Here is a 57,146-nt window from a genome sequence, read left to right on the forward strand (position 1 = left end):
ATAATCCGCATTTAAACTGTTACAAAAAAAACATTACAACGTTACAAATATGTAACCATCTCTGGTATTTTGTCAGTTTTCCCCCGAGCGCTGAAAAGGAGCTTCATACATGCGTTCTTTACTTTTATCGTTTTGCTTTCTGCTATTAATAATATCTTCTGCAACTCATGGGCAGGAGTTGTATGAAAAATATGCATCATTGCCTATTATGGAAAACCTCAGCCTTTCTCCAGATGGCAATAAACTCGCTGCAATATATAACACACCCAATGGGCCTCAAGTGGTATTAATGGATTTTCCATCCGTGGAATTTACCCCACTAGTTCAACTAAAAAAGGCTAGAGACCGCATCGAATATGTTGTCTGGTCAGGTAATCGCTATCTGATAGTCGCGCTAAGTTATCCAGAATACAGCACTGGCGATTACTTTCGTATCAACCGTTTATATCGTATTGATTTAGAAACCAAAGAAACCAGAGAACTTACGGATAAGCGTTTCTCCCAAAAAAGTTACTATAAGTACGTCAACTTTAATCTTGTCTCAGCTTTAAAGAATGACCCAGAACATATTCTGATATCTGCATATGATGAGTTGGATAAAGGCATAAGTGTCTATAAAGTTAATCTGGCGGACAGTGATTTTGATAAAATCATTGTTAACAATTATGAAATTGATAGCTGGTATGCCGATAATCACGGTGTGGTGCGGCTTGGGCTGCAATGGGAAAAAGATAAATCCACTGACGAACATAAATTCACTACTTGGTATCGAAATGCAGATGGTGAACCAATGAAAGCACTGCATACGGTAATTATTGGAAAATCAGAAACGTTTGATGTCATGGGCTTGAATGATGATGGTAGTAAGGCCTATGTATTAAGTGATCGCATCAACAATAGGGAGTCTTTGTGGTTGTATGATATTCCCAATAATAAATTTGAACGGGAAGTATATAGCAATCCCCAATATGATTTACGTGGAGCACTAATTAACAATGAAGGCGAATTAGCCGGTGTATTTTATTATGATGACTACTTACGCCAACATTATTTTTCTGATGCAGATGCTAAACAAACAATGCTCGCCAAAAAGCTGTTAGCGGGGATGGAAAGTTCAATAGTCACTAGCTCTCGCGATAAACAGCGTTTCATTATTGAGGCAGAGTCCACCTCAAAGCTACCTACCTACTTTTATGTGGATTTACGTACTAAAAAGGCCGGGGCCTGGCTATCTAAATACCCACTGTTAAACCATGAAGCTCTTGCGGTGCCACAAAACATCAAATTTAAGGCCAGTGATGGCATGGAGCTAAACGGCTATCTGACAATACCTGCTAATATTGAAAAGCCACCTTTAGTTGTGTTTCCCCATGGAGGACCACATTCCCGGGACTATAAATATTTTGATCCATTTGTGCAGTTTTTTGCGGCTAAAGGATATGCCGTGTTGCAAGTAAACTTTCGTGGTTCAGAAGGGTTTGGTAATGCTTATCAAACTGCCGGATATTATGAATGGGGCAAACGGATGCAGCGGGTTGTAGACGATGCCATGGACTACGTGGTATCAAACTTTCCAGTATCGAAAAACCAAGCCTGTATGGTAGGTGCGAGCTATGGGGGCTATGTCGCCTTAACTGAAGCATTTCAACAACCAGATCGTTATAAATGCTACGTCAGTATCGCAGGTATTAGTGATTTAGAAGCCGATATCGCCCATGAGAAAAAAATGAAGGTTTATGTAGGTAATATCATCAAAGAGGAAAGCCGAGATGCCTTAGCGGCACTTGGAGATGTATCAGCGATAAATCATATAGATGAAATTAAAGCGCCTATTCTATTAATTCATGGCACCAAGGATACTCAGGTTAACTACCACCAATCCTCTGATTTTTATGATAAGGCTCGTCGTAAAATTGATATTAAATATATTGAGCTTAAAGATACCACCCATTATTTAGACGACCCCACTGGTAGAACGGCGACATTTAAAGCGCTGGATGAGTTTCTCAGTAAATATCTCTGATAATTCATGAAACAAGGCCTGACATCGTCAGGCCTTTTAGTTTGCAATTAACGTCGTCTCCAGGCAAGCAACCCCAATACAATTACTCCCGCAGCAGACATACTCCCGGCATTAACGGTCACCAATGCCCCGCCATTATTATTGTAATTATCCCGGTCACGACTTTGCAGCGGCAACGCATAGAGACTATTCAGATCATAGCTGCTTACAGTAGCGACTATATCACTGTACCCCACTTCATAGAGGTCAATCAGCACATCATAGTGATCTGTCGGATAGCCAGTTTCCAATGAAGTTGTGACTTGATAGCTGTCGTATGAACTATCTCCCTGCAGATAAAATACGTCCGTGGTATAAAAATGCATCCAGTCACCGCCATTTCTACTGAGATATAACTCTGCATATACAGGGACGCTTTCAGTAACATCCGCACCATAGACATCCGCATCAATATCTAAAGAAAAACTATGGTAAAAGCCATCATAGTTATCATCAGCTAAAAGATAGGTCGCAACATCATAAAAGCTAAATTCGTGGTAATAATTATGAGCACTGAACGAGGATATTTTTTGGGCTGATTTACTGCCGCTGTTATTATCAGCGACTTTAGCCGCAATAATCTGCTCGCGGGTCTGTACTAAAATGTTGGTCTCGGTTGCCTGTTGTAACTGACTGACAGCCTCTTCGCGTAATTGCGCTTCATCAGCTGACTCAACCGCTTTGTAATCAACGGATTTGGTGGTCGCCGCATAACTGCTTCCAGCCCATATCAGCAATAACGCCATGGAGGTAATTACATTCACTTTAGTCATTAGGTTGGCCTCTTATGACACAATTGTTGGGTATCATTAAAACGATTGCTTGATGAACACAACATGAATGACAACAGTCAGCCAGTGTTCATCTTCAACACGGATAATAAAACGCAAGTTCGCTGTACAAATTTTAGCAACAGCATAAGTTTGCACACTGCACAGGATCTTTTAAACTGGTCATATTGATTCAGACGGGACCATAATATGAGTTTGAGTAAACGCAACAATCCAAAAGAGATCAAGCTATTAGGCAGCCTGATATTGCTGCTTGGATTGTCGTTATCCAGTCCAGTTCTGCACGCCAAACAGCCCAATAACAACCGCCAGGGAAAACCACAAAATCAGCTTGTGGTTCGTAGTAATAATCAGGCGGCACAAATAGTGAAAAGTCGTTATGGCGGAAAAGTATTAAAAGTCGAGTCAACCAGGATGAACGGAGATCCCGGGTATCGAGTGAAATTACTGACCGAAAACGGCCGTATCATTTATGTTTCGGTCAATGCCGCCAGCGGCCGCATCGATAAATGACAGGGAGGAGTTTATGCGCTTGCTATTAGTGGAAGACGATGTGTCGCTGCAAGCCAACCTTAAACAGCATCTGGAAGAGGCTAATTTTGGTGTCGATTGCGCCACCGATGGTGAGGAAGGTTTATTTCTTGCCAGCGAATATCCCTATGATGCGGCTATCATCGATGTTGGTTTACCCAAGCTCAATGGTATCCAACTGATTGAAGCGATGCGACAACAGCAACGGGATTATCCAGTTCTCATCCTTACCGCTAGAGACACTTGGCAAGATAAAGTCGAAGGACTCGATGCCGGTGCCGATGATTACCTTACCAAGCCCTTTCACCCACAAGAATTGTTAGCACGAGTAAAAGCGCTCATTCGCCGAGCTGCGGGGAAAGCCAGTCCTGTATTAGAAAATGGCCCGCTCACAATCAATACCAGCGCCGCTGAAGTACGTTTGAGCAATCAACTGATTAACCTGAGTGCTTCGGAATATCGGCTATTGGAATACCTGATGTTACATCAAGGCGCGGTGCAGTCTAAAACGGTATTGATTGAACATCTTTATGACCAGGATTTTGATTTGGATTCAAACGTCATAGAGGTTTTCATTCGCCGTTTGCGTCGTAAGCTCGATCCGGATAATGCACTGGGTTTGATAGAAACGTTGCGGGGTCAAGGATATCGAATGAATAGCGTCGGCGATAAGGTCAAGGAATGACTGACACCAAGTCCGAACATCAACATTGGCAATGGCTGACAGGCTCCCTTAAAGCAAGACTAATCGCCAGCGCTGTGTTGTTAAATCTGGTGTTGTTGCCGCTCATTGGCGTCACGCTGGCCGATGCCTTTCGTGTGCAGATGACCGATGCTGTAAAAGATGAACTCAGTGCGACACTCTACGGCATTCTGGCACTTACCGAAGTACAGCAGGGAAAGCTTGAATTGCCACAGCTGCTGCAAGACAGTCAGTTTAATGTGGATCAATCCGGACTCTACGCCATCATTACCGACAATGATCAGGATGATGTTCTGTGGCACTCGCAATCTTTTATTGGCTTTTCCTTGCCGGATAATCTTCTTACCCCGCCATTAGGTGAAAGCCAGTTTGGTGAAATCATGTTAAATGGCAAGCCTCATTTTATTTTGAGTTTCAGTGCGAGTTTTGCATCTGCCTCTCCCGGTGGGAGCGATCTTCCATTCTGCGTGCACATATTGAAATCCACCGTCAGTTTTGAAGCGACACAGCAAGAGTTCCGGCATCAACTTTGGCGCTGGCTGGCATTACTGATGCTGGCATTACTGTTGATCCAAGGCGGCTGGTTATGGTGGACCCTAAAACCACTTGCGCGCTTTCGCAGCGAACTGCTGGCGGTGCAACAGGGAAAACAGCAACGTCTTGGCAGCCATTACCCACTTGAGTTGGAGCAAGTAGCTAAACAACTCAACACATTGATCAGTAACGAGTTAAATCAACGTCAACGTTATCGCAATGCCTTATCTGATTTGGCCCATAGTCTGAAGACACCGCTGGCAGTCCTCAGTAGTATCAAATCCTTGCCTGCGGAAGCACAGGAGCCAATCAATAATATCAATACCAATATCAGCCACCAGCTCAAACGCGCACAGGCGGCGGGCAATTCCGCCTGGTATCGGAGTGTGAATGTAGTGCCTTTAGCGGAAAAATTATTGCGAACACTCAAAAAAATTCATCAGCAGAAGTCCTTGCAGGTAAACCTTCACATAGACAACGAGGCACTCTTTTTTGGTGACGAGGCTGATTTTAGTGAGATCCTCGGGAATCTGCTCGATAATGCCTTTAAAGCAGCAAAAAATCAGCTAACGGTATCGATAGTTAGTGATAAGCAATGTTTAAGGCTGCAGGTAGAGGATGATGGTTCAGGAGTCGATGCCCAACAACGTGAGCGGATCTTTCAACGTGGCGTTCGCGCCGATACTTATAAACAAGGCCATGGTATCGGATTGGCGATAGTAAAAGATTTACTGCACAGTTATCAGGGTAGCTGGCAGATAGACACCTCACCCACCCTTGGTGGAGCACGGTTTAGCGTCACCCTCCCACATTATCGACAGGCAGAGGTATAACCTAAATTGGCTTTCAGCTTATGTTCATCTTGTGTTTTATAAGCTGTAACACAACAACGGAAAAGTATGGCGGACTCGCCATTCCGGGCTTGAAAGCGGAGGCAGATATGAACACTCTCAGCCAATATGCAAAACGCATCATAACGCGTTTAGCATTGCCACTCATGTTGGCAATCACCGTCGTTGGCTACAGCAATAGCGCGATGAGTGCCGAGGAAGTTAACAGCAAATACTATAGTGATGCGCAGTTAGCTCAAATGTTGGCACCTATCGCCTTGTATCCAGACACCCTATTAACCCATGTGCTCATTGCCAGCAGCTATCCACTTGAAGTGGTTGAAGCCCAACGCTGGCGCACACAACATAGCGACTGGAGTAATAATCGCCTGACAACTGAAGGGGCAAAGCAGGGGTGGGATCCCAGCGTTGTTGCGTTGTTGGCATTTCCCAATATTCTGAACAAAATGAGTCAGGATCTGAATTGGACCTCTGATTTAGGTGAAGCATTCGTCGCCGATGAAGGTCGGGTGATGGATAGCATCCAGGATTTGCGTCAGGCCGCCTATGATGCCGACAATCTGAAAAACGTAGCGCAAATCCAGGCATCACGGGAAAACGACCGCATTATTATCGTTCCGGCCGATCCTCAAATCATTTGGGTGCCCTATTACGATCCTCGGATTATCTATGGTACTTGGCGCTGGAGCGCTTACCCTCCCTTTTACTGGGATCCATTTCCGGGTTATGTCATCGCTCCACATACCCTGTTCTACTGGTATAACGGGGGTATTCGGATCTCGTTCAACTTTTTCTTCAGCACCTTCCGCTGGCATGAGCGCAGTGTATGGGTAGATTATGGTCATAATCACTACCGGTATGTGCCGCACCGTACTTCCATTAGCAGTGGCGGCCAGCGTTGGGTTCATCGTCCAGAACACCGTCGAGGTGTGCGTTACCAGCATGAACCCCTGCAGCAGCGATATGAGCCAGCCTATCGGCGTGATCGCGACAATAACCGTTTTGAGCAGGTTCAGCACTCTTTGCAAAATCGCCCGCAGCACTCAACGGATAAAGGAGTGAAACGCACGCAAGACTACCAGCACAATGGCAATAAAGTTACCGGGCAGACAGGTGCACCGCATAAAGCTGAAAGTCCTAAAGCGGAACACAAGCCATTAAATACTAACAAAGAAAGACCGGCGATTCGGACGCAACAAAACCGCGATCGCAATAACTTGGCAGTGGAGCAGCGCAATAACAATCGCATTGCTAAGCCACAACAGCCATCTACCGTTAACTTTGTCGGTAACAATGCCAACCGCCAGCACAATCAGGCGCAACCACAACGGCAAATAGCGCCGACCAAATCGGTAACGCCAACAAGGGCGCAACAACCAAGGGCTGAAATCAAATCGCAGACCCAGCAGCGAAGTCAACCGGTTAATCGGCTAGAACACCAGGCACAGCCGTCTCGATCTTTTCAGAATTCATCGAGAACACACAGCAATAACGGTGTTCACCAAAAGGAACGTTAATAACACAGAGGCAGTGAATACTGCCTCTTTTGTTAATGCGGCGGTCAGACGGCAATGTTGGTATAGCACTGCACCTTAGTCAGTGAGGTCACTTCCTCAAGATACTTAACCATACGCGGGCTAAAGGTTATCCCTTTCACCATGGTTAAATTGCGTAGTCCGGGAAACAGAATAATGTCGTCATAACTCAGCTGATTGTCTCTGGCCGACGGCAAGATAACATCGTCAAGCATCGACCAGCACTGATACAAGCCTTGTAAGTAGGTCTGAGTATTAGCAAACGCGTCTTCGAAACTCATACCAATTAACGCGGTTTTATTTTGAGTAAACCAGTCGATAGCTTCTGCACTAGAAAACTCCGGTAATCCTAACCGCACATTTCGTGGGAACAGCAATCGGCTGGTGCTATAGGATGATTCCTTAAGATAATTTTGAATCACTTCCTGTTGTGTTGCTGGCAGTAAAACAGGGGCACCCTCAAGCTTATCGAGGAAAGCTACAATATCAAGACTCTCAGCCATATAACTACCATCAGGCTTTTGCAGAATTGGCACCAGATTGGCTCCCACTTTACCCAACCGTGCCTGCACATCCTGGTTTTGCAAATAAACCCATTCAACATCCAGCTGCTTAAGTCCAGTCACCATCATGGCTCTGACACAATACGGACAGTGGTCAAAAATAAATAGCTTCATTGGATACTCCATAATGTCCAATTTGGCACAAAAAAATCAGCTTAACTAAGTGTGTGGTCAAGCTCACGAGGTCGGCATTATTACCAGCGCGCAAAAAAGTCTTCCGCGATACCTAGTTGTTGTTTGATTGGCTGTTGTTGCCCAGAACCATCACGAACCCAGCCATCAAACACCCCCATATAATGACGACGTAATACGCGAGTACGTAACCCTTTTTGGCGATGCTGAACATGGTTAGTAGGCGTAAACCATAGGTCCAGTTCTTCCCGTTCAGACCAGATCCGCCAGCGACCTTCTCTAGCCGGGCGATGATCCACATTAAAGTGAACGGGGGTCAGTAGATGACGTGCGCCGTCCTGCCACAACACATTCTGACAGGACCCGGTGTCATTAATGCCACAGGCAAGATTTAATGCTATCGGAACCCCATTAGGTTCACCATTAATGCACGCCCAACGCCAGCGGTTTTGTCCAGACGCATAGCCCGCCCAAAAACCGTAGCCCCCCATAGCCCGTGACAACGGCTGAGGTTCGTGATTAATAGACAGTGCGCCTTTGAGTTTCAAACCGCTGTGTTGCTGCGCATAACCCCAGCCGTTATACCCATTGGGGCAACACAAAGTCATTGGCAGACTCAGCGCTCTAGGTTCCAGAGACAGTTGTGCAGAAATCTCTACTCCCTGCACTGACAACGCCAACGTCAAATGCCAGAGGCCATTTTCTCGTTTAATCTTGATGCCCTTGGCACTGCTAGTTCCCTGCCAGGGAGAGTGGGCCAACTTTTCAGATAATGATAAAGGCCATTGCCATTGCTTGTGGTACAGCTTGCCGAACACTAAATCGTATAAATAACAAAAGCCGCTGTTAGCAAAGCCCGAAGCCATCAAGCCTAGTCCCAACATGTAGCGACGACTATGAATCGACACAAACTCCTGTTGCCGGAATTGCATACGTTGTTGCAAGCCAGACAAGGGACGATCCATTTCGTCCGTCAGGCGAAAATTTCTTAACCCCAACGAGTGCACCATACCGTCGAAATGCCCATATACCGGCATACCACCCACGACGAGCGTCGGCGGTGATTCACGAGTAAAAACCCCGCTCGCAGGGTTTTTAACCGGGGAAGATTCTTCAGTCCACATCAGTACCACCTCTGTTACTGACTATACGCCCCTGCCACTCTAACGCGGGACCGCCAGCATGAAAAGAGCACAATCAATCCAGCAGTTCATCCGTGCTTCAGCAATGTCTGAAATCTGTTATGCTGTTCGCCTGTGTCTTAATGGATGACCCGTTAAAATGAAAATTATTGTCACTTTTCTGGCTGTCAGCACGTTGCTGATGGGTTGTGCCAGTCACTCTCCTGACAAAATTGCACTGGGACCGGAACAGCCGCAAGTGCAGGTACAAACCAGCCAGCTAACACCACTAGCGCTGACAGCGAGTGATCTGCGAACCGTAAATTACGTCGTGCGTTATGTCGATACCAAGCCGCAACGGTTGGTGGGGACTTTTCAAGATATGCGTAGCGTAACTGAACAACTCTTCCGCAAAGGCTTTGCCAGTGCCGGTTATCAGATAGACCCCGCCAGCGGCACTACATTAGATATGCGTCTAGAGCAGTTGCAGACAGATGTTGAGAACTCCATGTTGGGGTTTGAGGCCATCACCAATTTGGCTATTAGTGTGCAGGCCAGCAATAGCAGCCACACGTTTAGTAAACGCTATTCCGCTACCAGCCGATTAAAAGGCCCCTTCAGTGCGGATTTTGCAACGTTGGAACTGGATATTAATAAGCTTTTGACCCAATTATCCGGGGAAATTATTAACGATCCCGAGCTGAATCAGTTTCTGAAACAAGCGAAGTAACATTAAAAAGGAAACCACCATGACCCGTTGGATTATTGTTTTGCCGTTGTTGCTGTGCAGTCAGTTAGCACTGGCGCTCGACATTCAAAAGGACAATCTGTTTCCTCGAGTGGAGTTGGACACCACAATGGGCAAAATTGTGGTAGATCTTGACCGTAGCCGGGCCCCTATCACGGTGGATAATTTTCTGACTTATGTGGTAAGAGGCGATTATAACAACACTGTATTCCACCGAATTATCAAAGACTTTGTTGTTCAAGGTGGAGGTTATGATCCACAGCTCAAGACATTGCGGGAAGATAAGCCAATTGTTAATGAGTCGGGTAATGGCCTATCCAACACGTTAGGTACTATCGGCATGGCTCGGGAGAAAGATCCACATACGGCTACCCGGCAGTTTTACTTCAATGTGGCGGACAATACTAAGCTCGACCCTTCCTCGAAACACTGGGGATATGCAGTTTTTGGTGAAGTCAGTGAAGGGCTTGAGGTGCTGCAAAAAATGGCACAGGTGCCTACCGGACCCAATACTGCATTGCAATGGGAAGATGTGCCGTTAACGCCCATTATTCTGAAAAAGGCGACATTGCTCCCAGCAAATTGATCTGGGGCTACACTGCTCGGAGCAGTGACTATACTAAGAACAAAAATAATCTTCAGGAGAAGGATTGATGACAACGGATGACTTCATCCGGTTAAAGGCACCACAATTGGCCAATTATGGAAAAGCCTTTTATCAACAACAACTTCCACTATCAGAACTCCGACTATATCTGTGGGATACCCTCGAAGAATGGTTTACGCTTCGTCTACAAGGCGAAGCGCAATCTGATATTGAAAAAGTCTTTTGGTTTCTGCTCTATAGTTTCGATAAATGGCCTGAATGGGCGTTACGAGGCAATCAGTATTTGCGTAAACAACTGCAGCAATGTTGTGATTTTCTTGATGGCGAAGGCCTATATCCACAAGGATGCCAAGGTGTTCGTCCTGCGGCCTGAGCCAACAAGTGCTTCGCATTTTTCTATACAAGCGGCGTAATTAAGCCGCTTGTTGCTTGCAGTCACTTCGCCAGACTTTTAAGCTAGGGACTTTCCTCTCCAGCTGTCGTGTCATGTCTAAAAGCCATCTATCTACGTTAAAAAATACCTTTGGCATCTATCTGCATCGGCGGGTATTGGTATTGCTATTACTTGGCTTTTCATCCGGACTGCCACTAATGTTAGTGTTTTCCACGCTGTCATTCTGGTTACGAGAAGCAGGAGTTGATCGCGCAGAAATTGGCTATTTCAGCTGGATTGCTCTGATGTATGCGTTTAAATGGGCTTGGTCGCCGTTAGTTGATCGCATGCCGCTCCCCTTTCTCAGTCACTATTTCGGGCGCCGCCGTGGTTGGATGATCTTTTCGCAGTCACTCTTGATAATGGCCATTCTTGGCATGGCCGCCAGCGATCCTCGTAGCGACCTTACGCACTTAGCACTATTTGCAGCACTGGTGGCATTTTCCTCCGCCACTCAGGATATTGTCATCGATGCCTTTCGCATTGAATCGGCCCCGGAAGGTATGCAAGCCGCGCTAGCCGCGGCATATCAGGTCGGTTATCGCAGTGCCATGATTATTGCGACCGCTGGCGCACTGACCATTGCCGCCTGGATCTCACCTAATCCTGAAGGTTATGATCTTAATAGCTGGCAAACGGCCTACTTAGCGATGGCAGGGTTGATGTTAATCGGGCTCATCACCAGCTTCTTTGCCAGTGAACCTTGCGTAGATGTACGCGATGCCTGTGGTGAAGAAATTCGGATGAAGCAACACCTACGTCAACAACATTCACGCCCGGTTGCCGGGCTACTTGCCTGGCTCTATGCCGCAGTGGCCTTGCCATTCATTGATTTTTTCCGTCGCTATGGCACGCATGCCATTGTCATATTGCTACTGATTTCCTGTTATCGCATCTCAGACATAGTGATGGGCATTATGGCTAACGTGTTCTATGTCGATATGGGATTTTCCAAAGAGGAGATTGCCACCCTCAGCAAGGTCTACGGGCTGATTATGACGCTGATAGGCTCCGGTGTTGGCGGCTTATTGGTCGCCCGCTATGGCACCATGAAAATCCTCTACATTGGCGCGTTTCTGGTCGCTACGACTAACCTGCTGTTCGCCCTCCAAGCCTATGTTGGCTATAACGTGCCGCTGTTGACGGTGGCCATCTCTGCCGACAACTTCAGTGGTGGTATTGCGACAGCGGCATTTATCGCTTATTTATCAGGGCTAACGGGGGCCGGTTACAGCGCGACACAATATGCGCTGCTTTCGTCGATCATGCTGTTATTTCCCAAATTCATCGCCGGATTCTCCGGTGAATGGGTTAACGCCTTTGGCTATGTAAATTTCTTTGTCAGTGCCAGCATTATTGGCTTACCAGTATTGCTGCTCATCAAACTTGTGGATCGCAAACCACCAGCGCTAGCGGAGACAGTTACAGCAGACGACAAAGCCTCTGAACAGCCATAAAGATTAATCACGAAAGTTGTTGAACTGGAACGGCTGTCCTAGCTCCGCATTTCGGGCTAGCGCCATTACCGCTTGTAAATCATCACGCTTCTTGCCCGTTACCCGCACGGAATCGCCCTGAATTTGGGCTTGGACCTTTAGCTTGCTGTCCTTGATGAGCTTCACCAGCTTTTTGGCCGTTTCAGTCTCAACGCCCTGCTTAAAGCGTACTTTCAACGCAAAGGTTTTTCCGGTGTGGATAATTTTTTCATCGACCTCCATCGCCTTCGGATCCACATTGCGTTTACTTAGCTGAGTCCGCAGGATATCGACCATTTGCTTACACTGAAAATCAGATTCTGATGAGAGCGTTATGACAAAATCCTTCAGATCCACATCGTATTCCACGCCACGGAAATCAAAGCGTGAATCCAGCTCACGGCGGCTATTATCGGTTGCATTACGCAGTTCAACGGCATTTACTTCAGAAACAATATCAAATGAAGGCATAATTTTTCTTTACCATGGCTTAATTCTGTATGTGAGTTTACTGCATGTTGAAGATCAGCTGAACTGAAGTGTGTTTACGGATGACAGCCTAAGGTACTTTTGCATATTATGGAGAGCAGATTTTCCCTGACGCCGAAGTGAATGTGATTAAGAAACAGCTAGTTTTCCGGGTAGCATTACTGGCCGCAGTACTGTTGATCAGTTATCTGGTTTTTTCCAAGCCCAGTTATCCGCAGAATATCCCGAATATCGACAAAGTTGGTCATGTTGGTAGCTTCTTCCTGCTGGCGTGGCTAGCTTATCTGGCCTACCGTCCGCGCTGGTACTGGATTGTACTGGAACTCGCGTGTTACGGATTCATTATTGAAGCAGTGCAATACTTTCTGCCTTACCGCAGTTGCGACGTAAAAGATTTTATGGCCGATATGGCAGGGGTCGCTCTATTCTATCTGCTACTTGGAAGCTGGCGCGGTTTGCGTAAGAGGCGACAATCGAGCAACAAGGCATGAGAATAGCGATTTTAGGCGCTGGCGCAATCGGTCAGTTACTCGCGCATCAATTGGCAGATTGCGGAGAGTTTCCGTTATTGCTAGTGCGGCCGGAGCATACACCGTGCCGTGGACAGGACACGTATCATATTGAGTCAGATCAGCAACGCCGCGCGCATACCTTTCAGTGGCTGTCCACCACCGCTGATAACCAGGCATTCAGCGAAATTGAGCTACTGATAGTGACGCTCAAAGCTTATCAAGTTCCAACGGTATTGCCGGAATTACTTCCTAAGCTGCCATTAAGTTGTCATGTGCTGCTGTTGCACAACGGGCTGGGCTCCCACAGTAAAATCATTCCGCTGCTCAATGGTAGAGGTCTTTCGCTCGGTACCACCAGCCAAGGCGCACTCAGGCAAACCCCGCAACAAATACGTCATACCGGTAAAGGATTAACACAATTCGGCCCAATTGCCGGGCCCATGATGTCAGCCCCATTAAAACTCTTATTGTTGAAAGCCATTCCTGACAGTGAGTGGTGTGATGATATTTTGCAGGCGCTGTGGGAAAAACTGGCCGTTAATGCTGCCATTAACCCACTAACGGCGATTGATAACGTGCCAAACGGCACACTAGCAGCGGAGCGCTACCAACAAACCATCAAAATGGTTATTAATGAGCTGGTTAGTATTGCTCACTTGGAAGGGATATCACTTCATTGTGACAAGTTGCTGCTGCGAGTGAACAAGGTTATCGAACTCACCGCCAAGAACTATTCCTCCATGCAGCAAGATCTGCAACATGGTCGCCCGACAGAGATTGATGCCATTAATGGCTACCTCGTGCAATTGGCCCAACAGCATGGAATTGAGGCGCCAATGAACCAGTTGCTGACCCAAAAGATTAAACAGCTATCTCACTTAGCTGATGCGTTGTAACCATTGTCCACATGCCCAAGCAACAAAATTAGCCCAAGCATAACCAAACACTGCAATCAAAACCGCCAAGGGTACCAAAGCTTTATTGTAGGCACTTGCCACCACAGGTGCAGATGCTGCACCACCGAGATTACACTGGCTAGCGATAGCCATGTAACTGAAAGGTAGGCGCAAACGCCAAGTTGCGAACAACATCAGTATTATGTGAATAAATAACCAAACAGCGCCTATCACAAAATACCACGGCAATGATAGCAACATGGCAATATTCATCTTTAACCCCATAATTGCCAACATAAAATACAAACATACGGTACCTATTTTATCAGCGCCATACATCGCAAGTTTTCTCGCAGGGCTAAGTGACAACATCACGCTGCCAGTGGTGATTAACACAATTCTCCATAAAAACGGCAAATGTAGCTGATATTGAGAAGCCCCAGGCCAAAGAGTGGAACACCATGTTGCCAGCCAGCCAGAGCATGCGTGAGCCAAACCACTTAGAACCAAAGGCAGACATATCAATAGCATCAGGTGACGTAAGTCGGGCAAACGTTCTGCCGGAGCGACAGTATTTGTTAATATTGCTGGGGAACGACTGCCCAACCAACGATTAATTTGAGGTTCGTGAGGTGCCAGAAACAATAGCAACGACATCCAAATCCCGGACAACAAGACGTTTACGGTAACAAAAACGCCAAAAATATTGTCGCCTACGTTAAATAACTGTTTGATAGCCATTTGATTAGCGGTACCGCCCACCCAGTTTCCAGCCAACGTTGCCATGCCTCGCCAAAGACTATTGCTGCCATGATCCAGTAACATTGACGGGGAAAAATGAGTGACAAATAGCAATGCCAGTGGCCCACCAATAAACACCCCGAGACTGCCAATCAGAAACAAAAGAAATAACTTACCACCGCTACTAATAACGGCGCGAATATCCAATCCTAAGAGTAAGAGACAAAGGCAGGAGGGCATTAAATAATCGCGCACCAGATAGATCAATTGAGAATTCTCTATCTGGATCAAATGGAAGGTGTTAAGGAGTGACGGCAGAAAATAGCACGCCACCATCACTGGCATAACTTTGTATAACGTAATGAAAAATCGACGCTTGATCCCTGAAGTGTAAAAGATAACACCAAGGATCACGCTAAGAATGCCGAATAGCTGATAATCAGTTGTGATTTTTAACATAACTGGCGAAGATTATCTGAATTATCGACAGCAAACGCCTTAAAATTGCAGCTTACCGGAGATACCTGTCCATCTGCCCGACAAATCATCCAATAATTTCGTTCAAAGTCCCATCCGTCGAGTGACAACTCAACTAAATCACCTCGCGCAAGTTCTGCGTCAATAGCCATATAAGGCAATACGCTGACACCATAACCAGTTGCAGTCGCTCTTTTTATCGCGCCAAGTGTTGTCATGGTAATATTTTGCGAAGGCACGATACCGCAACTGTGTAACAGCTGAATTGCTCGTACACGGGATACAGTGGCAGATTCATCAAGGTACCAAACCTGCTGGGATAATAACTCAGTAGTCATTACCTTATGAGCCAATGGATTAGCTGCACCGCAGACAATACAGATACGATCTTTCAGCCAAAACGCACTCGCAATTGATGGTAAACTTGGCTTGGCATCAACAAACGCAAGATCAACTTCGCGCTCTACTAGCATTCGTTCAACACTATTAGAATCTTTAATCACTAAACGCAGTTGTGTAGATGGAAACCGCTTATGAAATACCGGCAACAACCTTGAAAGCGCGTAGTTACCCGCCGTCTTACAGGCGCCAATGGTCAATGTTCCGCTGACACCAGATGCAGAAGCAGAGAAAACTTGCTCCATTTTCTCTCCCGTTGTCAGCATTTCATTTGCATATGGCAACAACAGTTCACCTTGGCCATTAAGCTGTAAACCACTTCCTGTGCGCTGAAATAAGCGACTCTCTAGTACGCTTTCCAACTCTTTTAATGCCATGCTTACTGCTGGAACCGACATATGCAGTTGCTTGGCGGCTTTTGATATCTGCCCCTCTTGATAAATAGTTTTAAAAACTAGCAACTGCTTTAACGTGACTTTCATGAGTCATTTCCACATTTGTTTGTCGACAGATCCTACCTGTAAATCTGCCGACAAACCTTGATCAATGCGACGAATGCATCTACCCCCTAAAAAACAACACTTTTATAACTTAAAAAAGCTGTTTCAAATAGACAGTAAACTGAGTATCGTCATAGTCTTGATAACCATTCTTGTCAGTAACATTTCCATTGAGATAACTGGCAATAACCCCAATTGTGGTTGCTTTAGAGGCAGAATAATCCAGCCCGCATGAAACCAAATAACTGTTGGTATCTGTAACGCTACTCTTATCTGCTAGGTTACCGGTAATTTTACCTAGTCCCGCTTTGTCATAGAGATACTGTAATTTCAGCTGATATTGATCGAAAGGTAAGGCCGCACTTAACAGGTAGCTGTTACCACTAAGATTTTCATATTTATCTGATTTAGCATGCTGAACCAGCGCTCCCCAATGGATACCTGCCAGCTTGGTCCCACCAACGACACGATAAGCATCTAACTGATTTAAACCATCGGCATAGGCAACTGCCACATAGTAGTTGTCTTTTTTCAAACGACTATCACCGATAGTCGCACTGACCGCATAATTACCTGAGCTACTACTTGTGTTATCGGCAAACTGATAGCTTGACCCAAATTGAATACCAGATAATTTTGGCGAATAATAAGTAACAGAATCACCTAGACGATCATTACCTGAAATCAATTTTGCCATATCTGCTGAAGTAATATTAAATAAATCAACTTTACCTTCAGTCTTTTTAAATACTGTATCATTGCGCCCAAATACAATAGAACCTAAATTCCCCGCCACACCGATATATGTATTTCTTGGTGTAAATAATTCAGAAGTGTCGTAATAACCTTCAGTACCAAATTCTGCGACATAAATAACCTTTAAGTTATCGCTTAATTTTTCATCTCCCTTAAGTCCTAAAAATGATGCGAAATTTTCAAGCTGTGTACCATTTTCTTTGCGATTGGCCAACACTCCATTATCTGAATTAGTTAAACCCAGCCAAGCACGGCCATAAAATTGAGCATCACTGGCAAAAGCACTGCTAACTGGTACAGCAGCGGCAATAAGGCTAAGAGCTAACATTGTTTTTTTCATTATGAACCATTCCCATAATAAGTTATAAAAATCGTAGCAAAGAATAAAAAAATTATGCATAGAAGGAATTGCAACCAGATCACAATTAAGCAGACAAATATAAGCATTAATAATTTCAAAAACATTATTAAATAAAATTTAAATATGAGTTAAAAATTTCTTAAATGGATTTAAATTAAAAATAAATAAAATACGAACAAGATCTAATTCAAATTTTTATCTACAAACAACCTGCACGCTATATAGCAGTGATTATCTACACAATAAAAAGGAACATCATGAAATTTGCAGTATTAAGTGGGTTGATCCTAGCATGCTTGGTCGGTGTCAATAATGCCGAAGCCAATGCAAATGATTTAGCATCCTTTCACAAAGACAAAGGTGATGGGTGTAAAACCTGTCATCAAACTCCTGGAAAAGTTGCTGATGACAGTGAAAACTATATCAATACACAATGTAAGAGCTGTCATGGTGATTATGCAGCTCTGAAAAATCCCAAATTGAAGATTGATCCACACGATTCACATCTTGGTGATATCAATTGTACAAGTTGCCATAAGGGCCATGAGCAGTCCAAAGTTTATTGTAATGAATGCCACTCTTTTGACCTAAAGATTCCATTTAACGATGCCAAGAAAAAAGAAGCCTGGGATGCAAAATGGGATCAACAAAAAATTCAGCAAGCAATAGCCAAAGGACCAGTAGAAAGTACTGACGTAGTCATTATCGGTGCGGGGAGTGCTGGCTATAACGCTGCCATTGCCGCTAAACAAGCGGGCGCCAAGGTCATCCTCGTGGAAAAAGCACCTTTTAGTGGTGGCAACTCGATGTTGGCTGCTGGTGGTATGAATGCCGTTGGGACTCCGCAACAGAAAGCCCACCATGTAGAAGATAAAGTGGAATGGTTTGTTGAAGACACCATGAAAGGAGGCCGCTATGCCAATGATCCTAAATTGGTAGAAATTCTTGCAGAACAATCTGCAGCGGGGGTGAAATGGCTGGAGTCTTTGGGCGTCAACATGGATGACCTTAAACGCTCTGGTGGTGCCCGTGTTGACCGTACACACCGTCCAGCAGATGGCCGCAGTGCAGGCCCAACCATTATACAAGCATTGCGTAAAGCCGCAGACAAATATGGCGTAGAAACTCGTCTGAACTCTCGTGCAGAAAAACTGGTAGTCAACGACGATCACCAGATTGTTGGTGTAGTTGTGCATGGAAAACATAGCGGTTATTACATGCTAAGTGCCAAATCAGTGGTATTAACTACTGGCGGCTACGGCTACAACAAAGAGATGATCGCCTACTACCGACCAACCTTTAAGGGAATGACCAGTTCCAACAACATTACCGCTACCGGTGATGGCATCAATATGGCCAAAGAAATCGGTGCCAGTATGACCGATATTGACTGGATCCAAGCGCACCCAACAATTGGGGTAGATAGCCGTATACTGATCTCGGAAACAGTTCGTGGAGTAGGTGCTATCATGGTCAATGCTAAAGGACAGCGCTTCATCAGTGAATTAGCTACTCGCGACCGTGCTTCCGATGCCATTCTTAAACAACCAGGTAAATTTGCTTGGCTGGTATTTGATAATCAACTGTATAAAAAAGCTAAAATGGTACGCGGTTATGACCATCTCGGCATGCTGAAAACTGCTGATACTATTGATGGTTTGGCAAAGCTAACCGGTATGGACAGCAAGTTGTTGGCTAGCACTATTGGCGACTACAACCAATATCAAAAAACTGGCGATGATAAGGCCTTCCATCGTCAAGATATGCCATTGAATGTCACTCAACCTCCTTATTATGCAGTAAAAGTAGCCCCAGGTATCCATCACACCATGGGGGGAGTTGCCATTGATACAAAAGCAGAAGTACTTGATCTGCAAAGCTGGCCAATCAAAGGGCTATATGCTGCTGGTGAAGTTACCGGTGGTGTACATGGCTACAACCGCTTAGGTGGTAACGCTATCGCCGACACTGTGGTATTTGGCAAAATTGCCGGTGAAAACGCTGCTGCAAACGCTTTGAAGAAATAACGTCCCAATAGGCACTACGGTGCCTGCTCCGCGGTCCGCTTCGGCGGACCGCATCTTAAATCACAAAGGATGACACTATGAAAGGTATTTTTTATCGTTTAGGACCGGTGTTGTTGGCAGCGATACTCAGTCTTGGTAGTTATGCTGCTGAAGCTGCTGTAAAGCTCAAAGTGATCACCTCCGGAGGATTTGCCGGAACGTTAACGGCTATGGAGCCGCAACTAGAAAAAGATACAGGGCTGGACATTGAGATATCTTACGGTTCATCTTCCGGTGGTGCCGTGGACTCAATTCCTGAACGACTCAAACGTGGCGAACAATTTGATGTGTTAATCCTGTCCCGTAGCTCGCTGGATAAACTTACAAATAAGGGCTTTGTTACTCCTGATAGCCGTAAAGATTTAGTTCGTTCACGTATTGGCATGTGTGTTAAGGCAGGAACCGCTATACCCGATATCAGCACTCCAGAAAACTTTATTAAAGTACTGCATGATGCCAAGACTATTGGTTATTCCGCCAGTGCGAGTGGCACATACTTGTCTACCAAACTCTGGCCTAAAATGGGCTTGTGGCAAATGATCGAGCCTAAAAGTACCCGCGTATTAAGTAAACGAGTCGCCAGTTTGGTTGCCGATGGACAACTGGAAATAGGGTTTCAGCAAATTAGTGAGATCTTACCAATCCAAGGTGTCGAACTCGTTGGTCCGATCCCCGATAAATTCCAAAAGGTCACTACATTTTCTTCTGGTGTAACCAAAATCAGCGGGCACCCGCGAGAAGCTGCGGCGTTAATCAGCTACCTTTCTTCTGACACACCTTATGTTATCAACAGCATTCGTCATGCTGGACTTGACCCGGTCGCCATCAAATAGATTAGCTCCACAGCACCAAAATGGCGGCCAAAGCTATCAGTAACAGGCCGCCAATATCCTTCACTTTGACTTTTTCCTTAAGCCAGAAGTAAGAGATAAACATCATAAAAAACACTTCCACCTGACCAAGCGTTTTTACATAAGGTACCGCCGTCAGTGACATCGCACTGAACCAGCCCAGCGATCCCATAAAACTGCTGACGCTAGTGGCAATGGTCAGCTTTGGCCGCTGCCATAGTGCACGCAAGGTTGCGCGATCCGCCAGCCATAACCAAAGTAGCAACAACAAGGTTTGGGTCAGGATCACCAGCAATAACACCCAAGCCGCTCTATGCGGAAAAGGCAAATTTAAATGCAGGCTGGCTTCACGCACCCACAGCGACGTCAGTGCAAAACTGCTGCCACAAGCAATCCCGAGCAACACAGTAGACCACGAAAGACTCCGCAAACCGTTGCCTGCGCTCATCAAGAACACCGCAGCAGCACCAATGAGCACGCCAATCCAACCAAGCAAACTTAAGTGGGTGCCAAAAAGCAGCGTCCCTAAAATTGCCGCCACCAGCGCTTCGCTTTTAGCCAAGCCCGCCCCGACAGCAAAGTTTTTCAGCTTAAACAGCTTCACCATTAGTGCCGTTGCGAGGATCTGCATCAAGGCTGCGCCTAAGATATACAAACCACCCAAACCCCATAACTGCGGCCACGGAGCCGGTTGCCACAGATACAGTAACCCCAAATAAAGTGCTGCCAGTGGGCTGGCGTATAGGAACCGCGCCAATGTCACTCCGGCAACTTTGACATCACGACTCAGCCGGCTTTGAAAAGCATTGCGCCATGCCTGCATAAAAGCAGCCATCAGGGTAAACAGAATCCACATGATTTGATCCGGACAAGAATTTGAAAAAGGCACAAAAATACCCGGCAACTGCCGGGCATTTGAGCATATCACAGGTTAATGCAGCTGGTAGTTATTTACTGGTATCTAACACCGGGAAAGATTTCACTAAATCATCAACCGCCTTCATCTGGCGAAGATAGGCCTCCAGCAAATGCAGTGGCAATGCACACGGACCATCACATTTGGCATTGTCTGGATCAGGATGTGCTTCAATAAACAACCCAGCAAGCCCTAAGGCCATGCCACTGCGCGCCAGTTCTGTCGCTTGTGCACGACGGCCTCCGGCAGAATCAGCACGGCCACCAGGCCGCTGTAAGGCATGTGTAGCATCGAAGATAACGGGGTAGCCAGTCTGCTTCATCTCATCCATGCCCAACATGTCCACCACCAGATTGTTGTAACCAAAGCAGCTACCACGCTCACACAACATGATTTCGTCATTACCCGCTTCGTTGAATTTCTTAATGATGTGGCGCATTTCATGAGGGGCCAGGAATTGTGGCTTTTTCACATTGATAATGGCGCCGGTCTTGGCCATGGCAACCACCAGGTCAGTCTGCCGTGCCAGAAATGCTGGCAATTGAATAATGTCGACCACTTCCGCCACCGGTGCACACTGATAAGGCTCATGCACATCGGTGATCAACGGCAAGTTAAAGGTATCTTTAATCTCCTGAAAGATCTTCAACCCCTCTTCCATACCGGGACCACGATAGGAGTTAATCGAGGAGCGGTTTGCCTTGTCAAAAGACGCCTTAAATACGTAGGGAATCCCCAATTTCTGAGTAATTTCTGCATAGGTTTCTGCAATCTGCAACGCCAGGTCTCTTGATTCCAGCACGTTCATGCCGCCGAACAATACAAAAGGCTTGTCGTTAGCAATCTCAATATTGCCGAGTTTGATGTTTTTAATGGTCATCACCGCATCTCTCTCAATGGCTGCCGTTGCAGCGCTTGAATGTTCATAAATTCTGTTCTCAGTTTGCTACGAACTGCAGCAACTGACCACAAAGCCAAGCCATGTAAGTACCTAACGCATAGCCGAATACCGCCAAAAGCACACCTACCGGTGCCAGTGCCGGATGGAACGCAGCGGCTACTACTGGTGCGGATGCCGCCCCCCCCACATTGGCCTGACTGCCTACCGCCATATAAAACAGTGGAGCGCGAATAAGTTTCGCCACAAACAGCATCAACCCGGCATGGACCAGCATCCAGATAATGCCTAATAAAAAATATTCCGGGGTATCCATTATTTTAGTCACATCCATGTGCAGGCCAATGGTCGCCACCAACACATACAAAAATGCCGAACCCACTTTTGAAGCCCCTGCCGCTTCAAAATGCCGCACTGGTGTAAATGACAAGACTAAGCCTATGGTGGTCACAATGACCACCAGCCAGAAAAACGAAGAGGTCAGGCTGTATTTTTCAGTCCAAGGGTAGTGTTCACTGAAGAAAGGCGCCAGCCAGTCAGCACACATATGGGCAATTCCGGTTACCCCAAAGCCGATGGCGACAATCAGCATCAAATCGCGCAAACTAGGGATTCGCGCATTTTCGGCATGATACTTTTCCACTTTCTGCCGTAAGGCATCAATCGCTCGAGTATCGGCACCGGTTTTGGCATCAATCGTATTCGCGTTGGATGCCAAAAACAGTAACACCGCCATCCAGATATTGGCGACGATCACGTCCACGGTCACCATCACAGAAAAGATATTGCCGCCGACCTCATAGACTTCCTTCATAGCGGCCTGGTTAGCACCACCACCGATCCAGCTTCCAGCTAAGGTCGTCATACCTCGCCAAACCGCATCCGGGCCGTGACCGCCGGTTAATGATGGATCCACTAGTGACATCAGCAGCAGCGCTACCGGGCCACCAATCACAATCCCAAGTGTACCAGTGAGGAACATAACCAACGCTTTTGGACCGAGGCTGAGAATAGCTTTCAGATCCACACTCAGGATCAGCAGCACCAAACATGCAGGGAGCAGATAGCGCGAAGCGACAAAATAGAGTTGGGAACTATGACCGTCGACAATGCCGAAAGTATTCAGCAAAGACGGCAAAAAATAGCAGAGCAGTAACGCAGGGACAAAACGGTAAAACTTTTGCCAGAATGGATGATTACTGCTGTTAGTGTAAAACACAAATCCCAGTATGGCGGCCAAAATTCCCAGCGCCGTTGCGTCGTTGGTAACCAGAGCGGTCGTCATAAGGCAGAGCCTCTCCCTAAGTAATGAACATATTCCGTGTCGATATCATATTGTAAACGGCTCTGTTGCCTTTGGATATCAGTGAAATACCTGAGTTTCTTCGCCCAGTTCCTGCAATTGCATCTTCACTAGTTCCACGATGGGATCATGCGGGTTGTTGTCGATAAAGTATTGAAGATCAGCAGTAGCAACCTGAATCGCCCCAAGTTGCTGAGCAATAAATGCACGCTCGCGATGCAGATTCAAGTCATCTGGATACCAATCAAGCAGTAAACTGCAGCATTCCATCGCGGATTCAAATTTGCGTTCGATGATGCAGCCAGCTTTAAGCTCATGCAACATCCGCGTTAATACCTGTTTAGCAGAAGCAGGCTTCAGATAGTTGTCTTTCATCGGCGCCCAGTTACCTAGCTCACCACGCACCAGCGCATGCAGTTGCTCTCGATTCAATGACTGGCCAGTCAGGGGATCGACATAGTGGATTTCGCCTGCGAGCTGACAGGACATGACTGTGGTACCCGGTAACAAAATCAGCTCAGTTTTCAGATCCAGCTCCTGCCCCAATAACATCAATGCGGTAGCAAGGGTCGTGCTGTTGCCTTGTCGACTTTGCAGGCAACGGCCAAGATCCGCGGCCTCCCGTGAAAAATATTCTGCTTTTTCACAAAAGCCTAAATCCTGATAAAACCACTTCAAAAGCGCCGCATAGCGCAGCTCTTCATCAAAAAGATAGCGACTCAATACGGCACCCGAGAGTTCATACCAAGCCCATTGCACCTGCTTGATTTCACTGAAACCCAGATACTGACACAATTCAAATGCGGTTTCCGGTAAGGAAAGCGCTTTGTCATCCGATGGAAATCTTTGCATTAACCTAAAAATACCGCCTGTTTGATATAAGCCACTTTAGCAGCGAAAACCAGCCATCCCAACGCGCCAAGAAAAGCAAAGATGCGGAACATTTTACCGCGTGAGCTTTTCATCGCCGCCATAGCCAGTATGATGTACGCCACTACTGCGCCCAATTTTTCAGTCATCCAAGCATCAACAAACGGATACTGCTTAATCATAAAACACAGCACTACACCGGAAAGCAGTAACAAGGTATCAATCACATGTGGTGCCACCTTTAACAGCCGTTTATCCATCCATGCAGACTGCCCCAGGTTCAGCACAAAACGGACGCTTAAAAACATCACGCTCAGGCCAATCATCAGCAAGTGAAAGTACTTAATTCCCGAGTAAAAACTGTAAAAATTATCCATTTGTAAACTGCCGATGCCCAAAGAAGGCGTCAGTTTACCCTATGGTTCGCCCGCCTCCAAACCGATTGTCTGATTGCGGAGTCCACATGGGATCAGATGGTGGCTATGTCGCCACTTTTCAAGAGGAAGTGCCGTTAACCCGGCCAGAAACCTAAAGTGCAGCGCTCGTTTGAACCAAAATCCCGCACCGTGGCTACTTGATGATACCCTAGCTCGTTAAGCTTCTCGCGCATGCGTTTGCCCTGAGTAAAACCATGCTCCAACAACAGGTAGCCACCAGGCACGAGATAGTCTCGGGCATATTCTGCAATGTGGAATAATGCGGCAAATCCCTGCTGCCCAGCGGTCAACGCACTGCGCGGTTCAAAGCGCACATCGCCTAACGCCAGATGCTCATCATTTTCTTCAATATAAGGTGGGTTTGACACAATCAGCTGAAATTTACGACCGGCGAGTTCGGCAAACCAATCACTTTTGAGGATTTCGACCTGTGGTAAATTGAGGTTTTCGCGATTGGCTTTTGCCAGTTCGACCGCAGCACCAACGTTATCTACTGCGGTGATCCGCCACTGTCCGCGTTCATGGGCCAACGCTAATGCGATGGCACCAGTCCCCGTCCCCAAATCCAGCACAGCGGCATCGTCTGTCATCGGCAGGTTCAGCGCCGTTTCCACCAGAATTTCAGTATCCGGACGCGGGATCAGTGTCGACTCGTTAACAATGAAAGGTAATGACCAGAATTCCCGCTCGCCAACAATGTGCGCCACAGGTACGCCTTGTGCTCGACGAGCCACCATCTGCTGCAGCTGTTTATACTGCTCTTCGGTAAGCTGGCGCTCAGGCCAGGCGTAGATAAAACTGCGATTTTTACCTAGACAGCGTAGCAATAATGCCTCAGCGTCCACATGGGCAGAGTCTGATGTGGCTGACAGCATAGAGGAAGCCCATTGCAGGGCTTCCGCAATCGTGGTTCGGGTCACAGCTTCAATCCTTATTCTTCGGAGAGCGCGGCCAACTGATCTGCCTGATACTCCTGGATCAATGGATCAATTAACGGATCCAGATCGCCCTCCATCACTTCATTAAGACGGTACAACGTCAAGTTAATTCGATGTTCACTGACGCGTCCCTGAGGGAAATTATAAGTCCGAATACGTTCTGAACGATCACCGCTGCCGACTAATGAACGACGAGTAGATGCCTCTTCACTCGCACGCTTTTCATCTTCCCGCGCTTGCAGTCGCGCCGCCAAAACGCTCATCGCACGCGCTTTATTCTTATGCTGCGAACGTTCGTCCTGACACTCTACGACCAAGCCTGTTGGTAAATGGGTGATACGAATCGCGGAATCGGTTTTGTTTACGTGCTGACCACCCGCACCAGATGAACGGAAAGTATCGATACGTATATCGGCAGGATTGATCTCTACCGCCTGAGCCTCAGGCACTTCGTGCATGACGGCGACGGTACAAGCCGACGTATGCACCCGCCCCTGCGATTCGGTCTCAGGGACACGCTGTACCCGGTGGCCACCAGACTCAAACTTCAGTCGACCATAGACGCCATCCCCAATAACGCGGGCGATCACTTCTTTAAAACCACCGTGTTCGCCTTCGTTAGCGCTGACCACTTCAACTTGCCAGCGCTGAGCTTCAGCGTACCGGCTATACATGCGGAATAAGTCGCCAGCAAACAATGCGGCTTCATCACCGCCGGTGCCCGCACGCACTTCGAGGAAAGCGTTGGTATCGTCATTGGGATCTTTAGGCAGCAGCAGTATTTGCAATTCGCCTTCCAGCTGCTCCAATCTGAGTTTGGCCGCTTTCAGCTCTTCCTGCGCCATTTCCCGCATCTCAGGGTCATCTTCCAGCAACATCTCTTCAGCGGTTTGCAGATCAGCCTGTGCCTGCTGAAAATTGCGGAACCCTTTTACCACATCTTCCAACTGCGAATATTCTTTGGAAAGGGTACGAAACCGGTCCTGATCGCTAATAACGTCTGCTTCACTCAGCAGCGCTTGCACTTCTTCATAACGCTCCTGCAAACCTTCCAGCTTGCGGATAACGGATTCCTTCATTCAGCTATTAACCTTAGTCTTTGTCTAAGCCGAGCGCGGTTCTTAACTGACCAAGTGCATTGAGATCTCCGTGACGACTGGCCACTGTCAGTGCCTGTGTCGGTGCATGGATCAAACGGTTAGTCAGGCGGTTAGCCAGTTCCCGAATCACCTCTTCGGCGTCGGCACCCTGCCCCAACTTATTCATCGCTCTTTCCAACAACTCGTCTTTGATATCCATGCAGTGGGTACGGTATTCACGAATGCTGTCAACGGACCCCAGCGAGCGCACCCACTCCATAAACTGCAGTGACTGCTCCTCGGCGATAAGTTCCGCTTGCTCGGCGGCCTCACGTCGAGAGGCCATATTCTGTTCCACTATGCTTTGCAGATCATCAACCGTGTACAGATAAGCTGCATCCAGATCGGCAACTTCTGCTTCAATATCACGGGGAACCGCAATATCAACCAATAACATAGGTTGATGGCGGCGCTGCTTCAGCGCTTTTTCCACCATGCCTTTACCCAGTATAGGTAACGGACTGGCAGTAGAGGATATCACGATATCGGCTTTAGGGAGAAAATCTGGTATCTGTTCCAAGGTGATGGCTTGTGCACCAAACTCTTCACACATGGCTTCAGCGCGCGACAAGGTACGGTTTGCCACTACCATACTGGCAACGCCATTTTCCTTGAGGTGACGCGCAACCAGTTCAATGGTTTCACCGGCCCCAATCAACAAGGCTTTAGTGGTCGCCAAGGACGAGAAAATATGTTTGGCCATGCTCACCGCAGCAAATGCTACAGATACTGCAGCGGTACCGATTTCGGTTTCCGTACGGACTTTCTTGGCGACAGAGAAGGTGTTCTGGAACAGACGGTCCATGGTCATGGCCACAGTCCCGGATTCTTTCGCTTTAACGAACGCCTGCTTAACTTGCCCCAGGATCTGCGGTTCACCAAGAACTAGGGAATCCAGACCAGATGCGACGCGCATTAAATGCTGTACCGCCTTTTGGCCCTCAAATTCATATAGGCATGGAGCGACTTCTTCATGATTTAAAGAATGGTACTGCTCCAGCCAGGAAACTACCCGAGACACATCCTGAGTATTGCAATACAACTCAGTGCGGTTACACGTTGACACGATCACTGCCTCACCAGAAGCGGTTTGCTGAGCAAGGCTCCTCATGGCTTCATGGATCTTATCCGGGGCAAAGGCTACTTTTTCACGCAGGTCAACAGTGGCAGTTTTGTGGTTAATACCAATTGCTACAAGGCTCATCTGACTCGTTCTGGACTCATGGCGTTTCTTAAGATGCGGCCATTCTACTGAATTGCCCCAACTAAAAACAGAATACGCTTAACAAAACCGAATAAAGGTTTATTAGTGACTAAAGGGTTAATTTTTTCAGACAATTAAAGGCTCAACAGCGGCAACCCGCGCTATAACAGCGATTGCTGATAAAACCGCAATCACACACCAGTTGTGTCTGACGGTAAAGCCCTCGTATCATAGGCCAACATTTATGGCTGATGATTGACGAATATTTTGACCAACATCACAAATCGCATAATCCATCGTTCGACCACATCACTGTGGTTGTGGCTTATATGGGCCATTTTTGTGAGTGGCTGTAGCAGTCTGACTGATAAAAACTGGGTGGCAACCACAGTTGCCAATCCTCAGGACGCCAATGCCTGGGAATTACAGGGCAAACTCGCGGTAATATCACCCGAAGAGAAATTCAGTACCAATCTCTACTGGTTACATACCCCTGAGAGTGATCAACTCAAGCTCACCACCATGTTAGGCACCAGCGTCATGAGTCTTAGCAGCCGCGCGGGATATGCCAAGCTGGAAGTAGACGGCCAAACCTATGAAGGCGACGATCCACAAGCACTATTGAATCGCCTCAGCAATTGGCAATTTCCCTTAACTAAATTGCCCGAGTGGATCCTTGGGATCGTGGCCGATGATTATCAGGTCAGCCGCGATATTAATCATCGACCACTACAACTAACCGACAGCAGTGTATTCCCGCCATGGCGCATTCAATATCAGGGCTGGCAAGCTCAAAGTGGCACCATGGTGCCACGTCTACTGCGCTTAGAACGGGGCGGACTGAAACTGAAAATTCAATTGAATCAATGGCAGGCACTCACCAGTGTGCAGGTGCCAATGGACAACAAACGCTCATGACGCAATCACTTTCGTTAGGCTGGCCGGCCCCAGCCAAACTCAATTTATTCCTGCATATTAATGGTCGCCGGGCAGACGGCTATCACGAATTACAAACCCTATTCCAGTTTCTGGATTATGGCGATCTGCTCGATTTTAAAATCACTAATGATGGCAAAATCACCCTGCATTCCAATCTCAACACCAATATTGCTGATGACGATAATCTGATTGTCAAAGCCGCCAAACTGTTGCAACAACAGTCAGCCAGCAAACTGGGAGCCGAAATCTGGCTCGATAAAAAGTTACCGATGGGCGGCGGTGTGGGTGGCGGCTCATCAGACGCAGCCACAACCCTGGTGGCACTTAATGCGCTGTGGCAAATAGGGTTGGACCAGCCACAACTCGCGGCATTAGGTCTGAACCTTGGTGCGGATGTGCCTATTTTTATTCACGGACATGCAGCTTTCGCTGAAGGCGTGGGTGAAAAACTTGTGGCCGTTGATATTCCGGAACACTGGTATCTGGTGATAGCGCCGGAGGCCCATGTTTCCACTGCGGCAATCTTTCAACACCCGGATCTACCAAGAGATACCGCCAAACTGTCCTGGAATGAATTATTGTCCGCAAACTGGAAAAATGACTGCCAAACACTCGTCAGTAACAACTTTCCGCAAGTTGCCAAGGCCTTGGCGTGGCTGTTAGAATATGCCCCGTCGAGAATGACCGGAACAGGCGCCTGTGTGTTCGGGGAATTCGAAACACAGCAACAAGCGCTGGAGTGTCTGGCGAAAATGCCTAAAACATTCCGCGGATTTGTGGCAAAAGGAACGAATATATCGCCGTTACAGCACCGCTTAAGTCGGTGCTGAACAGTTTCTTCAGGGGCAAAGCTTGTCACTCTGTCCCTCCAGATCACAATAATGCAAACGCCCGAGGTTCATTAAAGTGCCCGACATAAAGCTCTTTGCTGGGAACGCTACCCCCAGTCTTGCTAAAAAGATAGCAGACCGTCTGTTTTGTAAACTTGGAGACGCCACGGTAGGCCGTTTCAGCGATGGAGAAATCAGCGTCCAGATCAACGAAAACGTTCGTGGTGCTGATGTCTTTATCATTCAATCCACCTGTGCACCAACCAACGACAACCTGATGGAACTGGTCGTGATGGTAGATGCGTTGCGCCGAGCTTCTGCCGGTCGTATCACAGCCGTGGTTCCTTATTTCGGATACGCCCGTCAGGATCGTCGTGTTCGTAGCGCCCGTGTGCCTATCACTGCCAAAGTGGTTGCTGATTTTCTGTCTAGCGTTGGTGTGGACCGTGTGCTGACATGCGATTTACACGCCGAACAGATCCAGGGCTTCTTTGACGTTCCCGTGGATAACGTTTTCGGTAGCCCAGTATTGTTGGAAGACATGCTCGACAAGAACCTGGAAACACCGGTTGTTGTTTCACCCGATATCGGCGGTGTAGTGCGTGCCCGTGCCATTGCCAAATTGTTGGATGATACTGATCTGGCTATCATCGACAAGCGCCGTCCGCAGGCCAATGTGGCGCAGGTAATGCACATCATTGGTGACGTTCAGGACCGTGATTGTATTATCGTTGACGACATGATTGATACTGGTGGTACGCTGTGTAAAGCCGCTGAAGCACTGAAACAGCATGGTGCTAATCGCGTGTTTGCCTATGCGACGCACCCAGTGTTCTCAGGTGCTGCGCTGGAAAACATCAAGAATTCCGTGATTGATGAAGTGATTGTGACTGACACTATTCCTCTGCGTCCGGAAATCGCTGCCAGCGGTAAAGTCAAACAGCTGACAATGTCTGGTATTCTTGCTGAAGCGATCCGCCGCGTCAGCAATGAAGAATCCATTTCTGCGATGTTCCATCAGTAAGCACTGCAGACAACAAAAGACGCACCTCCGGGTGCGTTTTTTATTGGCTATCGGTAAGCAGTGTCACTGCATCCGTATTATTGGGCAGCAAAAAGCAAAAAAGCCCGTCGATTAAGACGAGCTTTCTTATTGGCTGGGGTACCAGGATTCGAACCTGGGGATGCCGGAATCAGAATCCGGTGCCTTACCACTTGGCGATACCCCAAAAAGGTCATATATGGCTGGGGTACCAGGATTCGAACCTGGGTATGCCGGGATCAAAACCCGGTGCCTTACCGCTTGGCGATACCCCAAAAAATCGGTCTATGTCACTGCCTACCCTAACAAGCGGGTAGCAACAGTTCAACATTATGGTGGCTATGGCGGGACTTGAACCTGCGACCCCAGCATTATGAGTGCTGTGCTCTAACCAGCTGAGCTACATAGCCACATTGGCTGGGGTACTAGGATTCGAACCTAGGTATGCCGGAATCAGAATCCGGTGCCTTACCGCTTGGCGATACCCCAATCTATATTGCAAAAGTATGGCTGGGGTACCAGGATTCGAACCTGGGAATGCCGGGATCAAAACCCGGTGCCTTACCGCTTGGCGATACCCCAACTGCAAGTTATCTCAAGTTCTCTTTTCTCATATTGAGAAAGGAGAGAATGGTACGGGAGGAGAGACTTGAACTCTCACACCTTGCGGCACCAGAACCTAAATCTGGCGTGTCTACCAATTTCACCACTCCCGCATTGTCTCGTTTAGCATCCGAGAAGGATGGTGGCTATGGCGGGACTTGAACCTGCGACCCCAGCATTATGAGTGCTGTGCTCTAACCAGCTGAGCTACATAGCCACGATAACTTTATGCCCCTCTGCCGAGAGGACGGGGCGTATTATGCTTATTCATACTATACAGGTCAACAGCTTTTTCGGACTGAAGCCCGGCACTACCGCCGTTCGCTTAGAATCTCGCCAAACTGTGCAGCAGATACGCAAATAGCGGCAATCTGCTGCATTTTTATGCGCATCAAACGTTGAACAGGAAATGCATCACATCGCCATCTTGAACGATGTAAGTCTTACCTTCAACACGAAGTTTACCGGCTTCTTTGGCGCCGTTCTCCCCCTTGAATTGCACAAAATCTTCATAGGAAACGACCTGAGCACGAATAAAGCCGCGTTCGAAATCGGTGTGGATTTTACCCGCAGCTTGAGGTGCACTGGCGCCCACCGGAATGGTCCAAGCGCGCACTTCTTTTACGCCCGCAGTGAAATATGTCTGCAGATCCAGCAATTCATAACCGGCACGGATCACACGATCCAGACCCGGTTCATCCAGTCCCATATCGGCCATAAATTCCTGACGGTCTTCGTCGTCCATTTCAGCCAACTCAGACTCAATCGCGGCACATACCGGCACGACCACTGCACGTTCTTTCTCCGCAATGGCACGCACAACGTCCAGATGCGGATTATTTTCAAAGCCATCTTCGGCGACGTTTGCGATATACATGGTCGGTTTTAACGTCAGAAAATTCAGATAAGCCACGGCCTCAATCTCTTCTTTCGAGAGGTCGAGGGTGCGCAGCATATGGCCTTCGTCCAGTACCGGCTTGAGCTTTTCCAGGACTTCTACTTCAAACTTAGCCTCTTTATCACCGCCCTTGGCACGCTTTTGCTGGCGCAGAATGGCGCGCTCACAGCTGTCCAGATCCGCCAGTGCCAGCTCGGTATTGATAACTTCAATATCGGATGCCGGATTGACCTTGTTGGCAACATGCACAATGTTGTCATTCTCAAAGCAACGCACCACGTGACCGATAGCATCAGTTTCACGAATGTTGGCCAGGAATTTATTGCCCAGACCTTCACCTTTTGATGCCCCGGCAACCAAACCGGCAATATCCACAAACTCCATGGTGGTAGGCAACACACGTTCTGGATGCACAATGTCAGCAAGAACCTGTAGACGTGGGTCTGGTACAGGTACCACGCCGGTATTCGGCTCGATGGTACAGAAAGGAAAGTTAGCCGCTTCAATACCGGCCTTGGTTAACGCATTGAACAGAGTCGATTTACCGACATTGGGCAAACCAACGATGCCGCATTTAAAACCCATGATAGTTACCTTATCTCACTGTAATTCCCGGGGGATAACCGCCGGACAGCTGCTGGTATGCCAGCAACCTGATGTCATTGATTCGTTATTCAGCCTTGAACGCGTGCAAGCAGTTCATGGCTTTAGTCATATCGTCTGTATATAGAATATCGGTAGCTCGCAGCGCTTCGTCAATGGCAGCATCAATACGTTGTTGCTCCACCAGCGGTGGTTTGCCAAGTACGTAACCACTTACCTTATTTTTATCTCCCGGATGACCGATACCAATGCGCAGACGATAGAAATTTTTGTCGTTACCAAGACAGGCAATGATATCTTTCAATCCGTTATGCCCGCCATGACCACCACCAAGTTTGAACTTCGCCACACCTGGTGGCATGTCCAGTTCATCGTGTGCCACCATTATTTCATCTGGGGCGATACGAAAAAAGCCTGCCAGTGCGCCAACCGCTTTACCACTCAAGTTCATATAGGTAGTCGGCACTAACAAACGAACATCTCGGCCTTTTACGGTGATCCGTGCTGTCAGTCCAAAATATTTACTGTCCGGCGTTAGACTGGCACCATAATTTCGCGCCAGTTGTTCCACAAACCAAGCACCGGCATTATGTCGAGTCTGGGCATATTCGGCCCCTGGATTACCAAGCCCGACAATCAGTTTAATCGTGGTCATTTTTTCCTGTTTTTATGACTTATCCATCGCGAAAACAATAATGCCGCGATAGAAAACGCGGCATTTTAACACTGCTATTGCGCCCGCAACAAATCGTCTGAACCGTTTCAGGACAAACCGAGTGCGTATTTCAATACTTGATGCTTCACCGGGGTATTAATATCCGCCAACTTCAGACCGAGATTACGTACCAGCTTTAATGGCAGAATGTCGTTACTGAACCCGGCATAAAACAGATCCATCCCGGTCATCATCAGCTGATTGTCATACCAGCGACGACGCTGATAACCGGCCAGCACTGAACTCTGCCACCACGCCCCCGCTTTAGCGCTGAGAGCGGCAGCAATCTCTTCGATCAATACATCAACGTCTTTAAATCCGAGATTAACCCCCTGCCCGGCTAACGGATTAATCGTATGTGCCGCATCACCCAGCAGTACCAAATTATCCCGATAATACTGCTTGGCATGCCTTCGGGTCAGCGGAAAGCTGCCACGGTCGAGCACTTCAAAATCACGATTAAGCCGGGTGGGGAAGTGACTGTCGATCGCCTGCTTCAATTGTTTGGCAGATAACTGAGACAGCCCCTTTATCGTCTGTGCATCGTCATACCAGACTAATGAAGCGTGTTTTCCCGGCAGCGGCAGTAATGACCGCGGCCCTTGCGGCGTAAATTGCTGCCAGGTAATGTCTTGTTCTTCTTCGGCTGTCGCAATATTGATCAACATACAGGCTTGGCTATAGTCCCAGCCAGCGACACCAATACCCGCCCATTGGCGGACTAATGAATTGGCCCCATCCGCCCCGACCAGCAGATGACTATCAAGCACCCGACCATCATCCAGACTCACTTCAATACCGCTACAGGACCGCACCATGCGCGCCACTCGCGCGGGGCAGCAAAGCGTGAGATTGTCGTACTGAGTGAATTGCTGCCACAGAGCCAACTGCACCAACCGATTTTCAACAATATGCCCCAGGTGTGACAGCTTGAGCTGCTCGGCATGAAAGCGGGTAATACACCCTTCCATCTCCCAGGTTTCCAGGCCGCGATAAGCTACTTGCCGCATCTGCAGCAATGCTTCAAGCGCCCCCAGCCGCGCTAATAAATTTTCCGAAGCCAGCGAAATGGCCGACACTCTGACGTCCAACGGTTGCGCTGGCGAATAGGCCTCTGGCTCGGTGGCTTCTACCAGTGCGACGTTTAATCCAAGCTGAGCCAAACCCACTGCGGCTGCGGCCCCCACCATACCGCCACCAATAATGACAATATCTTGTTGCTGATGTTGTTTTGTCACTGTTGCATTCCTGCTGTACTAATTCTTTGTTGCTGTTGTCGTCAAATCCAATATCAATAGCTTTTGGAAAACGAAATAATTCGCAATTTGATTTCAACCCTCGCTCACTTAATGAGTGTCTTACTTATAGCACCTGAGCAGTGTCGTACAGGTTCATCCCATGTACAAACCCAGGAGAACGATATGGCAATCACATCCTTAAGTCGCTTTGCCGCTATAACGCTGATAGCCGCCGGGACACTGCTGCCCCTGCATAGCCAGGCAGAAAATCTACCTGAAAAAATGGAAGTTATCACTGTAACTTATGTCGGTTCAGTGAATTATGCCTTATATCAACAATTCGCGGAAACCATGGGTGAATTCCATTTCGAATTGCTGGCAGATATTCATGACACCGCCAAAAGCAGCTCAAGGCAGATGGCCTCAGAGTTCTTTGATACCCATCAGCCATTAGTTGCTGATAATCAACAGCCTGTGGAAACAACAGCTTATAACAATACCCACGTGTGGGGTTCGAAGTAATTCGGTTTTGCGCCGGCAAACGTTGGCAAGCGGCAACAACTGCAGGTAAAATAGCGCGCTATTTTCCTTAGAGGTACGTGTGAGCGGCGCAAAACTGATGAGTAAGAAACTCCATATCAAAACCTGGGGCTGTCAGATGAATGAGTATGACTCAGCTAAGATGGCCGACCTGTTAAACGAATTTCAGGGCTATACCCTGACAGAAGAAGCAGAAGACGCCGATGTGTTGCTGCTAAATACTTGTTCGATTCGTGAAAAGGCGCAGGAGAAGGTATTCCATCAGCTGGGGCGCTGGAAAGGCCTTAAGGATAAAAATCCGAGCTTAATCATCGGTGTAGGTGGCTGTGTCGCGTCGCAAGAAGGCAAAGCCATCAAAGACCGAGCGCCATGCGTTGATATTGTGTTTGGCCCACAAACCCTGCATCGCCTGCCGGAAATGATCAATGAAGTTCGCGGTGGTAGCCATGCCGTGATTGATGTCAGCTTCCCGGAAATCGAAAAATTTGACCGTCTGCCGGAACCGCGTGCCGAAGGTCCCACCGCATTTGTCTCCATTATGGAAGGTTGCAGCAAGTACTGCTCTTTCTGTGTAGTGCCTTATACCCGTGGCGAAGAAGTCAGTCGACCAATGGACGATGTTATCCTGGAAGTTGCCCAGTTGGCACAGCAAGGAGTACGCGAAGTCAATTTATTGGGACAAAACGTTAACGCCTATCGCGGTGCTAAATTTGATGGTGACATCTGCTCTTTTGCCGAACTGCTGCGCTATGTTGCCGCCATTGATGGCATTGATCGCATCCGCTTCACGACTAGTCACCCGATTGAATTTACGCAGGACATCATTGATGTCTATGAAGACACGCCGGAACTGGTGAGCTTTCTGCATCTGCCAGTTCAGTCAGGCTCAGACCGCATTCTGACGTTAATGAAGCGCGGGCATATGGCGATTGAATACAAATCCATTATCCGCCGTCTGCGTAAAGCTCGGCCAGAGATCCAAATCAGCTCCGACTTCATTGTGGGCTTCCCGGGTGAAACCGCGGAAGATTTTGAAGACACCATGAAGCTGATTGAAGAAGTGAATTTCGACCATAGTTTCAGCTTTATTTACAGTGCCCGTCCCGGTACACCAGCCGCAGACTTGCCAGACGACGTCGATCTGGAAGAGAAGAAACAACGCCTGGCGAGACTGCAGGACACTATCACCCATCAGGCCATGCGTTACAGCCGTCAGATGTTAGGCACAGTGCAGCGTATATTAGTCGAAGGTCCATCAGTTAAGAATCCGATGGAACTGCGTGGCCGTACAGAAAACAACCGCGTAGTAAATTTTGAGGGGCAGCCACAACATATTGGCACCTTTGTCGATGTGGAGATCACTGACGTGTACCCTAATTCGCTGCGCGGTAAGTTAATTCGTGGTGAAGATCAGATGGATTTACGCCGTAATCTGCGCCCAGTAGATATTCTGGCCAAACACCAGAGTGAAGACGAACTTGGGGTAAAACGCTACCAACCATAACATTAACAAAAAGGCGGCCACGGTCGCCTTTTAGCTTGCTGGCACATGACATTTTTCTCATGGCATTTCACCAGTGAGGCTCGTAAACTGAAACATATAGCGAAACATATTATCGGAGTTATATTTGTCCCATAAATTAACCGCCATGGACCTGTATCTGGAACCCGCAGACAGTCGTCGACTGGCGTCGCTGTGTGGCCCATTTGATGACAACATCAAACAGCTCGAACGTCGTATCGGTGTCGAGATCAGTTACCGCAACAACCATTTCAAGATTGTGGGTCAGCCTCACGGCTGTCTGACTGCCAGTAATTTATTGCGTAACTTGTATGTGGAAACCGCCCCGGTCAAAGGCAGTACGCCGGATCTCGAACCTGAGAAAGTGCATATTGCCATTCAGGAAGCGATCGCCATTGAAGCAGATGATGGTAGCGATCAGCCACAGGAGCACTTTATCAAGACCCGCAAGGGCGTGATAAAACCACGCAATCCCAACCAAACCCAGTACGTGGTTAACATCGTGCGTCACGATATCACTTTTGGTATTGGCCCGGCGGGAACCGGTAAAACTTATCTGGCCGTTGCGGCAGCGGTAGATGCGCTGGAGCGCCAGGAAGTTAGGCGGATTCTGTTGACACGCCCAGCAGTGGAAGCGGGCGAAAAATTGGGCTTTTTGCCCGGCGATTTGAGCCAGAAAGTCGACCCATATCTGCGGCCGTTATATGACGCATTATTTGAGATGTTGGGCTTTGAAAAGGTAGAACGCCTAATTGAACGCAGCGTCATCGAAATTGCACCACTGGCCTATATGCGTGGCCGTACGTTAAACGATGCCTTTATTATTCTCGATGAAAGCCAGAACACGACGGTTGAACAGATGAAGATGTTCCTGACCCGTATTGGCTTTAATTCTAAAGCGGTCATCACCGGCGATATCACCCAGATTGACTTGCCGCGGCATGTGAAATCAGGCTTACGCCATGCCATCGAAGTGCTTGGCGATGTCGATGAGATTAGTTTTAACTTTTTCCTATCAAAAGACGTAGTGCGTCACCCTGTGGTGGCAAGGATCGTTGAGGCCTATGAGTCTTACGAACAACGCCAACAAGCGGCCAGTGCTCGTCGTGATAGCCAGTACAAACTGGCTGAACCTTCTGATATTACGGAACCTTCCGAACATGAGTCTTGAGCTGACACTGGATTTACAGGTTGCCTCTGAATCCAACCAATTACCGGCTGAAGCCGATTTTTTACGCTGGGCAACGACTGCCCTTGATGGCCGCCTGGATGAGGCCGAAATGACCATTCGCCTGGTGGATGAAGCCGAAAGCCACCAACTGAATCTGGATTATCGTGGCAAGGACAAACCAACCAACGTGTTGTCTTTTCCCTTTGAAGCACCACCCGGCATTGAATTGCCACTGATCGGGGATCTTGTTATTTGTGCCCCGGTCGTTGAAAATGAAGCGCAGGAACAACATAAACCATTGGAAGCTCACTGGGCTCATATGGTTGTGCATGGATGCCTGCATCTGCTAGGTTATGATCATATTGACGACGCCGAAGCTGAAGAAATGGAAGCCATTGAGACAGAACTCATTGAAAGCTTAGGTTTTTCTGACCCTTACAAGGAGCAATAAACGTTCGTCTTCCACGAACTGTGACACCACTATGAGTGATGATATCCCCCCGAGTACCGGCGCCCATAAGAAGGGCTGGTTTGATCGCGTCAGCCAGTTGTTCATGGGCGAACCCCAGAATCGCGACGAATTAGTAGAGGTGATTCAGGACGCTGAACAACGCGATCTTATCACCGAGGACACCCGCGAGATGATCAAGGGCGTTCTAGAAGTATCTGATCTGCGAGTCCGCGACATTATGATCCCACGCGCGCAAATTGTGGCGATTCAATATACAGATTCGGTGGAGGAAGTCCTTAACACCGTCATCTCTTCAGCACACTCCCGCTTCCCGGTGGTCAATGAAGACAAAGACCACATCGAAGGTATTCTGCTGGCAAAAGATCTGATCAAATATGGTTTTAACCACAGTGAAGACCCGTTTTCACTGGAAAAAGTGATCCGTCCAGCGGTGGTTGTGCCGGAAAGTAAACGCGTTGATGTACTGCTTAAAGAATTTCGCAGCCAACGTTACCATATGGCTATCGTTGTCGATGAATACGGTGGTGTGTCCGGACTGGTCACCATCGAAGATATTCTGGAAGAGATCGTTGGCGATATTGAAGATGAATTCGACCATGATGCGACTGAAGAGCCCGAAATCCGTAAGGTGGGTAGCAAAGTTTATCTGGTTAAAGCACTAACACATATCGAAGACTTTAATGATTCCTTTGGTACTCAGTTTAGTGATGAAGAGTTCGATACGGTAGGTGGACTTGTGAGTCATGCCTTTGGTCATCTGCCAGAACGTAACGAAAAGATCACGATTGAAAACATCGAATTCAAAGTGATTAGTGCCGACACGCGCCGGTTGTTGCAGTTGCGAGTCAAACTGCCTGATGACAGCGAAACAGAAGAAAGCAATTCATAGTGACCCTAGCGCCTAGCCGTCTCCGGCAACACCCGTGGTATAACGCTGTACTGGCATTGATTGCCGGTGCAGCCACATCCTTATCCTTTGCGCCCTATAATATCTGGCCCATCTTGCCACTGGCATTGGCATTGGCCTTATGGCTGACCCACAGCGCGTCGACGAAACAAGCCTTTTATCTTTGGCTCAGTTTTGGTTTTGGCAGTTTTGCGTTTGGCATCAGTTGGGTGCATGTCAGTATTTACCGTTATGGCGGTCTACCACTGCCCGTTTCCATGTTGTTAATGGGCATGCTGGCGTTATATCTGGCACTGTATCCGGCGCTGGCAGGCTGGCTCACCGCACGCTTACGTTCGCGCTGGCCAGTATGGAATAACTTGGCACTGTTTCCCGCGCTGTGGGTATTGACCGAGTGGCTTCGTGGTTGGGTGCTGACGGGCTTTCCCTGGCTATGGGCAGGTTACAGTCAGGCGATGGGTCCGTTAAAGCCGCTGGCAGCCTATATCGGCACGTTAGGGATCAGTTTTCTGCTAGCTATGCTCGCCGGTAGTCTGGTGTTACTCGTGCGCAAGCGCTGGATGAGTTTGCCGTTACTGCTGGCCTTGCTGGTCGTAATGGTCTGGCAGGCCCCCAAACACTCAGGAATTGAGCGTACCGGTAAAACCGTCAGTGTTGCCTTGGTGCAGGGAAATATTCCCCAAAGTATGAAATGGGATCCTAATGCACTGTGGCCAACATTGTTGAAGTATATGGACTTGTCGCGACCACACTTCGATAAACAGATTATTATCTGGCCGGAAGCCGCAATTCCGGCACCTGAGGCCATGGTAGAACCATTTCTGGATAATGCCAACAAAGTGGCAAACCTCAACAATACTGCGATTGTCGCGGGTATTGTCAGTATGGCGCAAACAGATTTTTACAACTCATTGATTGTACTGGGCAATGCCCATCAACCTCAGCAATCAGGGGGTGATTATCAAGTCAATGGCAGTAACCAGTATCGGAAACACCATCTGTTACCTATCGGGGAATTTGTTCCGTTGGAATCGTTGTTAAGGCCGTTGGCACCGCTGTTTAACTTGCCAATGTCCTCCTTCACACGAGGGGCATATGTGCAGCCAAATTTGCAGGCGCTGGGATATCGACTGGCACCCGCAATCTGCTACGAAATCGCCTTTCCGGAACAGCTGCGTGACAACGTCAATGCAGAAACTCAGTTACTGCTAACGGTCTCAAATGACGCTTGGTTTGGTGAATCCAACGGTCCATTGCAACATATGGAAATTGCCCAGATGCGCGCCGCGGAACTAGGAAGACCGTTATTGCGAGATACCAATAACGGTGTCACCGCTGTCGTTGATGAACATGGCGCCATCACCGCACGCTTGCCACAATTCCAGGAAGGGGTGCTGACTGCTGATGTGCCTTTGGTCAAAGGCGTAACCCCCTTCTATAAATTCGGTCAGTGGCCAGTATTGATACTCAGCCTTTTGTTATTGCTGCTATGTACCTTGCTACCAAAAGCCAAAAAGTAATTTAAAAATCAATTTATTAAGTATTATTGAATAATTAACTAAATCTGAATTTCGTAAGATATTCTTAAGATGGCTTCGCTAGGGTGACAATGAGACATCACTAGTGGAGTATCTCTATGTCCCAGCATTTGCCTCAGGCACCGTTGGCAGACAACTCGTCTGCCGACCACTCTCTGGCGACAATAGTACCGACCTTGAAGCTGATCACGATTGCCAATACACAACGGCAATCAGTAGAGCAGTTTATTGCCGCTAAATTTCAGCAGGTACACCACGCCCAGCTCAACAGTTTCCTGCCGTGGCTCATTGCGATCATTCACCATGGCAACATTGTCGGGGCCTACGGCTTGCGTCCTGGACAACATCAACCATTATTTCTTGAACAATATCTACCTTCTGCCATCGAACAGTTAGTGGCGGAAAACGCCAGACGACCAGTAGTGCGCGACAGTCTGATCGAAATTGGCAATCTGGCGTTAGCAGAACATGCGTTTGGTCCGATGTTAATGGTGACGCTGGCAAGCGTGCTGTCCGCTGCGGGCTATGAATGGATGGTGTTCACTGCCACCGAACAGGTACAACGCCTGATGCAACGATTAGGATTTGAACCTTATTGTCTTTGCCCTGCCGATCCGCAGCGATTAGCTGGCGACAGCGCCATTTGGGGGAGCTATTACCGCAATAATCCCCGAGTAATGATCGGTAATTTACATCGAGCCTGCGACGTCATGTATCACGACCGCAGACTTTCGAAAATTGCTGCAACCTATGAACGACAAACATCCGCAATTGCTGCAGCAATCCGTCGTAAGTGAGAGGTATCATGAATAATATCGTGGAGTTTCTGAATCAAACGGCCCAGGCTTCTCCGGCACTTATTGCCCTTGAAGACAGCCACCAACAACTGAGCTACCAGACATTAGCGCAACGCGTTGATGCGCTGGCAAAGTGGTTATTACAACAGCAGGTTCCCTGTATTGCACTTCATGGCGGCAACAGTGTCGACTGGGTTGTGGTAGACCTAGCATGTCACGCTGCCAATGTTATCTGTCTGCCATTACCACTGTTTTTTACGCCGCAGCAGATCCGCAATTGTCTCGAGCAGGCAGGTGCGGAATTACTGTTGAGCGAAGAAATTCTGCTTCCCGGTCAATGCAAACTTGACCTTAAACAAGCATTGCCCGGTATCGCTGCCTGGGCGTTGCCGGAAAGGTATCATTGCTGGCAACTCCCTTATGACAGCACTCATCATCTGCCTGAGGGCACCCACAAAATTACCTTTACCTCCGGCTCGACTGGCACCCCTAAAGGCGTCTGTCTCAGTAAAGATCATCAATGGCGGGTGGCCAAATCTCTGGCACAGGAAATCGCGATCAACCAACCCCGGCATCTGTGTTTACTGCCATTGAGTACTTTGCTGGAAAATATCGCAGGGATATACAGCCCGCTGTTATGTGGCGGCACCGTGGTGCTCCCCAATGATGCCGAGCGCGGCATGCTCGGCAGTTCCAACATAGACAGCCATCAGTTGCTGCAATGTATCAGTAAAACACAACCGCATTCGATGATCCTGCTCCCGCAACTGTTGCGTCTGTTAGTAGCCGCTTGCCAGCAGGGTTGGAAAGCGCCGCCGCGCCTGCGCTTTATAGCCGTTGGTGGTGGCCGGGTAGATCCCCAATTACTGCTCACGGCACAGCAACTGGGGCTGCCAGTATATGAAGGCTACGGTTTATCTGAATGTGGTTCAGTCGTGGCACTTAACACGCCCAGCCAGTCACGTAGTGGTGCTGCCGGTAAAGTTCTGCCCCACTGTCAGGTGCGCATTGATGATCAAGAAGTCATTGTTTCAGGAGCTTGTCATCTGGGTTATGCCGGGATGCCCGACAGTTGGTACCCCAATGACATCCACAGCGGTGATTTAGGACATCTGGAGGATGGCTGGCTCTATATTGATGGACGACGCAAGAATCTGCTGATCTCCTCATTTGGCCGCAATATCAGCCCAGAATGGGTTGAGTCTGCCTTGCTCGCTGAACCATTGTTAAATCAATGCGTGGTCGTCGGTGACGATCAACCGTTTTTGTGCGCCTTATTAACCGCGTCGACAGCTGTCAGTGACTCGCAGATAACCCAATGGATAGACAAGGCCAATGAACAGTTACCTGATTACGCAAAAGTGCGGCAATGGCTGAGGCTGGAAGATAAACAGCTTCTGCCATTTATGACGGCCAATGGTCGCTTGCAGCGCCAGCAACTGCTCAAAGCATTTAACCTGCAAATTTCTTCCTTGTATCAACAGCAGAAGTAAGAGGTCGATGATGGCTTTTTATGATGAGTTACAGCAACAGACGATTGCCAGCAGGCAGTTTCTTTTGGACACCCCCATTATCAACCATTGCCTCGCCGGAAACGTGACTAAGGCTGAATATGTGGCCTTCCTGCAACAGGCTTATCACCACGTAAAACACACATCACCATTGTTAATGGCAGTCGGCTCACGTCTGCCTGAAAGTAAGGAATGGCTGCGCGAAGCCGTCGCTGAGTATATCGATGAAGAAAAAGGACATCAGGAATGGATCCTCAACGATATTGCTGCCTGTGGTTACGACAAAGAAAAAGCGCGAAAGAGCTCACCTAACTTCAGCACAGAGATGATGGTCACTTACGCTTGGGACATGGTCAGCCGAGTTAATCCGTTGGGCTTTTTCGGCATGGTCAACGTTTTGGAAGGCACCAGTATCAACATGGCACTGCTGGCAGCCGACAAAATTCAAGCGACGCTAGCGCTGCCCGATAGTGCCTTCAGTTACCTCAAATCGCACGGCGAGTTAGACAAAAAGCATATGCATTTCTTTAAAGGGTTAATGAACCGCATAGACGAACCGCAGGAACAGCAGTTGATCGTGCATGCTGCCAACAACTTTTATCGGCTATATGGCAATGTATTTCGAGAGTTGGATGCCGCACAAGCCAGCTATATCGAGAAAGATGCCGCGGCTTAAACGGGACAACGATATGACAATGCAACGTAGACGAGTGATCCTAACAGGGGCGAGTGGTGGCATTGGCCGTTCAATCGCGAAAGCGTTGGCCGCGCAAGGGCATGAGCTGCTGCTCTGCGGCCGCAATAATGGCAAACTGGCCATCTTATTGGATGAATTGGAGGGTAGTGGTCATCAGTTATTGGTGGCGGACCTGACGACGACTGCCGGTATTACCTCGCTGCAGTCAGCCGCGAATGCCTTCGAAGCTGACACCCTGATTAACGGTATGGGGGTTAATCAGCTGACACTCCTGGCTGATAGCAGTATTGCTGACGGTGAACGCATCCTCGCCACTAATTTGCTAGCCCCCATCAATGTTTGTCGGGCCTTGCTCCCGCTGTTTCAGCATAAGCAAGCGACTATCGTCAATATCGGCTCCATCCTCGGCAATATAGGCTATCCAGGCTCTACCCTCTACTGTGCCAGTAAAGCCGGGTTACAGCGCTTTACCGAATCACTAAGGCGAGAACTCACCGATACTGAGATTGCTGTGCTGTATTTTGCGCCTAGAGCGACAGGGACGGAACTCAACAGCCCCGCAATGCGCGAAATGAACCAGCAGCTAGGCAATAAAACGGATAGCCCTAATTGGGTCGCAGAACAACTGTGTCTGGCACTGCGACAGCAAAAACAAGGCGATATTTTTCTGGGCTGGCCAGAATCACTGTTCGTGCGGATTAATGCCTTGTTGCCCAGACTGGTGGATAACAGCATCTTAAAACAACTGCCGGTTATCAAACGTTTCTGTCGCGGCTCTAATCATCCGCAACACGCTGTAGGAGAACACCATGAAGTATCTTAACTTACTGCTCATAGTTATCAGCTTGGTGACTGCTGCGGCCAATGCTGATGACGCCAGTGATAGTGCGTTAATAAAGCTCCAGCAACAGTGGGCGGTTGATAATTACACCCTGAAAGGCGATGCCAAGGAAAAAGCATTTTATGAACTGCTGCAACAGGCAGATACGGCGGTAAAGACCTATCCCGGTGATAATCGCCTGATTATCTGGCATGGCATCATCAACTCTACCTATGCGGGTGTCAGCGGCGGACTCAGCGCGTTGAAGTACGCCAAAATTGCCAAAGCCGACTTTGAACACACCATTGCCAATCAGCCTGAGGCTCTGCAAGGCTCGGCCTATACCAGTCTCGGCGTGTTGTATTTTAAGGTTCCGGGATGGCCCATTGGATTTGGTGATAACGACAAAGCCGAAAAATTGCTGAAAAAAGCCCTTAGCATCAACCCAGAGGGTATTGATGCTAACTATTTTTACGGTGAATTTCTGCTAGACGATGACCGCTACGATGAGGCGCAAAAATATCTGCAACAAGCACTGCAAGCAGCGCCACGCCCCGGGCGAGAACTGGCTGACAGTGGCCGAAAACAGGAAATTGAAGCAGCGCTGGCAAAGTTAAAAAAGCAGCAGAGTTAATCACAAAAAACGCAGTCCAATGGCTGCGTTTTGTATAGTGATCAAATTCTCAGAGATTACGGCATCAGCGGCTCGCGGGTAAACTCTGAATGATCGCATTCGGGGCAATCCGGAATAGCATCGGTGAATTCGATATTCATCTTGTGACCGCAATTAGTGCAGGTCAGTGTTCCCTGAGTGACAATATCACCACTGTGGTATACGCCTTTCTGACTGAACTGGCGGGCCAACTCATGCCACTCGACCTGACTGCGGTCGCTGATCTCACCGAGCCAATGCCAAAGGGTGTTTTCCAACGTAATGGCTGTAGGGCTGTAACTCAGATCATCTTCTGCCTGAGTGGCGATAAAGCTGGCAACATCCCGTTGCAAAAACTCTTCCACCAGCTGTAATTGGGCTTCATCAGCATGACGTTTTAATGCAAGGTATTCCTTACCTTTTTTGATAGTACTTAGGAGGCTCTTCACGGTGAGAGAGGTATCCTGCTGATAAATTTCTTTCACCTTTTGAAGCAAAGCCTGATACAGATCTAGCAATTCCTTACTTTTATCACTCATGGCGCTACTCCTTTAAGACGAGTCTTGGTGAATGACTCACTTCTGGTTTATTCTATGCAGATTTAAAATGCGTCGCAAAGCGCGTATATCTCAAATTTATGGGCGGCAATGCCGAAAAACCTGATGCAAGAGCAATACAATCCCTCAGAAATTGAGGCCCGGGTTCAACAGCACTGGGCTGACAACAAAACTTTTGAAGTCACCGAAGATAACAATAAAGAGAAGTTTTACTGTCTCTCCATGTTCCCCTATCCTTCTGGTCGCCTCCACATGGGCCACGTTCGCAACTACACCATAGGTGATGTTGTCTCTCGTTTCCAGCGACTGCAGGGTAAAAACGTGTTGCAGCCTATTGGTTGGGACGCTTTCGGACTGCCGGCAGAAAACGCCGCCATCAAGAACAAGTCTGCACCAGCACCTTGGACTTACGCCAATATTGATTACATGAAAAACCAGCTGAAAATGCTGGGGTTCGGTTACGACTGGAGTCGTGAAATCGCTACTTGTACCCCAGAATATTACCGCTGGGAACAATGGTTCTTCACCAAACTGTATGACAAAGGTCTGGTTTACAAAAAAACCTCCTCAGTGAACTGGTGTCCAAACGACCAGACCGTGCTGGCGAACGAACAGGTGGTTGATGGTTGCTGCTGGCGCTGTGATACCCGTGTAGAGCAGAAAGAAATCCCACAATGGTTCATCAAAATCACCGCTTATGCGGAAGAACTGTTGAATGAAATCGATAACCTGGAAGGCTGGCCAGAGCAGGTTAAAGCGATGCAGCGTAACTGGATAGGTCGCTCCGAAGGCGTTGAGATGACCTTCCAGGTGGCTGACAGTGACGACACTTTTGACATCTACACCACTCGTCCCGATACCGTCATGGGCGTGACCTATGTGGCGATTGCCGCTGCACACCCATTAGCGATAAAAGCCGCCGCGAACAATCCTGCGCTGGCTGCATTTATTGACGACTGTAAGCAAAGCAAAGCGTCAGAAGCCGATTTAGCAACCATGGAAAAGAAAGGCGTAGCCACCGGGCTGTACGCTATTCATCCGCTGACCGGCGATAAGGTGCCGGTATGGGCAGCTAACTTCGTCCTGATGAATTACGGCACTGGCGCGGTGATGTCCGTCCCCGGCCATGACCAACGTGATTATGAGTTCGCCACTAAATACGGTCTGCCGATCAAAGGGGTGATCAAATCTGCGGAAGGCGAACCTGATCTGAGCCAAGAAGCGTTTACCGATAAAGGTATCCTGTTCAATTCTGGTGAATTTGACGGCTTAGCATTTGACGCAGCCTTTAATGCCATTGCCGAGAAGCTGATCAGCCAAGGTAAAGGTAAACGTCAGGTGAACTTCCGTCTGCGCGACTGGGGCGTCAGTCGTCAACGCTACTGGGGCGCACCAATCCCGATGGTCACCATGCCAGATGGCAGCGTGATCCCGACACCAGAAGATCAGTTGCCGGTCATTTTGCCAGAAGACGTGGTCATGGACGGGGTGCAGAGTCCGATTAAAGCCGACAAAGAATGGGCCAAGACCACTGTAAACGGCCAGGCTGCGCTGCGGGAAACCGATACCTTTGACACCTTTATGGAGTCCAGCTGGTATTACGCTCGTTATTGCTCACCGAAAGCCAATCAGATGCTGGACACTGATAAAGCCAACTATTGGTTACCGGTAGATCAGTACATCGGGGGTATTGAACACGCCTGTATGCATCTGTTGTATTTCCGTTTCTTCCACAAATTGCTGCGCGATGCCGGCTTGGTCAACAGCAATGAACCCGCCAAACGTCTGCTGACACAAGGCATGGTACTGGCAGATGCCTTCTACTACACCGATGAAAAAGGCGCACGTATCTGGGTTTCTCCGCTGGATGCAGAAGTGCTGGAACGTGATGATAAAGGTCGCATCAGCAAAGCCGTAGACAAAGAGGGTCATGAACTGGTGTATACCGGCATGAGCAAAATGTCTAAGTCAAAGAACAACGGTATCGACCCGCAGTTGATGGTGGAAAAATACGGTGCTGACACCGTGCGTTTGTTTATGATGTTTGCCGCCCCCCCAGAATTAACACTGGAATGGCAGGAGTCTGGTGTAGAAGGCGCACATCGCTTCATCAAACGTCTGTGGAAATTGGCCTCTGATCATGTCAATGCTGGTCCAACTGAAGCGCTCGATGTCAGCAGCCTGAATGCCGATCAGAAAGCACTGCGGCGCGAGCTGCATAAGACCATTGCTAAAGTGACAGACGATATTGGTCGTCGGCAAATGTTCAACACCGCCGTTGCAGCCGTGATGGAACTGATGAACAATTTACAAAAAGCACCGCAGGAAACAGCCCAGGACCGGGCGTTGCTGGCTGAAGCACTGTCTGCGTTGGTTCGTCTGTTATATCCCATCACGCCACACCTGAGCTTTAGTCTATGGCAGGCGTTGGGCAATACCAGTGACATTGAAACCAGCCGCTGGCCACAAGTAGACGAAGCGGCGCTGGTAGAAGACAGCAAATTAGTGGTAGTGCAAGTTAACGGTAAATTGCGAGCCAAAATAACCGTTGCAGCCGATGCCGAACAACAACAGGTGCAAGACCTAGCATTAGCAGATGAACAGGTGCAGAAACACACCGAAGGCAAGACAGTGCGTAAGGTGATTTATGTGCCAGGGAAACTGCTGAACATTGTGGCTAACTAACTGACAGGACACTCATGCTGACACCTATAAAGCGTTTCCGGCATTTGATGTTCACTGCGCTGGCACTGGTCATGATGACCTGTGCCGGATGCGGTTTTCATCTGCAAGGCAGTTATTCGATCCCACCACAGCTGAAAACACTCAGTCTGACCACACCCGATCAGTACAGTGAGCTGAGCCGTTTGGTACAGGATCGACTGCGTCTGCACAATATTAGCGTTAAGCCCGCCAGCGATACGCTGCCACGCTTGACCCTGATGAAAGATTCACTGGAGCGCTCTACCCTGTCTATCTACCCTACAGGTAATGTGGCGGAATATGAGTTGATCTATCGGGTGTACTTTAGTGTCGCCATGCCCGGCAAAGAAGCGCAGAGCTTTACGGCAGAAGTCCGCCGCGACTATCAGGATGATCCCCGTACCGCGCTGGCAAAAAGCCGGGAAATGGATCTGCTGGTGAAAGAGATGCGCAGCCAAGCGGCGGATTACATTATTCAGACACTGGCCGCCACTGAGGTGAAGTGATGCGGGTGTATCCAGATCAGCTGGCACGACAGCTCACGACATTAAGACCGTGTTATCTGTTGTTCGGTGATGATCCCTGGCTGCTGGATACCACCAGATCACAACTGCTGGCAGCGGCGCGCCAACAAGGGTTTGAAGAACGGGTACAACTGGAACAGGACACGAGTTTCAATTGGCAGGATCTTTACAACGAATGGCATGCCATGAGCTTGTTCGCCAGCCGACGCATTATTGAACTGCAATTACCCCAAGCTAAGCCCGGTAGTGATGGCAGTGCCATGTTGTTAGCGTTGCTGCAACAGCCTAATCCAGATACGGTGTTACTGCTTACCGGACCTAAACTGGCGAAAGAGCAGCAAAATAGTAAATGGTTTAAGCAGTTGGACAGCAAGGGAATCTTTGTTCCCTGCACGACACCTGAAGGTGCTCAATTTCAGCGTTGGTTGGATGACAGGATCCAGTATTACCAATTGCACCTGCAGGTTGACGCACGCACCATGCTGGCCAGTCTGTATGAAGGTAATCTGCTGGCCGCAGACCAAGCGCTGCAGCTATTACAACTACTTGCCGGTGGTCGTGCGGTAGATGCCAATGAATTAGCGCATTATTTTGAAGATCAGTCGCGCTTCAATGTGTTTCAGCTGACAGATGCGCTGCTGGCAAATCAGCAAGACAAAGCCCAGCACATGCTGGTGCAGCTAAAAGCCGAAGATACTGCGCTACCCATCGTGCATTGGGCATTGCAAAAGGAACTGACACAGTTATGGCAGCTGCAATCCGCCCTGAGTGTCGGTCATGATCTCAACCAGTTGTTTAGCCAATATCGGATTTGGGACAAGCGAAAACCGTTATACCAACAGGCATTAAAAAGATTACCCCTAGATGCCATTGAAACCATGCTGGGTATCAGCTCCAAACTGGAACTGGCACTGAAGCAACTGGGGCGAGAAGATTGGGTGGGCGTGAGCCATCTGTGTCTGATGTTTGATGCCGAGGCTCATAAACAGTTACAGCAATTCGAGTTAAGCTGATGCGAATAGGGATTTTAGGCGGTACATTCGATCCTGTGCACTACGGACATCTGCGTCCAGCAGCTGAAGTCTTGCAGCAGTTGCAGCTCGACCAACTGTGGTTGATGCCCAACAATATTCCCCCACATAAACAACAAGCCAGCGCTAGTGCAGACCAGCGGCTGAAAATGTTACAGCTGGCCGCAGCTCACTTTCCCCAATTTGCCATCAACGCCGTCGAATTGGAACGTGCGACCCTGTCTTACAGCGTCACCACATTGCAACACCTCAGGCAAAAACATCCACTCGATAGCTTCTACTTTATTATGGGGACAGACTCACTGGTCACCCTTACGACTTGGCAGAACTGGCAGGAACTGTTCACGCTGTGCCATCTGGTTGTCTGCTATCGGGCAGGATGGCAATTACAGCCAGATAATCCGGTGTATCAGGAATGGCATCAGCGCCGTCAGACACCGGCACAGCATCTTGCGGCATGGAAACATGGCGAAAATGCTGCTGTCGGTAACATCATTATGGTTGATGTTACCCCACAGCCCTTCTCCTCCAGCGCTTTACGTAAGGCAATTGCCATCGATCAGTTGCAGTCTTGCCGTGAGGCACTGCCAACGGAAGTACTGGATTACATCGTGTCACAACAGCTTTACCGCGAGTAAGGCTGATTCTGTGCGTCGTTTAGGTATATACTACGGCGCTTGAATCTCTATAACCCCGAAAGAGGAACATCAGCTTGCAGAGTGCGGAGTTGAAACAATTCGTTGTTGATAAGGTCGAAGACATCAAAGCTAAAGATATCGTGGTGCTTGATGTGCAACAGAAATCCAATATCACCGATTACATGGTGATTTGTACCGGAACCTCCAATACCCACATCAGCGCCATTGCGCAGCATGTGGTGAGTGAAGCCAAACAAGCGGGTATTCCCCCTTTAGGCGTTGAGGGACGCGACGGCAGTGAATGGGTGCTGGTCGATCTCGGTGATGTGATTTTGCATGTCATGCTGGAACAAGCACGAGATCATTATCAGTTGGAAAAACTCTGGGCTGAAGTTTAACGCCGATGAAGCTACAACTCATCGCTGTCGGCACCAAAATGCCGGATTGGGTCAGTAAAGGTTTCATGGAATATCAACGTCGGTTTCCTCGAGACATGGCGTTGGAGTTGCTTGAAATTCCTGCCGGTAAACGCGGTAAGAATGCCGATATTGCGCGCATTTTGCACAGAGAAGGCGAAGCCATGCTGGCGGCGGTTGCCAAGGGTAACCATATCGTTACCCTGGATCTGCCTGGCAAAAACTGGACGACTCCAGAACTGGCTGAAAATTTAGCGAAATGGCAGCTAGATGGCCGAGATGTAAGTTTATTAGTCGGTGGACCGGAAGGCCTGGCACCCGCCTGCAAACAAGCAGCGGCACAGAGTTGGTGTCTATCCGCACTTACCCTGCCCCATCCATTAGTCCGGGTCGTGGTTGCCGAGAGCCTATACCGCGCCTGGAGCATTAATAATAATCATCCCTATCATCGGGAATAACCGCGGACGGAGATCACTGAGTGCAGCAACGAAAGCGAATTACCATGCACGACCATGCCGCAGAGGCTGCGCTATTCCGGCGCCGTGCAACGTTCACTTTCATCTGTGTCGCCATACTGCTGCTGGTACTGGTGGGAAATCTTTATCATTTGCAGGTCACCTCATACAAAGATTACGCGACCCGCTCTAATGATAACCGCATCCGTGTGGTGCCACTGCCCCCTAGTCGTGGCCTGATTTACGATCGCAACGGCAAACTACTGGCGGAAAATCAACCGTTTTACTCACTGGAAGTGATTCCAGAAAAAGTAAAAGACATGAACGCCATGCTCGATCAGTTGGCAACTGTCGTCCCTATTTCCGATGATGAACGTCAAAGTTTCACTGAAGCGCTGAAATTCCATCGGCGTTTTAAGCCATTAACCCTTAAAAATCACCTGTCTGAAACCGAGCTAGCCGCCTTCAGCGTTAACCAATATCGCTTTGAAGGCGTGTCGGTTGAAGCCGGGCTTAACCGTTACTATCCTTATGGCGAATTGTTAACGCATGTCTTGGGTTATGTCGGTCGCATTAATAACCGCGATCAAAAAGCGCTGGAATTATCTGGCGATTGGCCAGACTACGCGGCAACCAATGATATCGGTAAGCAAGGCGTCGAAAAGTTCTATGAAAGCCTGCTGCACGGCAAGCCTGGTCATCTCGAAGAAGAGGTGAATAACCTGGGACGCCATATTCGCACCTTAAAGGTTGAACCACCGGAACCCGGGCAAGATATTTACCTGACGATTGATCTGGCATTACAACAGAAAGCAATGGAACTGTTGGATGGACGTCGTGGTTCTATCGTTGCTATCGATCCGCGTGATGGCGGTATTCTGGCGATGGTTTCCAGCCCCAGTTATGACCCAAATCAGTTTGTCCATGGCATTAGTGCCAAGGCTTATAGCGAGCTGTTGAATTCAGAATCACGGCCACTGATCAACCGCGCCACCCAAGGGCAATATGCGCCGGCATCAACAGTCAAACCATTCCTGGCCTTGATGGGCCTCGAAGATGGCATTATCAATGAAAAAACTCGCGTCTGGGACCCGGGATACTGGCAGATCCCTGGGGTAGAACGTAAGTATCGTGACTGGAAACGCTGGGGCCACGGCTGGGTTGATGTGTATGGGGCCATCGTTAATTCCTGTGACACCTACTTTTATGATTTAGCCTACAAAAGCGGCGTAGATCGGATTTCCAACTTTATGGAACAGTTCGGCTTTGGGGAAAACACGGGCGTGGATATCTATGAAGAATCGCCCGGTAACATGCCTTCAAGAGACTGGAAACGTCTACGTTATAACCAACCGTGGTATATCGGCGATACGATTTCTGTCGGTATTGGCCAGGGGTACTGGACTACAACCCCATTACAGTTGGCCGCCGCGGTTACCATCCTGGCAGAAAAGGGGCGGCGTATTCCACCGCACCTGCTGAAATCCATCAAAGACAGCACCTCAATGATTGACTCGCCAGTGCAGGAGAAACCACCAGTCACGCTGAAAAATCCACGGCATTGGGATGTGATTGCAGAGGCGATGCGGCAAACCGCCCTAAAGGGTCGTTTTAGTGATGCTAGTTACACGGCCGCAATGAAAACCGGTACTGGGCAGGTGTTCAGTATCGCGGAGGACGAACGTTATAATGCCAAAACCATTGATGCACATCTGCGCGATAACGCCTTGACGATTGCCTACGCACCGTTTGAACATCCCAAAATCGTACTGGCAGTGATTCTGGAAAACGCCGGTTGGGGTGGCCAAAATGCCGGGCCAGTGGCGCGTGCCATGATGGATGAATATCTGTTGCGGGATAAATGGGAGCTACCACATGCACAGCCATAGACCAAACCTCTGGCAACGCCTGCATCTTGATTTACCGCTGTTGCTTGGACTGCTGGCACTGATGTGCTTCGGGCTGTTCGTGATTTATTCTGCCAGCGGCGAAGACCCGGGCATGCTCGAACGACAAATGGTTCGCATGGTGATCTCCTTAGGGTTAATGTTCGTTCTGGCGCAGATTAATCCGGAAGTCTATCGGCGTTGGGCACTACCGATTTACCTCACGGGCGTAGTATTTCTGCTGGCGGTGCACTTTTTTGGCGAGATCAATAAAGGCGCGCAACGCTGGCTTAACCTTGGTTTTATGGAGTTTCAGCCATCCGAACTGATGAAACTCGCCTTTCCCATCACCATGGCCTGGTATATCAGTAAATTTCCACTGCCGCCCAAAAAGCGCTACCTGGCAGGTGCCGCAGTACTATTGGCCGTTCCTACGCTACTGATCGCTAAACAGCCAGACCTCGGGACATCTATTCTGGTAGCAGCGTCCGGCATTTTCGTGCTGTTTCTTTCCGGGATGAGCTGGACGATTGTCGGCGGCGTTATCGCGGGCATTCTGGCATTTTTGCCGGTGTTATGGTTCTTCCTGATGCACGATTATCAACGCAACCGCGTGCTGACATTACTTAACCCTGAAGCCGATCCACTGGGCACCGGCTATCATATCATCCAGTCGAAGATTGCCATTGGTTCCGGCGGTATCTGGGGCAAAGGCTGGCTGGATGGCACCCAATCGCAGTTGGAATTTTTACCCGAGCGCCATACTGACTTTATCTTTGCGGTCATTGGTGAAGAATTTGGTTTAATTGGCAGTGTCTTTTTGCTGACACTATACCTTTACGTTATCGGGCGGGGATTGGTGATTGCCTCGCGCGCTCAAACCAGTTTTGCGCGATTATTGGCAGGCTCCATCACCCTCACATTTTTCGTTTATGTGTTTGTTAATATTGGGATGGTATCCGGTATCCTGCCGGTAGTCGGTGTGCCTTTACCGCTGATCAGTTATGGTGGTACGTCGATGCTGACTTTGCTGGCGGGTTTTGGCATCCTAATGAGTATTCACACTCATCGACGCTTTATCGACAGATAGGAATGCCGTTTTCATGCCGATACCAAAACAGTTGTTCGCGCTGTTAATGATGGCCATCTCTCAGGTTGCCACGGCAGCCTCCACGCCGACGTTTGAACAACTGCAGCAACAATTTATCCAGCAACAACAAACGCAAGGTTTTAGTGCCAAAGAAACCGAGCAATTTCTGGCTTCCGCACATAAAAATCAGCAGGTACTGGATGCAATAGCTAAGCCCTGGGAAGCCAAACCTTGGTATCAGTATTATCCGCTATTTCTGACTGACAAAAGATTACAGGCAGGACTGGACTTCTGGCAGCAACACCAAGAGGCCGTGTCACGCGCCGCTAAAAAGTACCAGGTTGCTCCGGAAATCATTGTTTCAATCATTGGCATTGAGACCTTTTACGGTCAATTTCTCGGCAATTATCCAGTCGTCGATGCACTCTATACGCTTGGTTTTTACTACCCACCACGTGCCGACTTTTTTCGCAGCGAACTGGGAAAGCTGATGGTGTTGTTACGCAATGAGCAGCTGGACAGTCACACCTTGAACGGCTCTTATGCTGGCGCGATGGGTTATGGTCAGTTTATTCCTTCCAGCTATCTCGCCTACGCCGTGGATTTCGATGGTGATGGCAAACGCGACTTGGTCGATAGCCCGATTGATGCGATCGGCAGTGTCGCGAATTACTTTCATCAGCATGGCTGGCAATTGGGAAAACCGGTAGCATTGCCGCTGAAGGTTGACGCAACCCCCGAGGCCCACGTGTGGCAACCGCAGGATAAACTCACACAGACGGCTGCCGATATCTTGGCGCCGAATGTGGCATTAGCCGAGTCCAGAGATTTGGATATCGCTCAGCCCGCTATGTTAATTGAGCTGCAGCAGCCACAACAAAAAGAGTACTGGCTAGGCCTGAAAAATTTTTACGTCATCACACGTTACAATCGTAGTCCGCTGTACGCCATGGCGGTATATCAATTCAGCGAACAACTGAGGCAACACTATGCGGCGAAGTAATGGGTGGTTAGTACTAGGCCTTTTATTATTGTTAGGTGGCTGTGCCAGCGAGCCCGTCAATCGCAATGACGGTCGCTACAGCATGAAGGATGACCGGCCACCCGAAAATCCGCCGGATTTGTCGCAAGTAAAGGATGCCCAGCCACGTTACGAACCCTATAGTAAACAGGGCAACAAAGACTATGAAGTGTTGGGACAGTCTTATTCAGTGATGCCTTCCGGCAAAGGATTTGTGCAGGAGGGTTTGGCCTCCTGGTATGCGTCCAAATTTCACGGACATTACACGTCAAACGGTGAACTTTATGACATGTACACCATGTCGGCTGCACATAAGACACTGCCCTTGCCCAGTTACGTCAGAGTCACGAATCTGGACAATAACAAAAGCGTGATTGTGCGCGTCAATGACCGTGGGCCATTCCACTCCAATCGGGTAATCGACGTGTCCTATGCCGCTGCCTATAAACTCGGAATGCTGCAAACCGGCACCGCGCGAGTGCGCTTGGAAGTTATCTATAATGACAGCCCAGAACACCAAGCTGTCGCAGCCATTACCAGTGGCAAAGCGGTTTACTATGTACAGATTGTTGCCGCCAGTTCTAAGGAAAAGCTGCAATCATTAGCTTCGGAATTGGAACAGAAATTTAATATACAAAGCCGTGTTACTGCCGCAGATAACCTGTACCGTTTGCAGTTAGGCCCCATGGCCAATGAGGATCTGGCTAACCGTATGTTGGACACTATCCGTAATGGTGGTTATCCACAAAGTTACCTGGTAAGGGATCCCGCCTCACAAGGTGGTTAATATTTGGCCGACTCTTGTTAAATTAAGGAACCTTAACTGATTTCACTGGTCGACAAATGATATACTCACTGCAATTAGGCAGTCCCACACCAACCATAAAAACGTATCCAGTCAATGATGAATTTCGCAAAACAAACCGCAACAGCACTGTTCATGTTCACTGGCGTTGTCTCCGCAGGCGCGCTGGCTGACCCGGTATCTCCAACGCCGATCCCCAACAATCCTACTCCCGCGTTAACAGCCCCTCGGCCGATGGTGATCCCAGATGCGCCGGACGTGGCAGCCAAAGCATACGTGTTGATGGATTACAACTCCGGGCAGGTCATTGCAGAAAATAATGCCCATGAACAATTGGACCCAGCCAGTTTGACCAAGATGATGACCAGCTATGTGATTGGTCAGGAAATCAAACGCGGTAACGTGTCACCTGATGACGAAGTTACCGTATCGCCAAATGCCTGGTCTAAAAACTTCCCGGATTCCTCCAAGATGTTTATTGAGGTAGGTAAAAAGGTCAAAGTTTCTGATCTTAACCGGGGCATCATCATTCAGTCTGGTAACGATGCCTGTGTGGCAATGGCTGAACACATCGCCGGGACTGAAGGTGCATTCGTTGATCTGATGAACTCCTGGGCTAAGCAGTTGGGTATGAAAGACTCTCACTTTGAGAATGCCCACGGCCTGCATGGAGAAAATCATAAAAG

The 57,146-nt window shown here is 48.5% G+C and carries 58 protein-coding genes and 7 tRNA genes (2 of these 65 running past the window's edge); 39 read left to right on the forward strand and 26 right to left on the reverse strand.

Annotated elements, in window-relative coordinates; genetic code table 11:
- Both KDN34_RS12300 and KDN34_RS12305 read left to right on the forward strand, forming a co-directional pair.
- Nucleotides 1-4 carry the end of a methyltransferase gene (locus KDN34_RS12300; protein WP_212596644.1) on the forward strand. 1,127 nt of this gene lie to the left of the window's left edge, so the window shows 4 of its 1,131 coding nt (coding positions 1,128-1,131); the start codon falls outside the window, past its left edge; the stop codon is at nt 2-4.
- A 105-nt stretch (nt 5-109) separates the two neighbouring features.
- Entirely contained in the window at nt 110-2,023 is a 1,914-nt protein-coding gene (locus KDN34_RS12305) for a S9 family peptidase (protein WP_228730332.1), read from the forward strand.
- 47 nt (nt 2,024-2,070) lie between these two features.
- On the opposite strand, the gene KDN34_RS12310 is transcribed toward KDN34_RS12305, so the two are convergent.
- Nucleotides 2,071-2,835 carry a choice-of-anchor H family protein gene (locus tag KDN34_RS12310; protein WP_212594055.1) on the reverse strand — a complete coding sequence of 255 codons (765 nt, stop codon included), beginning with the start codon at nt 2,833-2,835 and terminating at the stop codon, nt 2,071-2,073.
- Between the two features lie 207 nt (nt 2,836-3,042).
- Here KDN34_RS12310 and KDN34_RS12315 point away from each other — a divergent pair, with 207 nt between their 5' ends.
- From KDN34_RS12315 to KDN34_RS12330, 4 genes are all read left to right on the forward strand, one after another.
- Nucleotides 3,043-3,366 carry a PepSY domain-containing protein gene (locus KDN34_RS12315; protein WP_212594056.1) on the forward strand — a complete coding sequence of 108 codons (324 nt, stop codon included), beginning with the start codon at nt 3,043-3,045 and terminating at the stop codon, nt 3,364-3,366.
- A gap of 13 nt (nt 3,367-3,379) precedes the next feature.
- Nucleotides 3,380-4,069, forward strand: coding sequence for a response regulator transcription factor (locus KDN34_RS12320; RefSeq protein WP_212594057.1), 690 nt, complete (start codon nt 3,380-3,382; stop codon nt 4,067-4,069).
- Nucleotides 4,066-5,454 carry an ATP-binding protein gene (locus tag KDN34_RS12325; protein ID WP_212594058.1) on the forward strand — a complete coding sequence of 463 codons (1,389 nt, stop codon included), beginning with the start codon at nt 4,066-4,068 and terminating at the stop codon, nt 5,452-5,454. Before KDN34_RS12320 ends, KDN34_RS12325 begins: the two co-directional genes overlap by 4 nt.
- A gap of 107 nt (nt 5,455-5,561) precedes the next feature.
- Entirely contained in the window at nt 5,562-6,989 is a 1,428-nt protein-coding gene (locus KDN34_RS12330; RefSeq protein ID WP_212594059.1) for a DUF3300 domain-containing protein, read from the forward strand.
- A gap of 44 nt (nt 6,990-7,033) precedes the next feature.
- Here KDN34_RS12330 and grxB read toward each other — a convergent pair whose 3' ends face one another.
- Nucleotides 7,034-7,684, reverse strand: a complete 651-nt coding sequence (gene grxB / locus KDN34_RS12335; RefSeq protein WP_228730333.1) for a glutaredoxin 2 — start codon at nt 7,682-7,684, stop codon at nt 7,034-7,036.
- 80 nt (nt 7,685-7,764) lie between these two features.
- A complete protein-coding gene (locus KDN34_RS12340) occupies nt 7,765-8,826 on the reverse strand; it encodes a DUF2804 family protein (protein ID WP_212594061.1) in 1,062 nt (353 codons plus the stop codon).
- A gap of 157 nt (nt 8,827-8,983) precedes the next feature.
- Here KDN34_RS12340 and KDN34_RS12345 point away from each other — a divergent pair, with 157 nt between their 5' ends.
- The 4 genes from KDN34_RS12345 to KDN34_RS12360 all read left to right on the forward strand — a co-directional run bounded on the left by KDN34_RS12345 (nt 8,984) and on the right by KDN34_RS12360 (nt 12,068).
- Complete coding sequence (locus KDN34_RS12345) at nt 8,984-9,553, forward strand: YajG family lipoprotein (RefSeq protein WP_212594062.1); 570 nt, start codon at nt 8,984-8,986, stop codon at nt 9,551-9,553.
- Between the two features lie 19 nt (nt 9,554-9,572).
- A complete protein-coding gene (locus KDN34_RS12350) occupies nt 9,573-10,157 on the forward strand; it encodes a peptidylprolyl isomerase (RefSeq protein ID WP_212594063.1) in 585 nt (194 codons plus the stop codon).
- A 67-nt stretch (nt 10,158-10,224) separates the two neighbouring features.
- Nucleotides 10,225-10,551 (forward strand): hypothetical protein, encoded by a 327-nt coding sequence (locus KDN34_RS12355; RefSeq protein ID WP_212594064.1) that lies wholly within the window; start codon nt 10,225-10,227, stop codon nt 10,549-10,551.
- Between the two features lie 113 nt (nt 10,552-10,664).
- A complete protein-coding gene (locus tag KDN34_RS12360) occupies nt 10,665-12,068 on the forward strand; it encodes an AmpG family muropeptide MFS transporter (RefSeq protein ID WP_212594065.1) in 1,404 nt (467 codons plus the stop codon).
- Between the two features lie 3 nt (nt 12,069-12,071).
- On the opposite strand, the gene KDN34_RS12365 is transcribed toward KDN34_RS12360, so the two are convergent.
- Entirely contained in the window at nt 12,072-12,557 is a 486-nt protein-coding gene (locus KDN34_RS12365) for a YajQ family cyclic di-GMP-binding protein (protein ID WP_212594066.1), read from the reverse strand.
- A gap of 143 nt (nt 12,558-12,700) precedes the next feature.
- Between KDN34_RS12365 and KDN34_RS12370 the strand changes: the two genes are divergently transcribed.
- Complete coding sequence (locus KDN34_RS12370; RefSeq protein WP_212594067.1) at nt 12,701-13,066, forward strand: VanZ family protein; 366 nt, start codon at nt 12,701-12,703, stop codon at nt 13,064-13,066.
- Complete coding sequence (locus tag KDN34_RS12375) at nt 13,063-13,983, forward strand: ketopantoate reductase family protein (RefSeq protein WP_212594068.1); 921 nt, start codon at nt 13,063-13,065, stop codon at nt 13,981-13,983. Before KDN34_RS12370 ends, KDN34_RS12375 begins: the two co-directional genes overlap by 4 nt.
- Here KDN34_RS12375 and KDN34_RS12380 read toward each other — a convergent pair.
- The 3 genes from KDN34_RS12380 to KDN34_RS12390 form a co-directional block, all read right to left on the reverse strand.
- On the reverse strand, nt 13,966-15,183 hold the full coding sequence (locus tag KDN34_RS12380; protein ID WP_212594069.1) for a DUF819 family protein: 1,218 nt from the start codon (nt 15,181-15,183) through the stop codon (nt 13,966-13,968). The genes KDN34_RS12375 and KDN34_RS12380 overlap by 18 nt on opposite strands.
- Nucleotides 15,177-16,082 carry a LysR family transcriptional regulator gene (locus KDN34_RS12385; protein ID WP_212594070.1) on the reverse strand — a complete coding sequence of 302 codons (906 nt, stop codon included), beginning with the start codon at nt 16,080-16,082 and terminating at the stop codon, nt 15,177-15,179. The genes KDN34_RS12380 and KDN34_RS12385 overlap by 7 nt, the downstream gene beginning before the upstream one ends.
- A 109-nt stretch (nt 16,083-16,191) precedes the next feature.
- Complete coding sequence (locus KDN34_RS12390) at nt 16,192-17,196, reverse strand: porin (protein WP_212594071.1); 1,005 nt, start codon at nt 17,194-17,196, stop codon at nt 16,192-16,194.
- A 278-nt stretch (nt 17,197-17,474) separates the two neighbouring features.
- Here KDN34_RS12390 and KDN34_RS12395 point away from each other — a divergent pair, with 278 nt between their 5' ends.
- Together KDN34_RS12395 and KDN34_RS12400 are read left to right on the forward strand one after the other, a co-directional pair.
- Nucleotides 17,475-19,244, forward strand: a complete 1,770-nt coding sequence (locus KDN34_RS12395) for a flavocytochrome c (RefSeq protein ID WP_212594072.1) — start codon at nt 17,475-17,477, stop codon at nt 19,242-19,244.
- A 77-nt stretch (nt 19,245-19,321) separates the two neighbouring features.
- Complete coding sequence (locus KDN34_RS12400; protein ID WP_212594073.1) at nt 19,322-20,116, forward strand: molybdate ABC transporter substrate-binding protein; 795 nt, start codon at nt 19,322-19,324, stop codon at nt 20,114-20,116.
- Between the two features lies 1 nt (nt 20,117).
- Here KDN34_RS12400 and KDN34_RS12405 read toward each other — a convergent pair whose 3' ends face one another.
- The 8 genes from KDN34_RS12405 to hemA all read right to left on the reverse strand — a co-directional run bounded on the left by KDN34_RS12405 (nt 20,118) and on the right by hemA (nt 27,839).
- A complete protein-coding gene (locus KDN34_RS12405; RefSeq protein ID WP_212594074.1) occupies nt 20,118-20,990 on the reverse strand; it encodes a DMT family transporter in 873 nt (290 codons plus the stop codon).
- A 91-nt stretch (nt 20,991-21,081) separates the two neighbouring features.
- On the reverse strand, nt 21,082-21,930 hold the full coding sequence (gene kdsA / locus KDN34_RS12410) for a 3-deoxy-8-phosphooctulonate synthase (protein WP_212596646.1): 849 nt from the start codon (nt 21,928-21,930) through the stop codon (nt 21,082-21,084).
- Nucleotides 21,931-21,988: 58 nt separating this feature from the next.
- Entirely contained in the window at nt 21,989-23,233 is a 1,245-nt protein-coding gene (locus tag KDN34_RS12415) for a DUF819 family protein (protein WP_212594075.1), read from the reverse strand.
- 78 nt (nt 23,234-23,311) lie between these two features.
- Complete coding sequence (locus KDN34_RS12420; RefSeq protein WP_212594076.1) at nt 23,312-24,103, reverse strand: transglutaminase family protein; 792 nt, start codon at nt 24,101-24,103, stop codon at nt 23,312-23,314.
- Entirely contained in the window at nt 24,103-24,498 is a 396-nt protein-coding gene (locus KDN34_RS12425; protein WP_212594077.1) for a SirB2 family protein, read from the reverse strand. Before KDN34_RS12425 ends, KDN34_RS12420 begins: the two co-directional genes overlap by 1 nt.
- 134 nt (nt 24,499-24,632) lie before the next feature.
- Nucleotides 24,633-25,478 carry a peptide chain release factor N(5)-glutamine methyltransferase gene (gene prmC / locus KDN34_RS12430; RefSeq protein WP_267459528.1) on the reverse strand — a complete coding sequence of 282 codons (846 nt, stop codon included), beginning with the start codon at nt 25,476-25,478 and terminating at the stop codon, nt 24,633-24,635.
- Between the two features lie 11 nt (nt 25,479-25,489).
- Nucleotides 25,490-26,575 (reverse strand): peptide chain release factor 1, encoded by a 1,086-nt coding sequence (gene prfA / locus KDN34_RS12435; RefSeq protein ID WP_212594078.1) that lies wholly within the window; start codon nt 26,573-26,575, stop codon nt 25,490-25,492.
- 13 nt (nt 26,576-26,588) lie between these two features.
- A complete protein-coding gene (gene hemA / locus KDN34_RS12440) occupies nt 26,589-27,839 on the reverse strand; it encodes a glutamyl-tRNA reductase (protein WP_212594079.1) in 1,251 nt (416 codons plus the stop codon).
- Between the two features lie 342 nt (nt 27,840-28,181).
- On the opposite strand from hemA, the gene lolB reads away from it, so the two are divergent.
- From lolB to KDN34_RS12455, 3 genes are all read left to right on the forward strand, one after another.
- The gene (gene lolB / locus KDN34_RS12445) at nt 28,182-28,757 is read left to right on the forward strand and encodes a lipoprotein insertase outer membrane protein LolB (RefSeq protein WP_228730334.1); all 576 of its coding nucleotides are present in this window, start codon (nt 28,182-28,184) and stop codon (nt 28,755-28,757) included.
- Entirely contained in the window at nt 28,754-29,608 is an 855-nt protein-coding gene (gene ispE / locus KDN34_RS12450; protein WP_212594080.1) for a 4-(cytidine 5'-diphospho)-2-C-methyl-D-erythritol kinase, read from the forward strand. Before lolB ends, ispE begins: the two co-directional genes overlap by 4 nt.
- Nucleotides 29,609-29,684: 76 nt before the next feature.
- Nucleotides 29,685-30,632, forward strand: coding sequence for a ribose-phosphate pyrophosphokinase (locus KDN34_RS12455; protein WP_212594081.1), 948 nt, complete (start codon nt 29,685-29,687; stop codon nt 30,630-30,632).
- Nucleotides 30,633-30,762: 130 nt separating this feature from the next.
- Here the strand turns inward: KDN34_RS12455 and KDN34_RS12460 are convergent.
- From KDN34_RS12460 to KDN34_RS12505, 10 genes are all read right to left on the reverse strand, one after another.
- A tRNA-Gln gene (locus KDN34_RS12460) sits at nt 30,763-30,837 on the reverse strand.
- A gap of 13 nt (nt 30,838-30,850) precedes the next feature.
- A tRNA-Gln gene (locus KDN34_RS12465) sits at nt 30,851-30,925 on the reverse strand.
- A 58-nt stretch (nt 30,926-30,983) separates the two neighbouring features.
- Nucleotides 30,984-31,060 (reverse strand) — tRNA-Met (locus tag KDN34_RS12470).
- A 4-nt stretch (nt 31,061-31,064) separates the two neighbouring features.
- Nucleotides 31,065-31,139 (reverse strand) — tRNA-Gln (locus KDN34_RS12475).
- Nucleotides 31,140-31,157: 18 nt separating this feature from the next.
- A tRNA-Gln gene (locus KDN34_RS12480) sits at nt 31,158-31,232 on the reverse strand.
- 49 nt (nt 31,233-31,281) lie between these two features.
- Nucleotides 31,282-31,366, reverse strand: a tRNA-Leu gene (locus tag KDN34_RS12485).
- A 27-nt stretch (nt 31,367-31,393) separates the two neighbouring features.
- Nucleotides 31,394-31,470: transfer RNA gene (locus tag KDN34_RS12490), tRNA-Met, on the reverse strand.
- A 174-nt stretch (nt 31,471-31,644) separates the two neighbouring features.
- Entirely contained in the window at nt 31,645-32,736 is a 1,092-nt protein-coding gene (ychF, locus tag KDN34_RS12495; RefSeq protein ID WP_212594082.1) for a redox-regulated ATPase YchF, read from the reverse strand.
- A gap of 85 nt (nt 32,737-32,821) precedes the next feature.
- Nucleotides 32,822-33,409: an aminoacyl-tRNA hydrolase gene (pth, locus tag KDN34_RS12500; RefSeq protein WP_212594083.1), complete on the reverse strand. Its 588-nt coding sequence runs from the start codon at nt 33,407-33,409 to the stop codon at nt 32,822-32,824.
- 107 nt (nt 33,410-33,516) lie between these two features.
- Entirely contained in the window at nt 33,517-34,707 is a 1,191-nt protein-coding gene (locus KDN34_RS12505; RefSeq protein WP_228730335.1) for an FAD-dependent oxidoreductase, read from the reverse strand.
- A 183-nt stretch (nt 34,708-34,890) separates the two neighbouring features.
- On the opposite strand from KDN34_RS12505, the gene KDN34_RS12510 reads away from it, so the two are divergent.
- From KDN34_RS12510 to KDN34_RS12560, 11 genes are all read left to right on the forward strand, one after another.
- Nucleotides 34,891-35,229: a hypothetical protein gene (locus KDN34_RS12510; protein ID WP_212594084.1), complete on the forward strand. Its 339-nt coding sequence runs from the start codon at nt 34,891-34,893 to the stop codon at nt 35,227-35,229.
- A 97-nt stretch (nt 35,230-35,326) separates the two neighbouring features.
- On the forward strand, nt 35,327-36,751 hold the full coding sequence (gene miaB / locus KDN34_RS12515) for a tRNA (N6-isopentenyl adenosine(37)-C2)-methylthiotransferase MiaB (protein ID WP_212594085.1): 1,425 nt from the start codon (nt 35,327-35,329) through the stop codon (nt 36,749-36,751).
- A 124-nt stretch (nt 36,752-36,875) separates the two neighbouring features.
- Nucleotides 36,876-37,940 carry a PhoH family protein gene (locus tag KDN34_RS12520; RefSeq protein ID WP_212594086.1) on the forward strand — a complete coding sequence of 355 codons (1,065 nt, stop codon included), beginning with the start codon at nt 36,876-36,878 and terminating at the stop codon, nt 37,938-37,940.
- Entirely contained in the window at nt 37,930-38,391 is a 462-nt protein-coding gene (gene ybeY / locus KDN34_RS12525; protein ID WP_212594087.1) for an rRNA maturation RNase YbeY, read from the forward strand. The genes KDN34_RS12520 and ybeY overlap by 11 nt, the downstream gene beginning before the upstream one ends.
- A 31-nt stretch (nt 38,392-38,422) precedes the next feature.
- Complete coding sequence (corC, locus tag KDN34_RS12530; protein ID WP_212594088.1) at nt 38,423-39,301, forward strand: CNNM family magnesium/cobalt transport protein CorC; 879 nt, start codon at nt 38,423-38,425, stop codon at nt 39,299-39,301.
- Entirely contained in the window at nt 39,301-40,839 is a 1,539-nt protein-coding gene (lnt, locus tag KDN34_RS12535) for an apolipoprotein N-acyltransferase (protein WP_212594089.1), read from the forward strand. The genes corC and lnt overlap by 1 nt, the downstream gene beginning before the upstream one ends.
- Before the next feature lie 116 nt (nt 40,840-40,955).
- The gene (locus KDN34_RS12540; protein WP_212594090.1) at nt 40,956-41,654 is read left to right on the forward strand and encodes a thermostable hemolysin; all 699 of its coding nucleotides are present in this window, start codon (nt 40,956-40,958) and stop codon (nt 41,652-41,654) included.
- A gap of 8 nt (nt 41,655-41,662) precedes the next feature.
- Complete coding sequence (locus KDN34_RS12545) at nt 41,663-43,147, forward strand: AMP-binding protein (RefSeq protein ID WP_212594091.1); 1,485 nt, start codon at nt 41,663-41,665, stop codon at nt 43,145-43,147.
- 10 nt (nt 43,148-43,157) lie between these two features.
- Nucleotides 43,158-43,841 carry a TenA family transcriptional regulator gene (locus KDN34_RS12550; RefSeq protein ID WP_212596650.1) on the forward strand — a complete coding sequence of 228 codons (684 nt, stop codon included), beginning with the start codon at nt 43,158-43,160 and terminating at the stop codon, nt 43,839-43,841.
- 13 nt (nt 43,842-43,854) lie between these two features.
- Complete coding sequence (locus KDN34_RS12555; RefSeq protein ID WP_212594092.1) at nt 43,855-44,685, forward strand: SDR family oxidoreductase; 831 nt, start codon at nt 43,855-43,857, stop codon at nt 44,683-44,685.
- Nucleotides 44,672-45,316: a tetratricopeptide repeat protein gene (locus tag KDN34_RS12560; RefSeq protein WP_212594093.1), complete on the forward strand. Its 645-nt coding sequence runs from the start codon at nt 44,672-44,674 to the stop codon at nt 45,314-45,316. The genes KDN34_RS12555 and KDN34_RS12560 overlap by 14 nt, the downstream gene beginning before the upstream one ends.
- Before the next feature lie 56 nt (nt 45,317-45,372).
- On the opposite strand, the gene KDN34_RS12565 is transcribed toward KDN34_RS12560, so the two are convergent.
- Entirely contained in the window at nt 45,373-45,873 is a 501-nt protein-coding gene (locus KDN34_RS12565) for a zinc ribbon-containing protein (RefSeq protein WP_212594094.1), read from the reverse strand.
- A gap of 123 nt (nt 45,874-45,996) precedes the next feature.
- On the opposite strand from KDN34_RS12565, the gene leuS reads away from it, so the two are divergent.
- The 11 genes from leuS to KDN34_RS12620 all read left to right on the forward strand — a co-directional run.
- On the forward strand, nt 45,997-48,576 hold the full coding sequence (leuS, locus tag KDN34_RS12570; protein WP_212596651.1) for a leucine--tRNA ligase: 2,580 nt from the start codon (nt 45,997-45,999) through the stop codon (nt 48,574-48,576).
- A gap of 14 nt (nt 48,577-48,590) precedes the next feature.
- Nucleotides 48,591-49,100 carry an LPS-assembly lipoprotein LptE gene (locus tag KDN34_RS12575; protein WP_228730336.1) on the forward strand — a complete coding sequence of 170 codons (510 nt, stop codon included), beginning with the start codon at nt 48,591-48,593 and terminating at the stop codon, nt 49,098-49,100.
- A complete protein-coding gene (gene holA / locus KDN34_RS12580) occupies nt 49,100-50,131 on the forward strand; it encodes a DNA polymerase III subunit delta (RefSeq protein ID WP_212594095.1) in 1,032 nt (343 codons plus the stop codon). The genes KDN34_RS12575 and holA overlap by 1 nt, the downstream gene beginning before the upstream one ends.
- Nucleotides 50,131-50,787 carry a nicotinate-nucleotide adenylyltransferase gene (gene nadD, locus KDN34_RS12585; RefSeq protein ID WP_212594096.1) on the forward strand — a complete coding sequence of 219 codons (657 nt, stop codon included), beginning with the start codon at nt 50,131-50,133 and terminating at the stop codon, nt 50,785-50,787. The genes holA and nadD overlap by 1 nt, the downstream gene beginning before the upstream one ends.
- Nucleotides 50,788-50,861: 74 nt before the next feature.
- On the forward strand, nt 50,862-51,185 hold the full coding sequence (rsfS, locus tag KDN34_RS12590) for a ribosome silencing factor (RefSeq protein WP_212594097.1): 324 nt from the start codon (nt 50,862-50,864) through the stop codon (nt 51,183-51,185).
- 5 nt (nt 51,186-51,190) lie between these two features.
- On the forward strand, nt 51,191-51,661 hold the full coding sequence (gene rlmH / locus KDN34_RS12595) for a 23S rRNA (pseudouridine(1915)-N(3))-methyltransferase RlmH (protein WP_212594098.1): 471 nt from the start codon (nt 51,191-51,193) through the stop codon (nt 51,659-51,661).
- Between the two features lie 20 nt (nt 51,662-51,681).
- Nucleotides 51,682-53,547, forward strand: a complete 1,866-nt coding sequence (gene mrdA, locus KDN34_RS12600; protein WP_212594099.1) for a penicillin-binding protein 2 — start codon at nt 51,682-51,684, stop codon at nt 53,545-53,547.
- Complete coding sequence (gene rodA, locus KDN34_RS12605; RefSeq protein WP_212594100.1) at nt 53,534-54,634, forward strand: rod shape-determining protein RodA; 1,101 nt, start codon at nt 53,534-53,536, stop codon at nt 54,632-54,634. Before mrdA ends, rodA begins: the two co-directional genes overlap by 14 nt.
- A gap of 13 nt (nt 54,635-54,647) precedes the next feature.
- On the forward strand, nt 54,648-55,637 hold the full coding sequence (gene mltB / locus KDN34_RS12610; protein ID WP_212594101.1) for a lytic murein transglycosylase B: 990 nt from the start codon (nt 54,648-54,650) through the stop codon (nt 55,635-55,637).
- A complete protein-coding gene (locus KDN34_RS12615) occupies nt 55,624-56,442 on the forward strand; it encodes a septal ring lytic transglycosylase RlpA family protein (protein WP_212594102.1) in 819 nt (272 codons plus the stop codon). Before mltB ends, KDN34_RS12615 begins: the two co-directional genes overlap by 14 nt.
- Nucleotides 56,443-56,556: 114 nt before the next feature.
- Nucleotides 56,557-57,146, forward strand: partial view of a serine hydrolase gene (locus KDN34_RS12620; RefSeq protein ID WP_228730337.1) — the 5' end (the start) only. It continues 643 nt past the right edge of the window; the window shows 590 of its 1,233 coding nt (coding positions 1-590); the start codon lies at nt 56,557-56,559; its stop codon lies beyond the right edge, outside the window.

The sequence above is a fragment of the Shewanella yunxiaonensis genome (assembly GCF_018223345.1).
Classification (GTDB): Bacteria; Pseudomonadota; Gammaproteobacteria; order Enterobacterales; family Shewanellaceae; genus Shewanella; species Shewanella yunxiaonensis.

What these genes read in the sequence shown, in the direction of transcription:
- ychF (WP_212594082.1), bottom strand. Translation starts at nt 32,736, where the DNA reads ATGGGTTTTAAATGCGGCATCGTTGGTTTGCCCAATGTCGGTAAATCG.
- KDN34_RS12415 (WP_212594075.1), bottom strand. Translation starts at nt 23,233, where the DNA reads ATGACGACCGCTCTGGTTACCAACGACGCAACGGCGCTGGGAATTTTG.
- KDN34_RS12510 (WP_212594084.1), top strand. Translation starts at nt 34,891, where the DNA reads ATGGCAATCACATCCTTAAGTCGCTTTGCCGCTATAACGCTGATAGCC.
- KDN34_RS12555 (WP_212594092.1), top strand. Translation starts at nt 43,855, where the DNA reads ATGACAATGCAACGTAGACGAGTGATCCTAACAGGGGCGAGTGGTGGC.
- KDN34_RS12545 (WP_212594091.1), top strand. Translation starts at nt 41,663, where the DNA reads ATGAATAATATCGTGGAGTTTCTGAATCAAACGGCCCAGGCTTCTCCG.
- KDN34_RS12315 (WP_212594056.1), top strand. Translation starts at nt 3,043, where the DNA reads ATGAGTTTGAGTAAACGCAACAATCCAAAAGAGATCAAGCTATTAGGC.
- KDN34_RS12420 (WP_212594076.1), bottom strand. Translation starts at nt 24,103, where the DNA reads ATGCAAAGATTTCCATCGGATGACAAAGCGCTTTCCTTACCGGAAACC.
- KDN34_RS12400 (WP_212594073.1), top strand. Translation starts at nt 19,322, where the DNA reads ATGAAAGGTATTTTTTATCGTTTAGGACCGGTGTTGTTGGCAGCGATA.
- leuS (WP_212596651.1), top strand. Translation starts at nt 45,997, where the DNA reads ATGCAAGAGCAATACAATCCCTCAGAAATTGAGGCCCGGGTTCAACAG.
- KDN34_RS12385 (WP_212594070.1), bottom strand. Translation starts at nt 16,082, where the DNA reads ATGAAAGTCACGTTAAAGCAGTTGCTAGTTTTTAAAACTATTTATCAA.
- mltB (WP_212594101.1), top strand. Translation starts at nt 54,648, where the DNA reads ATGCCGATACCAAAACAGTTGTTCGCGCTGTTAATGATGGCCATCTCT.
- holA (WP_212594095.1), top strand. Translation starts at nt 49,100, where the DNA reads ATGCGGGTGTATCCAGATCAGCTGGCACGACAGCTCACGACATTAAGA.
- nadD (WP_212594096.1), top strand. Translation starts at nt 50,131, where the DNA reads ATGCGAATAGGGATTTTAGGCGGTACATTCGATCCTGTGCACTACGGA.
- rlmH (WP_212594098.1), top strand. Translation starts at nt 51,191, where the DNA reads ATGAAGCTACAACTCATCGCTGTCGGCACCAAAATGCCGGATTGGGTC.
- KDN34_RS12330 (WP_212594059.1), top strand. Translation starts at nt 5,562, where the DNA reads ATGAACACTCTCAGCCAATATGCAAAACGCATCATAACGCGTTTAGCA.
- pth (WP_212594083.1), bottom strand. Translation starts at nt 33,409, where the DNA reads ATGACCACGATTAAACTGATTGTCGGGCTTGGTAATCCAGGGGCCGAA.
- kdsA (WP_212596646.1), bottom strand. Translation starts at nt 21,930, where the DNA reads ATGACCATTAAAAACATCAAACTCGGCAATATTGAGATTGCTAACGAC.
- KDN34_RS12360 (WP_212594065.1), top strand. Translation starts at nt 10,665, where the DNA reads ATGTCTAAAAGCCATCTATCTACGTTAAAAAATACCTTTGGCATCTAT.
- KDN34_RS12390 (WP_212594071.1), bottom strand. Translation starts at nt 17,196, where the DNA reads ATGAAAAAAACAATGTTAGCTCTTAGCCTTATTGCCGCTGCTGTACCA.
- KDN34_RS12325 (WP_212594058.1), top strand. Translation starts at nt 4,066, where the DNA reads ATGACTGACACCAAGTCCGAACATCAACATTGGCAATGGCTGACAGGC.
- KDN34_RS12425 (WP_212594077.1), bottom strand. Translation starts at nt 24,498, where the DNA reads ATGGATAATTTTTACAGTTTTTACTCGGGAATTAAGTACTTTCACTTG.
- ispE (WP_212594080.1), top strand. Translation starts at nt 28,754, where the DNA reads ATGACGCAATCACTTTCGTTAGGCTGGCCGGCCCCAGCCAAACTCAAT.
- KDN34_RS12550 (WP_212596650.1), top strand. Translation starts at nt 43,158, where the DNA reads ATGGCTTTTTATGATGAGTTACAGCAACAGACGATTGCCAGCAGGCAG.
- corC (WP_212594088.1), top strand. Translation starts at nt 38,423, where the DNA reads ATGAGTGATGATATCCCCCCGAGTACCGGCGCCCATAAGAAGGGCTGG.
- prfA (WP_212594078.1), bottom strand. Translation starts at nt 26,575, where the DNA reads ATGAAGGAATCCGTTATCCGCAAGCTGGAAGGTTTGCAGGAGCGTTAT.
- KDN34_RS12380 (WP_212594069.1), bottom strand. Translation starts at nt 15,183, where the DNA reads ATGTTAAAAATCACAACTGATTATCAGCTATTCGGCATTCTTAGCGTG.
- KDN34_RS12365 (WP_212594066.1), bottom strand. Translation starts at nt 12,557, where the DNA reads ATGCCTTCATTTGATATTGTTTCTGAAGTAAATGCCGTTGAACTGCGT.
- KDN34_RS12375 (WP_212594068.1), top strand. Translation starts at nt 13,063, where the DNA reads ATGAGAATAGCGATTTTAGGCGCTGGCGCAATCGGTCAGTTACTCGCG.
- KDN34_RS12350 (WP_212594063.1), top strand. Translation starts at nt 9,573, where the DNA reads ATGACCCGTTGGATTATTGTTTTGCCGTTGTTGCTGTGCAGTCAGTTA.
- KDN34_RS12305 (WP_228730332.1), top strand. Translation starts at nt 110, where the DNA reads ATGCGTTCTTTACTTTTATCGTTTTGCTTTCTGCTATTAATAATATCT.
- grxB (WP_228730333.1), bottom strand. Translation starts at nt 7,684, where the DNA reads ATGAAGCTATTTATTTTTGACCACTGTCCGTATTGTGTCAGAGCCATG.
- KDN34_RS12565 (WP_212594094.1), bottom strand. Translation starts at nt 45,873, where the DNA reads ATGAGTGATAAAAGTAAGGAATTGCTAGATCTGTATCAGGCTTTGCTT.
- KDN34_RS12345 (WP_212594062.1), top strand. Translation starts at nt 8,984, where the DNA reads ATGAAAATTATTGTCACTTTTCTGGCTGTCAGCACGTTGCTGATGGGT.
- rodA (WP_212594100.1), top strand. Translation starts at nt 53,534, where the DNA reads ATGCACAGCCATAGACCAAACCTCTGGCAACGCCTGCATCTTGATTTA.
- miaB (WP_212594085.1), top strand. Translation starts at nt 35,327, where the DNA reads ATGAGTAAGAAACTCCATATCAAAACCTGGGGCTGTCAGATGAATGAG.
- hemA (WP_212594079.1), bottom strand. Translation starts at nt 27,839, where the DNA reads ATGAGCCTTGTAGCAATTGGTATTAACCACAAAACTGCCACTGTTGAC.
- KDN34_RS12575 (WP_228730336.1), top strand. Translation starts at nt 48,591, where the DNA reads ATGCTGACACCTATAAAGCGTTTCCGGCATTTGATGTTCACTGCGCTG.
- KDN34_RS12340 (WP_212594061.1), bottom strand. Translation starts at nt 8,826, where the DNA reads ATGTGGACTGAAGAATCTTCCCCGGTTAAAAACCCTGCGAGCGGGGTT.
- KDN34_RS12405 (WP_212594074.1), bottom strand. Translation starts at nt 20,990, where the DNA reads ATGTGGATTCTGTTTACCCTGATGGCTGCTTTTATGCAGGCATGGCGC.
- KDN34_RS12540 (WP_212594090.1), top strand. Translation starts at nt 40,956, where the DNA reads ATGTCCCAGCATTTGCCTCAGGCACCGTTGGCAGACAACTCGTCTGCC.
- KDN34_RS12355 (WP_212594064.1), top strand. Translation starts at nt 10,225, where the DNA reads ATGACAACGGATGACTTCATCCGGTTAAAGGCACCACAATTGGCCAAT.
- KDN34_RS12395 (WP_212594072.1), top strand. Translation starts at nt 17,475, where the DNA reads ATGAAATTTGCAGTATTAAGTGGGTTGATCCTAGCATGCTTGGTCGGT.
- KDN34_RS12310 (WP_212594055.1), bottom strand. Translation starts at nt 2,835, where the DNA reads ATGACTAAAGTGAATGTAATTACCTCCATGGCGTTATTGCTGATATGG.
- ybeY (WP_212594087.1), top strand. Translation starts at nt 37,930, where the DNA reads ATGAGTCTTGAGCTGACACTGGATTTACAGGTTGCCTCTGAATCCAAC.
- KDN34_RS12615 (WP_212594102.1), top strand. Translation starts at nt 55,624, where the DNA reads ATGCGGCGAAGTAATGGGTGGTTAGTACTAGGCCTTTTATTATTGTTA.
- KDN34_RS12320 (WP_212594057.1), top strand. Translation starts at nt 3,380, where the DNA reads ATGCGCTTGCTATTAGTGGAAGACGATGTGTCGCTGCAAGCCAACCTT.
- KDN34_RS12560 (WP_212594093.1), top strand. Translation starts at nt 44,672, where the DNA reads ATGAAGTATCTTAACTTACTGCTCATAGTTATCAGCTTGGTGACTGCT.